Source organism: Aquimarina algiphila, from assembly GCF_947494415.1.
Lineage (GTDB): Bacteria > Bacteroidota > Bacteroidia > Flavobacteriales > Flavobacteriaceae > Aquimarina > Aquimarina algiphila.
Genome location: NZ_CANLVC010000010.1, coordinates 1 through 57,671, shown reverse-complemented (window position 1 = coordinate 57,671; position 57,671 = coordinate 1). Strand labels below are relative to the sequence as shown.

Here is a 57,671-nt window from a genome sequence, read left to right as displayed (position 1 = left end):
TATAAAAAGATCCAGATCCCCATCAGCATCTATATCATAGGGTTTAATGACAGATTCATGTTCAAAAATTTCAGGAAAATCAGCCTTAAATAAACCTACATCTGAATTCAGATATAATCGATCTACCAATTCTTTTGATGCTCCATAATATTCTCCTCCTGACGAAGCTACCAAAAGATCTTTTTTACCATCTCCATTAAGATCTTCAAGTATTGCAGTTACATCTTCTTTTCGTTTATCATCTTCTAAAACGTCAATTTGTTGATTTTCAAAACCTGTTGCGGTCTGAAATACTATTTGAGAAGTTTCATTTTTTGAACTTCCAAAGAAAATATCGTCTTTTCCATCTCCGTTGATATCCCCCACAACAGTTGCTGGTCCTCGATCAGAAATCTTATACGGAATCAGTTTTTGTCTATTAAAATCTATATATGTATTCTCTTTATGAACATAATGTAACCCTGGTAGGCTATCTATTTTATTAAACCACTCTTTTTTTCCAGGAAATATTTTATCATAATTAACCCTATTTCGTTTATTCAAAACTTTAATGGTTAATGTTTGATTTGCTTCTATATGCTCAGCAACTTGAATAGTATTATCAGGCCAAATAATCTTAAGAGAATCTATTATTTTTGTTTTTCCATATCCAAAATGAATCATTGCTTCTGAAGAAGATTGAAATCCTTTTGCAGTAAACAACTGTTTATATTGTGCTATACCATTATGGTATGATATTACTTTGGTTCCGATTCCAAATACATTTGGTTTTTTATATTTAAATTTTAACTTTAAATAATTCGATCTCCCGTTTGTTTTATTTCTATAAAAAGTAACAGGAGTATTCATATTATTAGTTACAATATCAATATCTCCATCATTATCAAAATCTGCATATGCACTTCCTGTAGATATAATTGAATCCTTTGGTAACCAGGATTTTGATCGATCTTTGAATCTAACCTCGCTAGACCCTTGAAACACATAATTTTGCACTGCTCCCGATGGCATGATACTTAACGCTTCATTATCTACCAACTTGGTTTTGGTTAGCTTATCTTTAATTTTTTCATTAGAGATATATTTTATGTAGTCCAGATTATTTGGACGTTTTGGTATCCCGTTGGCTATAAAAACATCTTGTTCTCCATCTTGATCATAATCTGCAAACAATGCCGACCAACTCCAATCACTTTGAGCAACACCACTAAGTAAAGCTGTTTCGGAAAAGAATTTTCCGGCCTTATTAATTTGTAGCATATTACGAGTATACTGGTAATGATATCCTAATTTATGAATCCTCATATTCAGCATATCCAGCGTCTCATCTCCTATAGATGCTTTTAGTACTTTTTCATCTTCGGGAGTCATATCTAGTGTCAAAATATCAACAAAACCATCATGATTAATATCAGTCGCATCACTCCCCATTGAAAAACGACTCGTATGTCCAAAATTTTCTTTTAATCGTTCACTAAATGTCCCATTTCTATTATTGATATAATAATAATCATCCTCATGAAAATCATTACTTATATAAATATCAATGAATCCATCGTTATTAAAATCTGCTGTCGCGACACCTAATCCGTAACCGTTAGCTCCTCCAAAAATTCCAGCTTCTTCACTTACATCGGTAAAGATTGCACCATCATTACGAAGTAATTTATCTCCGCTTTCGTAGCTTCTTTTATTACGTATAGAAGCTTTGCCAAAAGAATGCTGTGTATGAATAGCATGATTAAGAAGATACATGTCCAAATCTCCATCATTATCGTAGTCAAAGAATGCAACTGTAGAAGAGTAATTATCAAAATCCAAACCGTATTGCGATGCCTGCTCTGTAAACGTAGCATCACCATTATTAATAAATAACTCATTAACTCCATCTAAACCCTGAATTCCTGCTACAGCACAAACATAGATATCCAAATAACCATCCCCATTTACATCGGCCATTACAGTACCTGTATTCCAGTCGGCATGACCAGCAACACCAGCTCTCTCAGTAATATCTTCAAATTCAAAATTACCTTTATTAAGATATAATCTATTCTTATCCTGATTTGAAGTAAAAAAAACATCAACCAAGCCATCATTATTAATGTCTCCAACTGCAACACCAGCTCCATTATAAAAATACAAGTAATCCAAAATATTTAAATCTTCTGTTGACTTTATATTATTTTGAAAAGTCACTTTTGTAGTTTCTACATCTACTTTATCAAATAACTCTCCATATTGTGATTCTCGCTTATTACAGCAACAAAAAAACAGTATTCCAAAAATTGTTATGATTATTTTTTTGATCATTATTATTTCTAAAAGTTACTAGCGTTTAGACCTCACAGGTTTTTGAAACCTGTGAGACCCATTATCAAAATCTTATTCTTTCAATTCAAAAATCTTTGGAGGCTGGTTATTTATTCCTGAAATTAAATATTTTCTCTCTTCATTGTTTTTTATCCAATGTATTTCTTTTACTTCTCCTTCTACAAAAAATCCTGAAGATTCTTCATGAATATATTTCCCTTTACCATCACTAAACAAAACAACACCTCTACTAGCGTCTAACCTAGAAAATTGTGGTTTAAAATTATAATTGTTCCCTCCCAGAATTAAATCCAAATGGCCATCATTATTAAGATCCACAGTTTCTATAGCATTAACACATGATAATTGTGCTTCTCGAGGTAAGGCTTTGATTTCAAAATTGCCATTACCATCATTATATGCTACCAAACTTGCAAAATTATTTACGTTTTTAACTATTGCATTTTGTAATACTTCTGCAGAAAACAACTCATCAATAGATTTAGTCGCATATTCTGAGAATTTCAGATTTTGTTTTTTAAGCACATTGATTTGACCTGTTATTTCTTTCTTTAGATGTATCGGAACATCTTTTCCATTAATTGTTTGAGTAAACACCTGTTCTATGGTGCCGTTATTGTCAAAATCATTGATATACACTTTGGCTGGTTGTTGATTATTTGCTTTATACATTGCATTTAATCCACGGTTTCCTAATATCAGATCAATATCTCCATCTTTATCAAGGTCTGTAGCCTTAACTGTATTAAACCATCCCGAAACACTATCAAGATTACTATTCAGAGGAGTTAATCTTCGACCGTTATTCTTAAAAATCTTTGGAGACATCCATTCACCAACCAGAATCAAATCTTTTTTATTATCTCCATCAACATCCTCCCAGGTAGCATCGGTAATCATACCAATATCCTGTGCCTTAAAAGCCTTTGATTCAATACTATTCTTAAAGTTTCCTTTACCATCATTTTCTAAAAGTTGATTTTTAGGGTTTATTCCATAAATCCCGGGTACACTAATACTTCCAATAAAAATATCAACATCCCCATCTCCATCAAAATCATGAGGAGCAATAACTGAAGTGTTGGTATCGTTAAAAATCGTTTGTCCTTTAGAAAAATTTCCTTTACCATCATTAAGGTATATTCTTGTACTAAATTGAGTAGTTTTGGCTTGCGCAAAATTTCCTCCGGATCCAATAACCAAATCTAAATCCTGATCATTGTCAATGTCTATAAAATAAGCCGCTGTATCTTCATATGAGATTTCTTCTTTGTCTTTCCATGGAACTGTTTTCTGTGCAGACTTAAAAAATTGATTATCTTTTGTTTGAATATATAAATTCCCTGGTTGATTTGCCGCTCCACCAACATAAACATCATCTCTTTTATCTCCGTTCACATCTCCCACTGCAATTGCTGGCCCCTCTTTAGATAACATTTTTGGAATTAAACCTTCATAATCAAAATCTACATATGGGTCTTCTTTATGCCTAAGCATATTGGTTTTTATTTCAGAAAAATAACCATTTTCTGTATTCGTTGTTTTTTTGATGCCTTTAGAAGCATCAACAATATCCAATTGAATAGTTTGATTTGCATTGATTGTATTAAGTTTTTGAGTTTTCCCATCTGGCCAAACTACTCTTATAGAATCTACTTTTTCGGCTTTACCCAACCCAAAGGTCATTTTATAATCTATTGACGATTGAAATCCTCTTGACGGAACCAATTCTTGTCTTAATATTTCATCATCTCTATATACTTCTACAATACTCCCGATACCAAAGGTATTTTTATCCGCCCCTTTTAACTCAACTTTCAAATAATTATTTTCTGAATTATTTTGATACACAAATAATGGCATGTTTACATTATTTACTACCAAATCTAAATCACCATCGTTATCTAAGTCACCATATGCTGCTCCATTAGAAAAACTAGGCTCAGTAAATCCAAAGTCTGTGGTGGCATTAGAAAAAGTTAGATCCTTATTATTTCTGAATGCATAATTAAGAATAGGAACACTTGGCATATTATTGATAATAGAATCCTGAGAGGTTTGCTTTCCAGAAATTGCCATTTTTTGATAAATCTCTGCTGCAAAAAAGTCCATAAAATCTTGATTTGTCAGATCGTGATAGATTCCATTACATACATAAATATCTCGATAACCATCATTATCCATATCAAATAATAATGCTCCCCATGACCAATCTGTATTACCCACTCCACTGTAAAATGCAACTTCAGAAAACGTATCATCTCCGTTATTAAGTTGCAACGTATTTTGCATATATTGATGATAGAAATCTTTACGTTGTTTTAGTTTGTATACATCGTACCGTTCAAAATCACTGGTGTTTTTAAGTCTCTCATCGTCTTCTGGAAGCATATCTGTAATAAAAACCTCTGGTTTACCATCATTATTAAGGTCAGCCATATCAGCGCCCATGGATGCCAAACTTATATGAGGCATTTTATTTTTTATATCTTCTGTAAACGTACCGTCCCCATTATTAATATATAAATAATCGCGTTCGTAGAAATCATTTGAGACATAGATATCAGGAAATAGGTCTTCATTAATGTCTCCTACGGTAACTCCTAAACCAAAACCTATTAAACTTCCATAAATTCCTGCACTTGCACTTACATCGATAAATTTTCCATCATCATTACGTAACAGTTTATCTCCACCCCCTTTAAACATCTCTGGAAGATTCCAATCCTCACTCCGTACTTCTCTTTTATCAGAATACCCCAAACTATTTACAGGAATAAAACTGTTATTAAGTATATATGCATCCAAATCACCATCTAAATCATAATCAAAAAAAGCGGTATGTGTGGTAAATCCACTATCGGCAAGATTGTATTCTGAAGCCTTTTCTGTAAAAGTTATGGTTCCTGAGCTTGTCGAAGGACCATTATTAATAAAAAGTTCATTCTTTTGATCATCGCCTTTTACATTTCCTGCATTACATACATAAATATCCAATAAACCATCTGCATTTATATCTACCAAAACCACTCCTGTTGACCAGGATCTATTTCCACTAACTCCAGAAGATTCTGAAATATCTTCGAAGACAAAATTACCTTTATTGAGATACAATTTGTTTTTACCCATATTAGAAGTCAGGTATATATCAGAAAGGCCATCATTATTGATATCTCCTATAGCAACACCTCCACCGTTATAGAAGTTTCTATATTTAAAGATGTTAAAATCTTTTTGATTGGTAACTTGATTTATAAAATCAATCCCTGTTTTTTCTGACTCTAGTTTAGTAAATAATGTGGATGGTTGTATTTGATTTATATTGCTTACAGGTTGTTCACTTTTCTGATTACAAGAAATTAACAATCCTATTATAAACAAATGCAAAAAAGTTTTGCGTATCATGATTCTGGTTTGTAAATGATCAATGATTAAACTCATGGTTAAAAATCAAGTATCTTTTAAAAATTACTTAACCTCATTTTAAAACCACTAAAAATTGAGTTTCTAAATATGTTTTACTAAAGTAGCAAAGCCCTTCGAAAGGAAGAAGGACTTTGCATTTATTATCCAAATACTCACAATTTTTATTAATATCCTGGATTTTGAGTTAAATTAGGATTAGTAGAAATAGCTTCTGCCGGAATAGGCATTAACAAGGACTTCGCTGTAGAAGCACTGCCTTTTTCTTGCCAGGTTCCTAAAAAAGTACCAAAACGAATTTGGTCATTTCTTCTCCAGCCTTCCCAATACAATTCTCGAGATCTTTCGTCTAAGATATCTGATTCGGTAACCGCAGGCAATGCCGTAGCATTTCTCATCATTCTTAATTCATTAACAATATCTAATGCAGTTTCTCCTCCTGTATCCGTTCCTCCTCTTAGAATTGCTTCGGCTTTCATTAAGCGAGCGTCTGCATACCTAAAAAACACATAATCATTACCCGGAGCATTATCATTTGCAAATTGTAAAGAATTATTTTCTACTGTAAACGTTGGGTTAGGTGTATATTTCACTACTCTGATCCCTCTCGTTTCATTAGAATTAAACAAGTTTACATCTTCACTAAAAATCAAAGGCCCTTGTTGTCTATCTTTTAGATCCTCAAATACTAGGGTTCCATCGACCGGACCGCTTTGTTGTCCAATCAAAAACCCTGCATTATATCCAAACTGATCAGAAATACCTGGAACTGCACTACTTTTTCTTACATCACTATCTTCAAAAAGGTTATATAATTCTACCGTAGCTACAAAACCATTCCACCCACTTGGTTGTTGGTTATAATGCATACTCATATGCCATCTATTATTTATTCTACCTGTTGCTCCACCAAGCTCATTTTGTGATACAAATATGATTTCTGATGAGGTCTCACTATTTGCAGAAATAAAACTACTAAAATATTCATCCTCTAGGGTATACCCGGATAAGTCATTAACATTATTTATTACAGCGGTCATATCTGCTGCTTCAAAAGAATAAGGTCCTTCTAATGCACCTCCATCTGCTCCGGTAGCCTTATATACTGCTCTATTTAAATATAATTTAGCCAAAAGCATCCTTGCAGCATTTTGAGTAGCTATATCAGGTGTTCCAGAAGAAGGTAAATCATTAAAAACAGCCTCTAGTTCTGCAATAAATACATCCACTGCTTCTATTCTTTGTAATTGCTCTGTAGGTGGTAACAATAAATCTTCCTCGCAAGCTCTTCTTGGTACTACACCAAACAGATCCATTGTAAAAAAGTCCAGAAATGTTCGTAGGAAAGTAGCTTGTGCAATTTCACTTGCACTGCCATCTCCATTACAAAGTACTTGTTGCGCATTAAAAGCTCTACTATTGAGGTCCCTCCAGGTTTTATCAATATGGGCATGGGTATTTGTCCAACCGTGTAAATGATGATCTCTCCATAATCCCGCATCATCCCAATCTCCACCTCTAGTAGGTGGTATTAATTCATCTGAAGAATGCACGTAAGCAGGTAATAAATCCTGCTCGTGTTGAAGTTCACGTAAAGAAGAGTATGCTCCAACTAACAGATCTGATGCGCTAACGCTCGAATCAGATGAGTTAATACTATCATTTAACTCTTCATCCAGATCAGTACATCCAAAAACAAGGAATGCTCCGATCAAACCAATGATTATTTTTTTCATTTTTTTCATTTTAATTTTTTTAAAATCTAGCATTAAATCCTACAGAAAATGTTCTTGCTCTTGGATAAGCAGAATAATCTATCCCAAAAGAAGGTACTCCATCAACTTGTTTGTTTGTATTCACCTCTGGATCAAAGCCATCATATGGTGTAATTACAAATAAATTTTGTCCAGTTACATAGAATCGTAATGATTCAATCCAATTCCCTATTTTACCTTCGTCTATAGTATACCCAACAGTCAAATTATTAAGTCTTAAAAAATCTCCACTTTTTAAATATTGAGTAGATGGTTTTGGTGTTTGAATTGCTTCTCCAGAGGAAATCACTTCTTGAGTCACATTACCCCCAGAATTGAGAGCTGATGCTGTAAAAATAGCATTCGAAGTATTATCATAAATTTGATGTCCATACGCTCCATTAAGGAACACACTCACATCTAATTTTTTATATCTAAATGATGACGAAATCCCAACAGTAAAATCAGGATTTGGATCTCCAACAAATGTTCTATCTCCTTGTCCTGGAGCAGTTATACCACTCGAAGTATCTACGCCATCTCCATCTAAATCTGCATATTGAGAAACTCCATTTTCATCAAAACCTTCCCAAACTGGTAAGTAAAATGCATTTATAGGTTGTCCGTCAAATAATAACTGTCCTCGTTGTCCAGTTAATCCCTGACCATTTAAATCTCCCGTTAGAATACCTGCTGGGAAAATACTTGATACATTATTGATCTCATTATTTAAGAAACTAGCATTAACACCAACTTCCCAAGTCATGTCTTCATTTTGAATGATAACTCCATTTATAGCAATATCAACTCCTGAGTTTTCTACTTCAACCCCATCCAAATTTCTCCATACAAATATGTTTGGTGCTTGTTGTGCTACACGAGTTCTAAATAAAAGATCTTCTGTCTTTCTATTATAGTAATCTATAGATCCAGACAAACGATTGTCAAAAAATCCAAAATCTATACCTGCATTAATTTGCTTAGTACTTTCCCATTGTAGTTCAGGATTTCCAACTGTTGATTGTACAATACCTCCAGAACCATCAGGTGTAAATTGAGTTTGAGAAGAACCAGAAGGAAATTCCTGATTACCAGTGATACCATATCCAAGTCTTAATTTAAGATCGCTAAAGGTCTCAGGCACAAAATCTTCTTCAGATAATCTCCATGCCAACGCCGCTGAAGGGAAATATCCAAACTGATTATCTTCTCCAAAACGACTAGAACCATCTGCTCTTAAAGTTGCTGTGATTAGATATTTATCATACAACGTTACATTAGCTCTTCCAAAATAAGACTGTAACTCTGTAGTAGGGTTAAAAAATGATGTATTACCCCCGGTAAGTGTATTATCTGGATTAAGTGTAGGTGCAGGTCTATCTGATCCAAAATTAATATTATTAATGTATAAATTTTGGTCATCTATCGAAAAATTCTGTACCCTAATATTATCTCCTTTTCTTTCGAATTGTTGATATGAATATCCTCCTACTGCACTTAAATATACAGCATCACTCAATTGTTTATTGTAGCTAAGGGTATGTTCGAATAATAGATTAGATGTAAAAATACTTTGAATATCTGCTATCCCATTATTTACAAAATTAGCTTGCATTAGTCTCGAAACTCCTACTCTTCTTGTAGATTCTGTGCGCCCAACACCAAAATTGAATTTATATTTTAATTCATCTGTAAAACTATATGTTGCAGAAAGATTCCCTAAAACATTAGTGGTTTCTGCCAAATCAGTATAATACTCCAGGAAAGCCAATGGATTACGCGGATTGTCATTAAACTGAAGAAAAGTTCCGTCGTCATTAAATAAAGATCTTGTAGGGTTCCAACGTAAAGCTGAAATAATCAAATCTCCTTCGGCACCAACGTTATCTGATAATGCCGTTGCCTCATCTTTTATGAAAGATGTAATTAATTTGGTATCTATCTGTAACTTCTCGTTAAAAAACTTTTCTGTTAAGTTAAGAGTTCCTGTATATTTTTCCTGACCTGTATTTTTTATAATCCCTTCCTGGTCCTGCAATGATAAAGAAAACCTATAACGCCCCGTATCAGATCCACCACCATAACTCACATTATAGTTTTGAGTTATTGCTGTTCTTAGTATCTCATCTAAAGCGTCTACATTTTGTCCAAAATCCAGTCCTGGATTCCCTATCGCATTGGCTGCACTTGCAAATTCTGAAGCATCCAATAAATCATATTCATTAGCAATACTGGAAATACTAACTGATGATGAAAAATCTAATTGAGGTTTCCCTGATTTTCCTTTTTTGGTAGTGATAATAACTACCCCATTAGATCCTCTCGATCCATAAATCGCAGTGGCAGAAGCATCTTTTAGCACATCAATACTTGCAATATCGTTTGGATTGATAAAGTTTAAAGGATTTCTGGCAGACGATCTACCAGCCCCTACATCAGATCCTGCACTAGTATCACCACCATCTAAAGGAACTCCGTCAACAACAATCAAAGGGTTATTACCTCCTCTAATAGAAGATGTACCTCGAATACGAATATTATTACTAGCTCCTGGCTCACCACTCGCTGCAGTAACTTGTACACCCGCAACTCTACCCTGAATTAATTGATCAGGAGAAGTCTGTACCCCTTGATTAAAATCTTCAGGTTTTACTGTGGCTACTGCTCCTGTTAAATCTTTCTTTCTTACCGTACCATACCCTACAACAACTACCTGTTCTAATTCGGCAGCATCTTCCTCCATTGTAATATTTATTGTTGACTGTCCGTTGACATTAATTTCCTGGGATTTAAACCCAACAAAGCTAAAGACTAATATAGCGTCCTCTGCAACGTTATCCAACGTATAGTTTCCATCAAAATCAGAAACTGCCCCGTTAGTTGTTCCTCGTACAAGAACATTCACTCCGGGAATCGGTCCCCCAGTGTCTGAAATCACACCTGAAACTGTGATTTGTGCAAACATCATACTCCCTGATAAAAATACCAGAAGGAAAATGAGTTTTTTAAGTATCCTACTTTTCATAATATAGCGTTTGATTTAAATTTGAATTGTTTCTTTGTTTTAAATTTTACCCTTGTCTTATAAATAAAAAGTAATTATAACCTTAGTAACAATGGGACATCCAAGTCTTTTCTACTATATCTGACTAATTCTGCAACTATATAAAATAATATTCCTACTTTAAACACAATAAGTTACAAAAAAAATGGATGCCCCATCTGTTACATCTACGAGAAGTTTCATCACATAAACTTCTCTGCTAACAAACAAAAATTAATTTCGCTTTCTACTCTAATTACATTTGTTTCTTAAATTTTACGAACTACTTTATTAAACTTTAAAAATCAGTCCTTGATAGGGTTCGAGATGAATGATATCACCCTCTATTTTATACTTGTTATAATTATTTATTAAGACAATGGCTTCTGTTAAATTTTCTTTTATCTCGAAATAACCTTCGGTGCCTTCAAAATTTAAAATCACTATGATCTGTTCTTTTTTCAACACTTTTTTATATACATATATACTCGAGTTATTAAACCCTAACTCTTTAAAATCACCATATACAAACACATCATTTTCTTTTCTTATTTGTAATAAGTTCCTATAAAAGTTTAAGATCGAATCAGGATCATTGTTTTGTTTTCTAACATTAATATTTACATAATTCGGATTCGTTTTTAGCCATGGTTCTCCCAAAGAAAATCCACCATTAATTTCATCATTCCATTGTACAGGAGTTCTTGCATTATCCCGTCCTTCTCTATTAATCATTTCTAATGCTGACTCTTGTGATAATTTCTTAGTCTTTGAATTTTCATTATAAAAATTTAAAGATTGTACATCTCTAACTTCATCTACAGATTCTAGGACAATGTTTGTCATCCCTATCTCATCACCTTGATAAATATTCAAAGTTCCATTTTGTGTAGATTGCATTATAAACAACATTTTTGCTGATTCTGCCCAATATTGCTTGTCATCTCCAAATCTTGATGTCATTCGTGCAAAATCATGATTTCCCATTGCATTAGCGAGCCATCCTTTTTCATGAACCGCATCTCTCCATTTCTTAAAAATACTTTTCATGTTTACTAAATCGAAGGGTGATGTTTCTTCGAATTTACCATTAACAATAGTACATTCAAGAATATCAAAGTGATACAGCATATCAAGTTCTCTACGATCATAATCAATATACAAACCGGCATTTTCATGATTAATCCCGACTCCTTCTGCCAAAGAAAATGCATCATAATGACGAACTACTTTCTCATTCATTTCTTTAAGATACTCATGTAATCTAGGTCCATTTGCATATACATCTTCGATGATTTTTCTAAACCCTACATCTGGAGCATCAGGATACCCTTCTCGTTTAGAAATCAAGGGAATAACATCCATTCTAAATCCATCAACTCCTTTATCTAGCCAAAACCTCATTGCATTATAAATTTCTTCCCTCACTTTGGGGTTTTCCCAATTCAAATCAGGTTGTTTCTTGGTAAAAAGGTGTAAATAATATTCCTCTGATTTGGTATCATATTCCCAAGCACTTCCTCCAAAAAAAGATTTCCAATTATTTGGTGGGCCACCATCATCTTCAGGTTTTTTCCAATGAAAATAATCTCTATATGGATTATCCTTTGATTTCTTCGCCTCTTTAAACCAATTATGTTCATCAGAACAATGATTAGCAACCAAATCCAGAATTAACCTCATTCCTTTGTCATGAGTTTTCTGAAGCAATTCGTCAAAATCTTCCATACTTCCAAATTCTGGCATAATAGAGCAGTAATCGCTAATATCATATCCATTATCATCATTTGGTGAACTAAAAATGGGACTTAACCATAATATATCTACATGTAGACTCTGTAAATAATCCAGTTTGTCTATAATCCCTCTCAAATCACCAATACCATCATCATTACTATCGTTGAAGCTACGTGGGTATATTTGATAAATAGTTCCTTTTTTGAACCAAGAAAGCTCCATGCAATTCGGTTTTAAAATTTTAAAAAATTGATATCTTCTACTTATTTAATCTCCTTACCGCATTTTAAATAATGTTTGTATTTTTAGTACACATTATTTATCCTAACTTAGCGTAGTCATTGTGTCTCTTGAATAGAGATGTCTTTTGGGGAGGACATTTTTGTAAGATTTTTTTAACAAACTTTTTATTAGATGTTCAAAAATCCTTTATGACTATTACAAATTACTGAACTATTCACAGAATTGTAAAGCAATCTTTTAGTTTAAAAAAATGCAAACGTTTGTATTATTATATTTCTAGTGAAAATGATGTTTTAATAATAATTTTTTAACGATTTTTTGATGACTTTGAAAAAAAAGAGGGTTAAACTTGAAGATATTGCTAGAAAATTAAACATTTCTATAGCTACAGTTTCCAGAGCTTTGGATGAAAACCCTCGAGTAAAGCTTAGCACCCGGGAAAAAGTTTTTAAAACTGCAAAAATGATGGGCTATATGCCAAATCAAATTGCAAAAAGTCTTAGTTCTGGTAAGACCAATCTTATTGGAGTTATTATCCCCAGATATGATGAATCTTTTTTTATAGAAGTGTGTAGAGGTATTGATCGATATGTTAGAAAACATAATTATAAAATCCTGATTAGCTCTTCTAGAAATTCATTTGAGTTTGAGCGTGAAAATCTCATTTCATTTGAAAGAGGACTTGTTGATGGAATTATTTTGTCACCAACTCATGAGACAGAAACATTTGTACATATTAAAAGTATAATCAATAAAGGTATTCCTGTTGTATTATTTGACAATATCAGGGAAGAGGTTTCGGGTGCTGACCATGTATTAATAGAAGATGATAAAGCTTCATTTTCTGCGGTCGAATTTCTAATTAAAAAAGGAAGGAAACGAATTGCGTTTATTGGAGGGATTAAAGAAAAAAAGGTCTTTCAGGATCGTTATGATGGTTATAAAAAAGCTATGACCAAGCATAACATTCCTATCTATGAAGAATTAATACTTCATTGTGAATCCCTTGATAGGGAAAATGAAGACACTGAAATCCAGGATTTTTTTAATAACATAAGCGCAATTCCCGATGCTGTTTTTACATGCACAGATAACTATGGTTTACTCACCATGAAGACATTACTTAAAATGGGATATAAAATCCCAGAGCAAATCTCTGTCATTGGATTTGGAGATCTTGGACTAGGAGAAATTTTTGTGCCTTCTATGACATGTATTGCACAACCCAGTTTTGAAATGGGAGAAAAAGCTGCAGAATTATTGATTAACCAATTTAATGAACCCAATGATGTAAATCATCGTAAAAAAGTATTGAAACTCAAAACCGAGTTGATTTTAAGGGATAGCACTTAATACATAAAAGGTGTTTGAAAATGATCAATGATTATCCTTTGATAAAAAGGTAAAGATAGGAGAACACTATAGGTTTGCTTTAATCATTGTACATTATTCTACTCAAGATTTTAACAACCCTCAGATCGAGAACGAACAGTTTTTAATTTTTAATCTGCTTATTCCTTAGAATGATTTGCTATCCTATCACAAAAACTTTGGAAAAAAACTTACCATAATTAGAGTTGGCTTCCAACAAAAAACATATATAATTAAATAGCTTTAATTTGTAGAATTTCTAAGAATTAAAGACGTTTTTACAACTTCTGTCTTTACTTTATAATTTTCAGAAAAATTATCTAATTGATTTACTAATATCTGTGCTGCTTTTGCTCCTAAATCTTCGGCATGTTGAGAAACTGTAGTAAGTTTTGGGTAAGAATGTCTGGATAACAACCCATCAGTAAATCCTATTACCGAAATATCTTTTGGAATTTTATATCCTAATTTTAGCGACATATTTATAGTTACAGCCGCGGCAGTCTCATCTAAACCAAGAACAGCATCAAGATTATTATCTTTAAGAAATTTCTCTATTTCATCTTCAACATTATTATTATCCTTTACAGGTAACTCTATTAATGACACATTATCATTTTTATCTGTAATTTCTCTTGCCCCTTCTAATCTTAATTTTGCAACACTTAAATCACTACTTATTGTTGTTATTACAGCAATTTTTGTGCAACCTGTATTAATTAGATATTGAATAGCATTTTTAGAAGCAATCTTATCATCTACAATTACTTTATCACATTCTATTTCATCACTTACCCTATCAAACATTACGATTGGAACATTATCTCTCTTTAAAACCTTAAAATGATCAAGTTCATTAACCATTTGTGTTTCCTGACTCAAAGCCACGATAAACCCATCAACACTACTATAGTTTAGCATTTCTACATATTCTATCTCTTTTTTATGAGATTCATTAGTAATACAAGTCACAATCTTATACCCATTCTTTGAGGCTGCCTGTTCTATTCCAAACAATGCTTTAGCATAAAAATGATTAAGAATCTCTGGCAATATAACTCCTATAGTTTTGGTCTTATTACTTTTTAAACTAACTGCCAGAGCATTTGGTTTGTAATTATAAAAGTTCGCCAGTTCATGCACTCTGTTAATTGTTTTTTCACTAATCTCAGGATCATTTTTCAATGACTTTGAAACCGTAGAAATAGACAGATTTAATTCTTTAGCAAGTTGTTTGAGCGTAACTTTTTTCCTCATGACCTCCGATTTTGGAATTTTTTGTCCTTATAGCAAGGATTTCGAGCCTAAATTAAGCTTTTTTCTTAATGTAGTATTAATAAGACCGGTACTTTGTATTGTTATTTATATATTTTCAGTAAAAAAATTGTCAGTTTATTAATTTGTGTTTTTTATCTTACTAAACTTTTAAACACTTACCTACTTTTTAATTTTATCAAATTTTATTGTAAGTAATGATACTATATCCTCGACATATACTAAATTATGTCTGTAACTAAAAAAAATAATACAGCATGTCTAAAACATATTATGATCCTTCTGACTTAAGAAAATTTGGAAAAATCACAGAATGGAGTGAAGAATTAGGTACTAAATTTTTTGATTACTACGGCAAAGTTTTTGAAGAAGGCGCTTTGAGTGCACGAGAAAAATCTCTTATTGCACTTGCGGTTTCTCATGTAGTAAAATGCCCTTATTGTATTGATGCTTATACAAAAGATGGCTTGCAGAAAGGAATTACAAAAGAAGAAATGATGGAAGCAGTGCATGCCGGAGCAGCTATAGAAAGTGGTGCAACTTTAGTGCATGGAGTACAAATGATGAATAAATATGAGAAGTTATCTATGTAAAACAAGCATCAGTTTTACCCTTATATGCTCATAAACCATTTATACTATATATTGGCAAGGATTTCGTCGATTAAAAATATAATTTAAGAACAGAAGATGTCAGAAGTCAAAAAAAAACAATCTCTACACAAACGTAATGATCAGTTAGCCAATTCTAATAGACAACTAGAGATTTTAAATAACGGTATTTTTGCCAATGGTGAATTACCAAAATTTGCAGATAAAATTGCAGAAATTGATCGTTTCCCTTTACGTCCTAATAAACTTGAGATTCTCCAGATCAATGTAGGGTATATGTGCAATCAGGTTTGTGAACATTGCCATGTAGACGCGGGACCTGATCGTAAAGAGATCATGACCAAAGAAACGATGCAGCAGTGTCTCGAAGTCATTAAAAAGACAGGAGCCCACACTTTGGATTTGACAGGTGGAGCGCCTGAAATGAATCCAAATTTTAGATGGTTTGTAGAGGAAGCAAGTAAAGCTGGAATTAAAGATTTTATTGTTAGAAGTAATCTCACCATCATTAGAGCCAACAAAAAGTATTATGATCTTCCTGATTTTTTCAAAAAACATAATGTGCATGTAGTTTCTTCAATGCCACATTGGACCAGAGGAAAAACTGATAAGCAGCGTGGAGATGGTGTTTTTGACAAATCTATCAAAGCTTTGCAAGAACTCAATGAAAGAGGATATGGTATGCCTGATAGTAGTTTAAGATTGGATTTGGTATATAATCCTTCTGGAGCATTTTTACCTGGTGATCAAGAAGCCATGGAAAAGGATTTTAAAAAGGCATTATTAGAAGATTTTGGTATTCATTTTCATAATTTATTCGCTATTACTAATTTACCAATTAGTAGATTCTTGGATTATCTGATTGCTTCAGAAAACTATGAAGATTATATGTATGCATTAGTAGAAGCCTATAATCCATCGGCTGTGGCTAATGTGATGTGTACTAATACTATTTCTATAAGTTGGGATGGTTGGTTATATGATTGCGATTTTAATCAGATGCTCGATCTTAAAGTAGCGAGTAAAGTAAAGCATATTAGTGAATACAACGAGGAATTACTTCAGAATAGAAATATTATTATCTCACAACACTGTTATGGATGTACTGCTGGAGCAGGAAGTAGTTGTCAAGGAACTGTAGCATAACTCTAAAATCAAAATGAATCAAAAAACCGCCATATTAATTTTTGCAAATTCGATTCATGAAGAATTGCGAAATAAATATATCACTGGTGGTAAAATTTTATTTTCTGAGCTTACCCGAAAAACAATTACTACTGTAAAACAGACCGGACTCCCGTTTTTTATCTATACAGAAAAAGAACAGCGAGGAGTTACTTTTGGAGAGCGTTTTGTCAATGCCATACAAGATGTTTATAATAAGGGTTATGACAATGTTATTACTATTGGCAATGATACTCCACACCTTAGTAAATATCATTTAATTGAAAGTGCCAAACAACTTGAAAATAACACATTTGTTTTAGGACCATCATTGGATGGAGGGTTTTATCTTATGGGATTACACAAATCTCAATTTAATGTTGATTTATTTTTAAAACTACCCTGGCAATCCAAAAAACTATCCACATGTATCTCTAGACTTATAGAAACTACCAAAATCAAAATGGTAACTCTAGAAGTTTTGATAGATATTGATGATATTAACGACATTAAATCAATATCTCGTTTTTTCAAAAAGCTTTCTGGAAAACTTAAAAAGATTATACAAAGCTTACTTCTATATAAAATAGATATAGCAGATTTTATAGTACCAGGTATTACTACTATATACACCTATCGTTTTTTTAATAAAGGATCTCCTTCTACTTTATTCTCTTAAACTACTTTGTTTGTTTTTTTGTGTTTCATCCATTAAAAAACATATAATGTCAAATATTTAAAATTAAGTCCACTAAGTGATGGATCATTTTAATTAGTAAGACATGGTATACAAAATTATATTGATCATTGTAATCATTTTTCAAAACATCCTAAAATCTCATTTCCAACAAAAAATGAATAAAAAAAATATTCTGGCACATAACGTTGCTTATATCATAGGGGTATTAATGATCTTGTTTTTACCCAAAATGAGTGCTCAAAATTCATTAGAAGAATTGTTAGATCAATACAACAACGAGAGTGTCCCGTATATCTCTGTTGAAGCATTAAAAGATATCCAGGATCAAGTACTATTGTTAGACGCTCGCGAGAAAAAAGAATATGAAGTAAGCCACATCAAACATGCAAAATTTGTGGGTTATACGCATTTTAAAATGAATACAGTCACAGTACAAGATATTCCAAAAGACACAAAAATCGTAGTGTATTGTAGTTTGGGAGTGCGTTCTGAAGACATATCAGAAAAACTAAAAAAAGCAGGATACACAAATGTTTATAATCTTTATGGAGGAATTTTTGAATGGAAAAACAAAAACTTTCCTGTTATGAACTCCAATGAAGAAACTACTGAAGAAGTGCATGCCTTTTCTGAAGAATGGGGAAAATGGTTAACTAAAGGGGAAAAAATATATTCAAATTGAAAGAAAAAAACGCATTATTGATTTTTACCCGAAATCCAGAATTGGGTAAATGTAAAACACGACTTGCAGCAACTATTGGCGATCAAGCTGCCCTGGATATTTATACTTTTTTATTACAACATACGGTTAATATCACCAAAAATCTTGATGTTACCAAAGAAGTTCATTATTCTGTAAAAGTTAGAGAAAATGATCTCTGGGATGATTCGGTTTACAATAAAAAACAACAAACAGGTTACGATTTAGGTATTCGTATGGAACATGCTTTTGCAGAATGCTTTGGAGAAGGTTTTGAGCGTGTTGTTATCATAGGAAGTGATATGTATGATTTAAGTCAAAAAGATCTGGAACTTGCTTTTCTGGAACTAGAAACACATGATTATGTCCTAGGACCTGCAGAAGATGGAGGATATTATTTATTTGGAATGAAATCCTTAAATTCACAGGTTTTTAAAAATAAAAACTGGGGTACAGATACTGTTCTCCAGGATACACTAGAAGATTTAAAAGAAAATAATATAAAACTATTAGAAGTTCGTAACGACATTGACTATTATGATGATATCAAAGACATTTCGGCTTTTCAAAAATTTATAGACTAATGACAAAATACATTGAAGAAACAACAGAATTCCTTCAAGGAAGGGGTTTCGAAAATCCAGAAATAGGTATTATACTAGGTACTGGATTAGGGCAATTGATTAATGAAATAGAAATCATTCAGGAGATAAGTTATAATCATATCCCCAATTTCCCTACAGCTACTGTAGAATTTCATAAAGGAAAATTAATTTATGGAAAAATTGAAGGTAAGACTGTTGTAGTTATGCAAGGTCGTTTTCATCTCTATGAGGGCTATTCGCTCCAGGACGTAACCTACCCTGTTAGAGTCATGCATAAATTAGGAATAAAAACACTATTAGTATCTAACGCTTCTGGAGCAATTAATTTAAACTTCAAAAAGGGGGAATTAATGCTTATTGATGATCATATTAATTTACAAGGAGGTTCTCCCTTAGCATTTAAAGGAGTTGAGCAATTAGGAAGTCGCTTTACAGATATGAGTGCTCCTTACGACCTTAGTATAAATTCAAAATTAGAAACCATTGCCAAAGATAACAATATCAATCTCCATAAAGGAGTATATGTGTCTGTTATGGGACCTCAATTAGAAACCAGAGCAGAATATCGTTACTTAAAAATTATCGGTGCAGATGCTGTAGGAATGAGCACCGTTCCCGAGGTTATTGTGGCTAATCACTTGGATCTTCCGGTTGCAGCGGTATCTGTTTTAACAGATGAATGTGATCCAGACAATCTTAAACCCATTAATATAGATGAAATCATTGCAATGGCAGGTAAAGCAGAACCGGAAATGATACTGTTGTTCAAAGAATTAATCAAATCTTTATAAATTAAAAATTCTATAATTTCAGAAAGGTATATCTATCCTTTTCGATAAAATTATTTATAACCTGAGATAACCTCAAAGGAAAACAAAAATCAGTTTATGAGCTATTTAGAAACTACACACGATGTATATAAAGAAGCGGCATTAACACCAGATGTAGGTTTATGTTGTACTACAAACCCTATTTGGGAACTACCAGGCCTTAAAATTCCGAAAATCATGCAAGAAATGAATTACGGATGCGGTAGTACAGTAAATGCACGTGACTTAACGAATAATCCAAAAACCTTATATGTAGGTGTTGGTGGTGGAATGGAATTATTACAATTCTCTTATTTTTCTCGTCAAAAAAGTGGTGTTATTGGTGTCGATGTTGTTGAAGAAATGCTAGAGGCTTCTCGCAAAAATTTTAAAGAAGCTGAAGCCCAAAACGATTGGTTTAAAAGCGAATTTGTAGATCTTAGATATGGTGATGCATTAAATTTACCTGTTGAAGACAATAGTATAGATGTAGCTGCACAAAATTGTCTGTTTAACATTTTTAAAGCAGATGATTTAAAAAAAGCTATTGAAGAAATGTATCGTGTATTAAAACCTCATGGAAGATTAGTAATGAGTGATCCAACTTGTGAACAACCCATGAATGATAATCTTCGTAATGATGAGCGATTAAGAGCTTTATGTTTGAGCGGAAGTTTACCCATTGCAGAATATGTAAAAGCATTAACAGATGTTGGCTTTGGAACTATAGAAATTAGAGCTCGTAAACCTTATAGGATTCTGGATCCAAAAAACTATGATACCGATGAGTTAATTTACATCGAATCAATTGAAGTGGCTGCAATTAAAGATCCAATGCCAGAAGATGGACCTTGTATTTTTACTGGAAAGGCTGCAATTTATTATGGAGATGAAGATTATTTTGATGACAAGAAAGGTCACGTACTCCTAAAAAATCAACCTATTGCTATATGCGACAAAACTGCTGGAGCTTTAGCTGATCTCGGCAGAGATGATATATTTATTAGCGAATCGACTTATCATTATGATGGTGGTGGATGCTGTTAAAAGCGATGGCTAACTAACTATAATGTGGAAGTCGAAAATAATGTATGTATTTTCGGCTTCTTTTTTTATCTTTTCACATATCTTCTAACCATTATTTACTTAACTCTTATCTTTTCAAAATCAATAAATTACTATCTTTAGAAGGCAAATCATTTTAAAGATAGAATATCATGAACAGAAGACAATGGCTGAAATCTACTTCGTTAGGAGGTAGCCTAGCATTATTTGGAGGAATGCATATCGCTAACGCATTAATATTAGAAGAAACAATAAAATTTAACCCAAGACCATTTTCAAAGCTGATTCGATTAAGTTCTAATGAAAATCCATATGGTCCATCAAAAAAAGTAAGAGAAGCTATTATATCATCTTTTGATCATAGCTGTCGATATCCATACGCTTATGCCGATGAACTAGCAGAAATTCTTGCTAAAAAAGAAGGAGTAACCAAAGATCATATCATCATATGCGGAGGTTCTACAGAAGGGTTAAAAATTACTGGCCTTACTTTTGCATCTAACGGAGGAGAAATTATTGCAGGGAAGCCTACATTTTTGGCAATGATGACGTATGCAAAACAATGGGGTGCTACTATTAATTGGGTGCCAGTTGGAGAAGATAAAGGGTACGACATGAGTGAAATCGAAAAGAGGATTTCTTCAAAAACAAAACTAGTTTTTTTATGTAATCCCAATAATCCAACTTCTACGATTCTTCCATCCCAAAAACTGATGGATTTTTGTGATACAATAAGTAATAAAACTATTCTTTTTAGCGATGAAGCCTATTATGATTATATAGACGAACCTAATTATCCATCGATGGTTGAGTTAGTGAAAAAAGACAAGAATGTAATCGTCTCCAGAACATTCTCAAAAGTGTATGGCATGGCAGGTATGCGCATTGGTTATCTTATCGCCAAACCAGCTCTGACTCAAAAACTTAGAAAAAACATGGTTGCTTATAGTAATGTTCCTGCGATCGCTGCAGCCAAAACCGCTTTAAATGACAAGGAGTTTTATGAATTTAGTTTGCAAAAAACTCGTGAAGCAAAAGAAATGATATACAAAACACTAGATACTTTTGAGTTACCATATGTAAAATCAAATACAAACTTCATTTTCTTTAAAACAGGCAAAGATATAAGAACACTACATAAAGAGATGATGGATAAAGGAGTATTAATCGGTCGACCTTTTCCTCCCTTTTTTAATTGGTGTAGAATTAGTACAGGAACTACAGAAGAGGTTACTTTATTTACAAAAGCCTTATCTAATATTTATCAATAGAGTTTCTTAACAATAGTTTTTATGAATTCATACAATTATCAATCATAAATACAAATAAAATACAGTAAATCCTTAAGCAAAACATTCTACTTTATTATTCCCATCAAATAGTGGTTAATATAACCTAATCACATCTTTTTTACGAAGTATTTTCCTACTTAAACCACTGGAAACATGTATTATATCCATTTTTTTTGTACCTTACAGGTTATCTACCCCTGAAATAAATACTAACCTCAATAAAAACTAACAAAATGAAGCCTCTTAAAACCGCCTACTTTATTTTATTACTCTTACTATTTAATAATATTTATGCTCAAGAAAAAGTTGATCATTCTGCCTGGGATCGAATTTTAATTCTCAATGTACAAACAGACGGAATGGTAGACTATAATGGAGTGACCAAAGATGTTGCTGTATTTTATGACTATTTTAGATACCTCTGCAAGATTTCTCCAAAAGAAAGTTGGAGCAACCAAGAGAAATTGGCCTACTGGCTCAATGTTTACAATGCTACAGCAATGAAAATGATAATCGACGATTATCCTGTAGAATCAATAAATGACCTTGAAAACCCTTGGAAACGAAAAACTTTTAAATCAGAAGGTGTCCGATATAGCCTAGACGATATAGAGCATGATATTTTAAGAAAATTTGGTGATCCCAGGATACATTTTTTACTTAACTGTGGATCTATGTCATCTCCCAGATTATGGAACAGAGCTTATACAAGTGCTAATATAAGTGAAGCTCTTGATGAACGAACTAGAGAATTTATTAATGATCCTCAGAGAAATCAAATCACCTCAAGTACTGTTAAAATTTCACAAGTATTTGAATGGTATAAAGAAGATTTTGATAATAATAATATCGATGTAATTGATTTTATAAATCAATATTCAACAGTAAAAATTAATAAAATATCAAAAGATAGCTATATTACATATGACTGGAGTTTAAATAAAAAAGATAAAGTTACTCCTATAACAAGTACAAATAACAACTAAACTTTATAGCTTTTTAAAATTTAAAAGCCTCGAATTTGAAGACCTCGAATTCGAGGTTTTACGTACTATATATTATCAACAAATACTAGATTTTATAAGTCTCCATAGAAAATTCCTCTACAATGATCATGTTGTAGTTTTTAATTCTGCAAAAGAGAAATCTAAAGTTGCTTTTTGGTAATCAAAAAGTAATATCGCAATTGTATTCTCTTTATCAAAACTGTAATTAAATGTCATATGGATGTCTAAAAATAAACAAGTAAATATTTTAAGACAAAATTAACTCAAAGAATACAATAAAACTCCTAAAATTGCATTTTATCGATTATTTCAGTACTTTTATGGAGAATAAGACTCTTAAACTAATTGTTAGAACCTTATAATTTTAAACTTCAAATGAAAACAAGTAAAAAACATAGTATAACACTGCTAGCCCTTGTCGTTGTTCTATTTTGTTTTAAAGCTAAAGCTCAAGACAAGGCAGACCATTCGGTCTGGGATCAAATTCTTATTCTTAATGTCTCAGAAGATGGAAAAGTAAATTATGAAGGAGTTATGAAAGACAGCCCTCTATTCTATCAATATTTTAGGTCATTATCAAACAATCCTCCAACAGAAGAATGGACCAGAGAAGAAAAACTAGCTTATTGGGTTAATGCATATAATTCTATTGCCGTAAAAATGATTATAGATAATTATCCTGTAAAAAATATCAATGAGCTTCATGATCCATGGAATCAAAAGTTCTTTAGAATAAAAGATAAACGTTATAGTCTAGATGATATAGAACATAAGATCTTGAGAAAGTTTAATGAACCCAGAATTCATTTTATAATCAATTGCGCTTCTAGTTCTTCTCCCAAACTAATGAACATGGCATACACTGCCAAAAATATCAATGAAGCCTTAGAAAAATGTACCAAAGATTTTATTAATGATCCTACAAAAAATATAATTACAGAAGATCAAGTTAGTTTATCCCAAATATTTGAGTGGTACAAGGATGACTTTAATAATGGAAATGTTACCGAATTTATCAACCTTTATTCTGACGTAAAAATTCAAAAAATACCTAAAAACGGATATAAAGAATATGATTGGGCACTAAATGAGCAATAGTAACATGAACACAGGTTATATTCTGATAAAGAGTATGGCGTGAATTTTGTTTTCACATTAAACATCATAGATGATTTACTTTTTATTAGAGATTTCATCTAATAAAATAGAAACTGTTTAAACAAAAAAGCTATGTCTAGAATGAAGAATATACTTTTTACTTTATCAATATGTTTATTTTTTTCCTGTAGTGGAAGTAAAACTATAGCACAAAATACAACTCCAACCAAAATACAGGAACCAGAGGAAAAAGTAGTACAAGACGATTCTATATTAGAAGATGAGAAAAAAGTAAATCTTCCAAAAATCATTACCCCAATAGAAGAAAAAGCTCCAGAAACTGAAAAACCTCTACAAAAAACACCCGTAGTTACTATAGAACCAAAAAAAAGTAACGAAGCTTTTGATCATAAAATATGGAATTATTTACTACAAAAGCATGTTTCTGCCAAGGGAATAGTAAACTACAAGGGATTTAAACAAGATAAGTCAAAACTTAGGACATATCTCAATATATTAAGTAAAAACATGCCTAAGGAGAGCTGGAATAAATCAGATAAATTAGCATACTGGATAAATGCTTATAATGCATTTACAGTGAAATTAATTATCGATAATTATCCTTTAAAAAGTATTAAAGACATTGAAAACCCCTGGGAACTTCGATTCATCAAACTAGGAGCAAAATGGTATACACTTAATGACATAGAACATAGAATTCTAAGAAAAATGAAAGATCCCAGAATTCATTTTGGTATTAATTGTGCATCATTATCATGTCCTCGTTTATCAAATAAATCATTTACAGCACAAAATGTTGATCAAGAACTAGAAAAACTCACAACTTCTTTTATTAATGACACCAAACACAATACTATAAGTGCAAACGCTATTAAACTTTCGAAAATATTTCTGTGGTTTGGTAAAGATTTTAAAACAATGGGAACTTTGATTCAGTTTTTGAATGTCTATTCTAAAACTAAAATCAATGAGAAGGCCAAAAAAAGTTATAGAGTTTATGACTGGAATTTGAACGAATCCTAAAATAACAGTATACTTATTTTAACTATTTAAAATCAATATTTTTTTCTTTTCTAAAGTAATACTATAGGAAATCACTCATCTATTCCGGCTAAACAAAAACAACACAAATGATTAATAATCAAATGTTTGTATTTATTTTGAGATCTGCAAAACACTCCATAATTCTTCACTTCCTGTATTGTCTCAATAATTTCAAAATTATAAGAAATTAAATTCTTCCTGTAAGTTCATTTCTTAATTTTCTACTAATGTTTCATATTATGGATAAAAATGTTATCGCGAACGTAAATGAAAAATCCATATGAATATCGATTAACCCTTCAAAAAAAGTAAAAAAATGAAAGCTCCAAAATTTATATTAGCTCTGCTAGCTGTAATATTTATAAATCAAACACAAGCCCAAAATACTTTTGATCATAGTATCTGGGACCAAGCATTATTATTAAATGTAAACGAAGAAGGAAAAGTAAATTATAATGGTTTTATGAGAGATAGCTCTCAACTTTATCAATATTTTTCGCAGCTATCAGCGAATCCACCAAAAGAAGATTGGACTAGAGAAGAAAAGTTAGCCTATTGGATTAATGCTTATAATGCGTATACCATAAAACTTATCATTGATAGCTATCCGCTTAAAAGCATTAAAGATTTGGACAATCCATGGGGTAAAAAATTCTTTAAAATTAATGGGGAATGGTATAGCTTAGGGGAATTAGAACATAAAATCCTTAGAAAGTTTGGAGACCCCAGAATTCATTTTGCAATTAATTGCGCTTCTTTTTCTTGTCCAATTGTTTGGAATAGAGCATATACCGCAGAGAATGTTAATGAAGCTTTGGATCAACAAACCAAGAAATTTATAAATGACCCTACCCGAAATACTATCACCGATGAAGAAGTTAATGTATCAAAAATATTTACCTGGTACAAAAAGGATTTTAAAGTTAACGGAGGTGATGTAAAAGATTTTATCAATAGATATGCTTTAGTAAAAATAGGGAAACAACCTAAAAAGGGATATAAAGATTATGATTGGAGTCTTAATGAGTAATTAAACATTTTTGACATTTATACGTACCTTTGGTTTAAAATTAGTATCGTTTAAATATCATGATATAGTTTTTGTTGATTAATACAATAGCATTCTTAAATTGATGTCTTTTATTACTAATAAATCATTTTACAATGAGATTAATTGTATAAAAATAACTAGGCACACCCTTCGAAAACAAAGAAAAAGTCTATTTTAAAAACAGAATTGTCAGAAATTTATTAATTTTTAGTTGTGTAATGTTATTATTAGTAAAACGTACTAAATATTAAATAAGCGCTAAAGTTGAAAATATCTATTGTTATTCCCATTCTTAATGAAGCCGAAACTATTCAGGTTTTGGTTTCTCATCTCATTAGATCCATTAGAAATAAAGGAAACATAGAGGAAATTATCGTTGTTGATGGAGGAAGTACAGATGGGTCACAGGAAATTGTTAATACGATTTCAAAGAGTGAAAAAGTCAAGGTTAAGCTTGTTCCATCAAAAAAAGGTAGAGCAAGACAACTAAATATGGGAGCTGCAAATGCCAAAGGTGAAATCTTATATTTTCTTCATGCAGATTCTTTTCCTCCTAAACATTATGATCATAGCATTATAGAAGAAGTCAAAAAAGGAAACAAAGCCGGATGTTTTCGTATGAAATTTGATTCTAATCACTGGTGGTTACGTTTTTTGGGCTGGTTAACCCAATTTGAGAGTAAACGTTGTCGAGGAGGGGATCAAAGTCAATTCATTACTGCATTACTTTTTCAACAAATTAAAGGGTATGATGAGTCATTTATTGTTTATGAAGATAACGATCTCGTTGATCGTCTTTTTGCTATTGATCAATTTGTAATTATTCCTAAATATGTAGTAACATCAGCCAGGCGATATCGTGAAGTTGGAGTCTGGCGATTACAATATCATTTCTTGAATATTCATATGAGACGATGGATGGGTGCTTCTTCTGAAGACTTATATCGTTATTATAAAGAAAAAGTAGTTAGTTAACATCTAAAAGGTTTTTAAATCGGCTATGTATACCTCTTTTAATCCAATATATTTTGACCGAAAAACACTAATTTTAACAAAAAACGATATTTAGTCCTAGCTATTTTATTGATTTTTGTATATCATGAAAGTTGTACCACAAGCATTTTATCAACATCCCAAAATAGAAAACATCCTTGTCGATGGACTTTCTTGTGTTATACTTAAAAAAGTAGAGCATAGCGATCTACAGAACCAACGTTATGTTGCTGCTCACGCATTAACCATTGTTCTTAATGGAGCTCTACAAATAGAAACTCCTGAAGGAGAAATTAGTATTATTAATAAAAATCAAATCATTTTATTACCTAAAGGGTTATATATGATTTCTGACATTATCCCAAAAAACGAATCTTTTGAAGCTGTGGTCTTCTTTTTTGATAAAGAAATATGTGATGAATTTTTAGCCGGTTTTGATTTATATGCGTTAGAAAACCTTCCTAAAACACTAATTTTTAATTATGATCAGAACTTAAGGTTATTTACTGACACTTTGATTACCCTATATAGAGGTAAAAGCCTATATCAGTTTACAAAACCAAAACTACTAGAATTACTACATCTTATTAGTCTTTCTGAGAAAGGGGATCAATTTATAGGCAAACTACAGTGTTTAAAAAAAAGAGGTAAAAAAAATATCAAACTCTTTATGGAAGAGAATTTTGATAAGCCCCTTGACATAGAAGATTATGCTTATCTTACAGGTAGAAGTATTTCAACATTTAGGAGAGATTTTAAATCTAAATTCGATATCTCACCTAAGAAATGGTTGATCAAAAAAAGATTAAAAAAAGCTTCTTTTCTTCTTAAAGAAAAAAGTGATTCTGTAACCAGCATTGCTTTACAAGTGGGCTACGAAAATACTTCTCATTTTATCAAAGCTTTCCATAAAGAATTTCATATCTCTCCCAAACAATTTCAGATCAATCATAGAAAAGATATGTTGATCTAATATTTTGACCGAAAAACACTAGTTTTTGCTTTTCTGAAAACTTATTTTATTCATTACTAAGGACATTTGTATATAATTTAAAAATATACAAAAATGAAAAAAATAGGTTTTATCGGCTTAGGTATTATGGGAAGTCGTATGGCGACTAACTTACAAAAAGAAGGTTATGAACTTATCGTTTATAATAGAACAAAAGAAAAAGCTGATACTTTAATTAAAAATGGAGCAGTTTGGGCCAATTCTGCAAAAGAAGTAGGAGAAAAATCTCACTTTGTTATCACTATGCTTTCTACTCCTGAAGTTGTAAAAGAAATTGCTACAGAAAAAAACGGTTTATTTAGTGGTATGGCAAAAAACAGCATTTGGATTAATTGTAGCACTGTACATCCATCTTTCACCGAAGACATGGCCCAACAATCAAAAAAATATAAGATTCGTTATATAGATGCTCCCGTAGCAGGCACAACTGGTCCAGCAGAAAAAGGAGAATTATTATTTCTTGTAGGTGGCGATAAAAAAGACATAGAAGAAAGTTCTCCTCTTTTTGATATCATGGGCAAAAAGACAATACATCTGGGTGAAGTGGGTAAAGCAGCTGCCATAAAAATACTTATCAATCAGCTTTTGGGTCAATCTATAGTTGCATTTGCAGAAGCTTTGGTCATGGGAGAAGCAATGGGGTTAGAAAAAGAAACTCTTTTTAATATCCTGTTAAACACTCCAGTAGTTTCTCCAGTAATATCTTCTATTCGTCCCAAACTAGAAAATGAAGATTATGAAACTAATTTCCCTTTAAAATTAATACTAAAGGATTTGCACCTTTCCAGTATTTCTGCTTATGAAAACGACATAGCATCTCCGAGTCTTAATACCACCAAAGAAATTTTTGCTCAGGCAAAACAGTATGGATTAGGAGATCTCGATTTTACTGCTGTATATCAATATTTAAATCTTAAAAACTAAAAACTATGAAAAAAAATGTAATAACAATTTTTGCATTGATCTTTACTGTTTTAAACTATGGTCAGGATGCAAAGCAACTTATCACAGAAATGATGAACACTTTAGGAGGAAAACAAAATTTCTATGCAAAAGGAAATGTTTCTTATGATTATGAATACATAAATCAGACTGCCAAAATTCATCTTAAAAGTAAGGAGACATATGTTTTTGATAAAGAGTTATCCTATGCCAAATATTCAGAACATAGTCTTTTAGGAGATGCCGGTAAAGTAATCGAAGGATTTGATGGACAAAACGCATGGGTCAGTATTAATGGTATACTATCCACTGATGAGAAAGCCAATGGTATAGCAAGATTTCTGCGTAAAACCAACTACTATTGGTTTGCTATGTTTTTTAAACTTTTAGATGAAGGAGTACATCATGAATTGATGGGAAGTAAAAAAGTAAATGGACAGGATTATCATCTCATTAAAATGACCTTTGGAAATAATATAGGAGATGTAAAGGATACATACGTACTTTATATAAACAAAGCCACCAAATTAGTAGATCAATTTTTATTTACGGTAGAAGGCTTTGGTATAAAAGAACCTAGTCTTATGACTTTTGAATATGAAACTATAGACGGAATCAAGATTGCTACAAAAAGAAAATATATCGAAGCAAATTGGAATGGTGAAATTATTGGAAAACAATACACAACTACAAATTGGACGAATATTAAGTTTAAAACCGATATTGATACATCAATTTTCATGAAACAATAACGTAAATATTCAATACAAAAACTCTGAGCAATATACTACTCAGAGTTTTTTGTTGAATTAAATCCTGTATTATTTTATATTATTCTTTTTCAAAAAGTTAAGAATATAGTTAGCAATTTCATCTCCTTTGTCCTCTAAAGCAAAGTGACCTGTATCTAACAAATGAAACTCTATGTTTTTTAAATCTCTTTTATAAGGATGCGCCCCTTCTGCAGGAAAAATATTATCATTTTTACCCCAAACAATTAGTGTAGGAGGTTGATGATCTCTTAGATATTTTTGCCATTTTGGATATAACTGTATGTTAGTCCTATAATCATAAAACATCGCTAATTGAATCTCGTTATTCTCTTTACGAGTTAGGTGTTGTAGATCTATTTGCCAATTATCAGGACTAATCTTGCTAACGTCTTTAACTCCATTAGTATATTGCCATTTTAAGCCATCAATATTATGAAACCCTTCCAAAGCTTTTCCGTTCTCTACAGAGTAATCATTCCAATATTTTTTAAGTGGGTTCCAAAAATCAGTAATTCCTTCTTCATACGCATTACCATTTTGAATAAGTAATGACTCTATTCTATCAGGATATTTTGATGCAATTCTAAACCCAACCGGAGCTCCATAATCCATAAGGTATACACTAAATTTTTCGACTTTTAGTGCTTCCAAAAAGCCTTCAACAATAATCGCCATATTATCAAAAGTATAGTCAAACTCTGACATCAATGGCTGTTCTGATCTTCCATAACCAGGATAATCTGGAGCTAAAACATGATAATCATTAGATAATTGTACTATTAGATTTCTAAACATATGTGACGATGTTGGATATCCATGTAATAGTAAAATAGTCGGTTTATTTTTTGATCCTGCTTCTCTATAAAATATATCTAATCCATTTACTTCTATGGTTTTATAGGTTGTTGATCCATACACTGATTTTGTAGGATGACCGTCTATCTTCTCTGTTATTCTTGTAAAGGAATAGTTTATTCCTATCATCATTGTAAGCAATATAAGGCTTAATGTGGTTTTTAGTGTTCTCATAATTTTTAAATTTATTTGTGTATTTATTTTAATTACCAAACGTTCGGTAAATTTTGATTTTAAAAAATATCAATCAGATCTTGTATTAATGATTACTCTATTACTTTTGAGATCTTATTATGGTACAAATATAACTGATTATAGTTTTTTACCAAACGTTCGGTAATTAATTAACTAATCTTTAACAAATTAATTCTTCACAACCTTGTACGACTGGGTACAGAAAGACAATTAGAAATAATTACTTATTTTTAAAATCATCAAACAAATAAACTCACAAGATATTTAAAAACATAATCCTGAGTGTCTATAAATGTTTGGGCAAACTATACTTTTAAAACTTTAGTTATGTTAAAAAACATTTTGAATTTAAGAAATGCTCAGACTTTGAGTAAAAGCCAACAAAAATCAATTCATGGGGGTAGAACATCTAATTGCCCAACCTATCCCCCAGAAGATTGCTTATTTTGTGGTGGTGGTCCTCGACCCAACGGATGCTGTATGGGGTCAGTAAACACGCATTTGTGTTTAAATAGTCTTAGATGAGAAGAGAAATAGGTTCTACTTAGCTAAGCAAAACCTATTTCTATATCTCTTCGTATAACTTAAATCCGTGTCTAAAAATACTGTCCGATTCCGAAAACAAATCCATTGGTCGCATCATCTGTGACACCATATCCATAGTCAATACGAAAAATAGCATTAAAAATCTTTTTGTGCATAAAACGTAAACCTATACCTGGGTATATCCTAAAATTTTGAGAATCTCCAAAGTCATCAAAATCTCCTCCTGGGTTACGCCAACTTCCTCCATCGACAAAAACGTTACTTTGCAACACAAACCAATCTTTTTCATACAAGGTTTGTCTGTATTCTGTATTAAGTACTATAACTCCGGTACCTCTGTCGATTGTATTTCCAACTCCGCGAATATTTAGATTATTGTCAACTGCGAATGGAGCAAAAGGAGAGTCATCATTGGTTGCTAGTCCCATGCGTAATCTCGAAGCCCAATTCCCTTTTTTTCCAATTCTATGATAATATAGAAAATCATTCCACCCTATAACAAAATCGGGTAAAACATTTTCTGTACTAATTACATATTGCAAGTTAAATGTACTTTTAAAACCAGAAACATATTGATAATCATAATTTAGATTATCATATTCATAAATAAGCTTAAACAACAGTTTATTCACATCAAAATCTTGCGGAATTCCTTCAGCGGTAACACCTCGTTTATATTCATAATCCTCATTAAAATAATTAACTCCCAATTCGATTCTATTTTGAAAATTAAACTGGTATAACCCTAAAATCTCATATGATGTATTATTATATTTATAATCTGCAATACCGTTTTCTAAAAACACAGGTTCTTCTGTAGTCAGGTTACTATAATTAAGTGCTAACCCTAATCGCTTACCAAATAAATATGGAGCTCTTAGATTTGCTCCGAAAGAGCTATAAATATCATTCTGATATATACCACCAAATGTTATGTTTTGACCCAATAAATTAAATTCATACAATCCAACCCTAAAAGCAAATTCATCATCATTAGTAGTATAAATGTTAGCTGAAGGTATTATCGTAAAATTCTCTTCGACTCCATAAACGATTTCATAGCCTCCTTCTTTATTATGAACTTGGTAATAAGCATGTGCAATGGCTGGTAATCTTTTAAGTCTTTTAACATCTCGTTCTAATGCTAATGAATCTAATACATTTCCTTGTTCTGTATAAATATGTTTTAATATTGCTGAAGTCTTAGTTTTATTATTTCCTTGTATTATGATATCTAAAACTTTTCCTTCTTGAGCACGCCCATAAAAGAAAAATAGTAATAGAAGAACAGAGAGTATCTCTTTTTGAAGTAGTTGTTTCATCTATGTTAAAATATCAAAATTACGGTTAATTTTATGACAGAATTTATCATTGTTAAATATTTTTCGATTTCTTTTTATATATAACAACCAAATCCAAATCAACCCTATTTTTATTGAGTACCAGATTAACGTTTTTATTTTTTATAAAACTAAAATACCCTGATTACGACAAAATCTATATGTATCAGCCTTCTCATAATCATTTTAGAAAAACTGACCAATCCCAAAGGTTATCCCATTAGTAGCATCATTTCCTACTCCATATCCGTAATCTAATCTAAACACCGCATTAAAAATTCGTTTATGGATAAATCTAATTCCAGCACCAGGATAAAATCTTAAAGTACTTCCATCCACCAATTCTTCTAAATCACCTCCTGGGTTTCTCCACGTTCCAGTATCTACAAAAACATTACTCTGGATCACAAACCATCCTTTTTCATACCAGGTATGTCTATATTCTGTATTAAGCACTAACGAAGCCGTACCTCTGTCTATTGTATTTCCAGTACCACGAATATTTAATTGATTATCCACCGCAAAAGGAGCAAAAGGAGTACTATCATTAGATGCATATCCAAATCTCAATCGGTTTGCCCAATTTCCATTTTTACCGATTCTTCTAAAGTATTCAAAATCATTTCTACCAATAAAAAAATCATTTAATAGTCCTTCACCTCCCGTAACAAATCTAACATCTAATAAACTCCTAAACCCAGATACGTACTGATACTCGAGATCTATCGTATTATACTCATATTCTCCTCTATATATTAATTTATCTGCATCAAGCCTAGAGGGAATTCCTATAGGTAAATCTCCATCAATAAAATTATAAGATTCCTTAGCAATATTTAAACCAATCTCTGCTCTATTATGAAAATTAAATTCGTACAATAAATTGATTTCAAACGCTTTACTATCAAATTTATAATTTACAGTATTATCTTCAAAAAAGATTGGCTCTTGTGAAACTAGATTTTTATAATTAATCCCAAAACCCAACTTGTTAGTAAAAAGATAAGGAGCTTCCCAATATCCTCCATAAGAATCAAAAACATCTCTTTGATAAAATCCACCTAGTATTTGATTCCTACCTAGCAAGTTAAATTCAAAAAGTGAAACTCTATATGCAAATTCATCATTATTATCTGTAGCTATGCTAAATCCAGGAATAATTGTAAAATTCTCTTCAATTTTATAGGTTATATTATAATCTTGATTAGTATTATTTGTAATAATTGCTTCAGCATTTGCTATACCAGGTAGTCGTTTAAGGCGCTCAATATCTGTTACTATACGTAAAGAATCATAAATAGATTGAGGCTTTACTTTTATCAATCTTCGTATAAAAGATTCCTTAGTTCTTTTTAACCCTTCAATCTGTAATTCTGATATTCTGGATTCTTGCGAAAACACACTACAACACCCCAGAAAAATTAAAGATAGCAGGATGTTCTTCATCTGTTTATAATTTTGTTTTTAATGGTGATACTTCAACTCTGTAAAGCATAAGTATAGAATCGACAATACTGATTTTTGGTTGGAATATAAACCTTATTATAGTAGCCTATTTCATAACAATTTCGTTGTACGAGACAATACGTTGGTGTAGACGAGAAAACAAAACTCTTCTTACACATAATTTAATATTTTATTAAGACTAAGGTGTAAAGCTTTTTTCAATGAAGAGATTTACCCAGTTATCTTCGCTAACTCCCATAAGAGTAAAATCATATTGATTCATTGCGTCTAATTCTGGAGGAGGTTCTTGTGTAATATTAAGAACAACATTATCTAGTTTATAATATTGAAATTGTTTTTCGAATGTATATGTTCCCGAAAGCAATTCGTTACTGATATCTGAAATGATTTGAAAATAAATTTTATTATCTTCAAAAACACCATTTCCCCAGGTGAAAACAGGCATTCCTTCTTCCATAGAATTTACCATAACATTATTAGAAAATTCAGTTGGTTTAGTGAGGTGTTTTAGTCGAATCGGATTAGATAAATGCAATTCATTATTTTCAAAAAAGGTAATAATTACCCATTTTTCTTCGGCAGTAGTTCTTGTGAATTTCTTAAGATACCCATTAAAAAAATCAGCAGATTCTATGGATATCTGACTATATTTTTGGTAGTCATTTTTATCATCGTCAACACTTACTGTTTCATAATATCTAATATCTGTAGCACCAGGTCTTGGATAAACATATGCAATAATTTCAGTAGCGTTAGCAGATCCTGATGCGCATGCAATTACATTATCCACATTAAAGGTATTATCTTTTATCAAAGAAGCCAGAGAATCATCAGCTATTGCCGAATTATCATCATTTTTACAAGACAAAATCCCCAAAAACAATACAGTTATAATATTGATATGTTGTATTCTTTTAATCACTTTTTATAAAACGATCTTACCACATCTTCTGCAGGTTTATTTTGTATAGTGAATCTATTATTATCTTTCCCCCCTGATTCCTCATGGTTATGGTACCATTTCCAAAGAAATCCACCTGCAAACCAAGGTTCTTGCCAAAACTCTTCATATAAAGCAGTTAATGCATTATTCTGGGCTATAAAATCAACATTTCCATTTGATCTGCTAGAATCCCAAGGTTCTTTACCGGTATAATGAACACTACGATATCCATATTCGGTGAATAGAACTGGTTTATTAAACCTGGATTGCAACGCTGTAATATTGTTCTTATGTTTTTGCCATCCTTGCTTCAATTCTTCTACATTTGGAGTTTGGCTTTTAGAAATTGGAAAATAAGCATCAATCCCTATGTAGTCAACTTGATCCCAAAACGGAGCCTTATCAAATTGATCCCAATTTTCTGCATACGTTAATTCTCCTTGATATACAGTTCTGGTTTTAGTAATTAATCTATTCCAAAACCCTGGTCTTTTTTGGACAAATGTATGTAGTTCTGTTCCAATGCATAGTATAGGCACTTTCATTTCTTCAGCTAATTCTGCATAAAGCATTATAAAACTTTCATATGATTTTTCGAAGGCCTTCCAATCTTCTTCAGATTGCATATTGATATTACCGGTAAATTCTCCTCTCCAAACCCAAATCTGAGGTTTTAGCATTACTTTGATTCCTTGATCATTAAGCAATTCTATTGTTCTTTTGGCTCCATCTCTTCGTTCTCCCCACCATTGTTTTTCTATATTAAAAACTACAGATGGAGTTGTTAGGCTTTTTACAAAACCAAAAGGCATTACGGCTGCCCAATCTGCATTAACTTTTATAATGGGATCAACAGCTTTTGAAGTTATCTCATCAGGAGATCCAACAAAGCTTACTCCGTTAATCTTTGGTTTTTGCCCAGAACAGGTACAGAAACCAAAACATAACAGCAGTAAAAAAATAGTTCTCATTCTTTTTTTACTGCTGAAAATACAATTTATTTATAATCTCGCCTAGAATACAGCTCTTAATCCTAAATTAAAAGTTTCTCCTAACCCAGTATTACTACCATCTACAAAGTTAGTATATAATGCTTCTATATTTAATTGTTTTGTCAACTGATATTTTGCACCTCCACCTAAGGCTGTAAAACTTTGATCAAAATCATTACCAAGATCAATAAGTTCTGAATGTTGTGCCAATGCTAAAACCGTAAATTTAGAACTTGGGAAATAACTAAAAAATACACCAGGGGTTAGTCTAAGACTGTTGTTTGCAAAACTATCTTCTTCTTCTCCAAAATTTAATTCAGAATTCAATTCTCCAAAAATTTGAAATTTATTTCCAGGAAATGTATAATCATAAAAGAATCTGTTCTGCCAAATAAATCCATTTTGATCTAGAAAAACTCCATTTTCGGTTTCGTTATCTACCAATGGAATAAAGAATGAACTTTGTATGGAGAAATTATTTACATTCTCAAAAGGAACAAATTTTACAGAAGGTGCGATAGATGTAAACCCTGATCTTGCCGTACTACTATTTCCATCAAATTTAAAAACGTCAAGAGCATCTCGATCACCAACAACATTTGATCTAAATTCTAGTATTAATCCAACATTCCATCGTTTATTATTTCCAACTCCAGTATATGCTTCTATCGTAGAAGTAAAAAAGGTTTGTCTGGGTTCATCTCCATCACTAAAAGTACTTTCTGTTTGTGTATACAAATTATTAAACCATTTGATATCAAACTGACCTTTTCCTATTAATTTAGAAGGTGTTAATGTTTGGATTACAGATCCTTGTTGTTCTTCTTCATCTTGAGCTAAACCAATGGCCAGAACAAAAAAACTAATTGCTGTTAATACTATTTTTTTCGTTTTCATTTTTGTGATTTTTACGTGTAGAAGCCCTCTATCAAAGTTTGTTTTGTGTTATAAAACTTTGATAAAAATTCTTACTTTGATTGTTAATTATTATTATAAAATTTGAGATTATTTAATATGATTTAAACTCCAGTTATATGGGTAATAAGATATTTTAGCATCCGAAGGAATTTTTTCTTTTCTGAATTTATTTACATAATCGATTTCTGATCCATTACGGGTAAAGTCTCCTTTATACCATTCAAAAATTTGAGATAATTGTACTTTTTTTCCTTTAACTTTAATAAAACTTGGGTTATTCAATGCTTTTACTGTTTGTCGTTGTAATTGAGATTCTAAACTTGATGGCTTATAAGCCGAAGAAATAATAGGAGGACAACCCAAACCTGCACAAACTAACACAAAGTGAAAACGTGCTTCATTAGGGAAGTTTTTACGCAAAATCTTATTCTCTAAATCATTAAGTGTTGTTTTCTTCCCTCCTAAAGTATAAGTAGTCTTATCAAAAAATCCTCTGATACTCGTTGGTGATTTTACTGGATACTTCGCAACTATTCCTTTTATTACCGCCAAATTATAAGCATTAATATAAAAGGCCTGATAGGTCTTAGGTTTGCTTTTAGAAACACTAATTCCTGATGCCATATCTAACAACTCATTGAGTAATGCCGGGTCTTTTTTAATATTTTTATAATTCACTCTCCCATTGGTTACATGAGTCTTAAAAAAAGAATCTGCTTTAGCAAAAAAATCTGCTGTACTTTGAGAAAACCCAAATTGAATAGAGAGAAGGAATATTAGAATTGTTATCTTTTTCATCTTTTACCTTTTTATCAGTCTTATATTTAAAAAATTGAATTTATTATATTATAAAATGTTAAAATTTACCTCGGTAATGGGCATTCAGTCGAACGGTCAAACAGCAACTTACAAACAAAATAGAATTTTCTTCATTATTTCTTTTTGAATTTTTTAAAAATTAATCCGTACGCCGAATTCAAAAATTCCTTACAATCAAAGTGGTTTTTAGACTGATTCTAAATTAATTCAACAACATAAGTTCTTATATTTATATTCGACTGATTGATCGAAGTCTTCACTTCTTAGTTAAATATTGACAACCAATAACTATTCTTTATGGAACACATTGTGATTATCGGAAATGGAATTTCAGGGGTTACTGCTGCAAGACATATACGTAAAATGTCTGACAAAAGGATCACTATAGTTTCTGCCGAAACAGATTATTTCTTTTCTCGTACTGCACTTATGTATATTTATATGGGGCATATGAAATTTGAACATACACAACCTTATGAAAATTGGTTTTGGAAAAAAAACAGGATTGAACTTAAAAATAGCTTTGTTTCTAAGATAGATCATCAGGCAAACGAACTTATATTTTCAAATGGAGAAACCCTTGGGTATGATAAGCTTATTCTTGCAGTAGGTTCCAAGCCTAACAAATTTGGATGGCCTGGTCAGGATCTTGATGGTGTAATGGGTATGTATCACAAACAAGACCTTGAAAATCTCGAAAAACATGCTCCAAATAATCAGGTCTGTAAACGAGCTGTGATTGTTGGAGGTGGATTAATAGGTATAGAATTAGCAGAAATGTTGAATTCTCGTAATATTCCCGTTACTTTCTTAGTTCGGGAAAAAAGCTTTTGGGATGCAGTACTACCTGCTGGTGAAAGTGGGATGATTAATCGACATATCCAAAATCATCATATAGACCTTAGATTAGGAACAAACCTTAAAGAAATTATAGCAGATGAGAACGGAAAAGTAAAAGGTGTTGTTGTTCAGGAAACCGGAGAAGTAATTGATTGTAATGTTGTAGGGCTTACTCCTGGAGTATCTCCAAATATAGATTTCTTAAAAGATTCTGGAATTGAATTAGGGCGTGGTATAAAAGTAAATCGATTTCTAGAGACCAACATCCCTAATATATATGCTATCGGGGATTGTGCAGAACAACACGAAGCCATAGGAAATCGTAGACCAATTGAAGCGGTTTGGTATACTGGACGAATGATGGGAGAAACTCTGGCGCAAACCATATGTGGTAACAAAACAGAATATAAACCTGGACATTGGTTTAATAGTGCCAAATTTCTAGATATTGAATATCAAACCTATGGTTGGGTATTTGGTAATCCAAAAGAATATGAACAACAATTTCATTGGATACATGAAGATGACACAAAGTGTATTACTGTATCATACCATAAAGAAACCTCAGAATTCTTAGGCATTAATACATTTGGTATTAGAATGCGTCATGAAGTTTTTGATCAATGGCTAACAGAAAAAAGAGATGTTGACTATGTTATGCAACATCTTCCTGAGGCTAATTTTGATCCAGAATTCTATTCTACATACGAGTCAGAGATACTTTCAGCATATAAAAAATCACAACTTCAAACTGCATAAAACAAAATATAGACCTTACTCGCATTAAAACTTGAGAGGTTTGATTAAAAAAACATACGATGAGTAATAAATTAGATCATAGCATGTCGCTTGCAAATCCTGATACAAAAGGGATTTCTACAAAACAAAAAATAGCTTTAGCTATTGGCTTAATAGGGCTTTTAATTTTGGCTCTTGCCCTTTTAAATACAAACTTCCCTAACCAGGGAGTATTTCTAACACTGTCACTTGGACTAATTACAGCAGGAACAATTTTATTTGCTAATCAAGCCTATTTAACCAAATTAGAAGGAATTAAAAATGATGGTGTCTGGTTTAAATCTATTTCTTCTAGAGGGGTGCTTGGTTGGCTCACCGGTGTTGGATTAACTGCATTCTATATTGTCCTCTATTTTTACCCCGACCTTCTAGGAATGGGTACTGATGGTGTCGCCAATACTGGATTAATAGGCTTATTTGATCCTTTAAGTAGAATATTAAGCGGTAATCCTGCTAGTCAATGGTTTGTTTACGGAACTCTATATACTATTGCAATTATTGCCTTCGGATATAAATTCATTTTAAAATATAGACATAATCGCTACCAGCAAATTCGTACAGTTTCTGTAATGTTTTTCCAATTAGGATTTGCATTCTTGATTCCAGAATTTATGGCCAGATTAAATTCAGAGTCATTTAGTTTACCCTATTATGATCTTAAAAACATGTGGCCGTTAAACTATTATAATTTTGATCAGTATCGAATCGATTCATTTATTAAAGCCGAAACTATTGGATTAGGTTTATTAATTTTTGGGATTGTATCTATATTCGTAATCTCTCCTTTTCTTACCTATAAATTTGGAAAAAGGTGGTACTGCTCCTGGGTTTGTGGTTGTGGTGGATTAGCAGAGACAGCGGGAGATTCTTTTAGACAATTATCTAGTAAAAAGATGAGTGCATGGAAACTTGAGCGTTGGTTAATTCATGCGGTTTTGGTATTTTCTGTAGTAATGACTACTGCCGTTATACATACATATTTAGGATATGATCCAAACAAATATTGGTTAACAAAAGATGTATTCCTGTTAAGCGTAGCTGGATTTCTAACTCTTGTTTTTGCCGGAGTTCTATTTTTCAAGGGTAAAGAACTTGGAAAAGATGCTAAATATGGAGCGATTGGTTTCTTTGTTGTCATTGTAGCCTTAATTGGTATGCATTATACAGGAACAACTTCTGAAGTCTTCTTTTTAAAAGCAGGAGGTTTAAGATCTGCATATGGGTTATATATTGGTTCGATATTCTCTGGAGTTATTGGTACAGGATTTTATCCAATTTTAGGTAACCGAGCATGGTGTAGATTTGGTTGTCCGATGGCTGCGATTCTAGGGTTTCAACAACGATTATTCTCTAAGTTTAGAATTACAACCAATGGTGGACAGTGCATTTCATGTGGAAACTGCTCTACCTATTGTGAAATGGGAATTGATGTACGCTCTTATGCACAAAAAGGTGAAAACATAGTACGATCCAGTTGTGTAGGTTGTGGAGTTTGTTCTGCAGTATGCCCTCGAGGAGTGCTTAAGTTAGAAAATGACAAACTTGATGGTCGTATTAACTCTAATGAAATCTTATTAGGTAATGATGTTGACTTAATGGATTATGTAAATAAAAAATAAACCTTTGATTAGGTAAAAATTGGAATATCATACCCCATGATAAATGCCATATCTAAACTAAAATTTTGGATATGGCATTTTTACTAAAAATAGTTTTTAAAAAATGTTAGTATTACTATTGGTTCTCGTCTAAAGCATCTAATAAGCCAATAATTATGTTTCAAAAGCTTTTCATTCTTTTATTTTTGGTTTCCTTTTTAGGAAATGCAACAACGAATAAGAAAGAATATCATTACGAATATTACAGTAATGGTAGTATAAAAGCTGAAGGGTGGAAATCTGGGGATATTAAAGTCGATTTTTGGTATTTCTATTACCCTAACGGAAAAGTTTCTCATGAAGGACATTTTAAGAAAAACAAAAGAGAAGGATTCTGGTATTTTTACTCAAAAAATGGAAAAAGGCTAAGAGAAGGACATTATAAAAATGATAAAAAAACCGGATACTGGTATTTTTATTCTGAAACTAACAAATTACTTAAAGAAGGGCATTTTGTAGATGATAAAGCTGAGAAATGGTGGATTATTTACGATATTGCAGCCGGAATAACCAGAAAGTACCAATATAAGAATAATAAAAAAGAAGGATACTGTCTATTGTATAAAAACAACAAACTTTTTAAAGCTGAGCGTTATATCGATAACAACAAGACTGGTGAATGGACCGATATTTTTAGTTTTAAAAGGGACAATCCAAACGCTTCTCTATAAATGACTCCCATCATAAACGTTATCATACCCGCTTTTAATGAAGAAGATTCTATCGGACATGTAATCAAAGAGATTCCCGATGTAGTATCCGAGGTCATTGTTGTGAGTAATAATTCTACAGACCGTACAGAAAGTGTTGCAAAAAATGCTGGCGCTACTGTAGTAAAAGAAGAACAAAAAGGATATGGATATGCCTGTTTAAAAGGTATGGAATATATCGCATCAAAAGAAAGCAAACCTGATATCATTGTTTTTTTAGACGGTGATTATAGTGATTACCCAGCAGAACTCACTAAAATTATTGCTCCAATTTTGGAGCAAGATATTGATATGGTTATTGGATCTCGAGTAAAACAACTTAGGGAATCTGGTTCTATGACATTTCCTCAAATATTTGGAAATTGGCTGGCTACAGGGTTAATGAAACTTTTTTTTGGAGCAAAATTTACAGATCTTGGTCCATTTAGAGCTATAAAATATGACACGCTTCTAGCATTAGAAATGATAGATAAAACCTATGGATGGACTGTAGAGATGCAACTAAAAGTATTAAAAAAACGTTATACCTATACCGAAGTGCCTGTGCATTACAAAAAGAGAATTGGTGTCTCAAAAGTTTCTGGAACCATAAAAGGTGCTATATTTGCAGGCGTTAAGATTTTAAGTTGGATTTTTAAATATAGCTTTGCGTAATGGATATTGCTATCATCATAACCTACACAATTGCTTTGCTAATCATATTTATGTATAGTCTGGCACAGCTAAATTTGCTTTTTAATTATCTTAAATCCCGAAAGCAATCTGATAACTCTCCTACTTTTGACTTCTCTAAGGATAAGGAGATTCCAAATGTTACTGTTCAATTACCTGTATTCAATGAATTATATGTTATGGACCGTCTATTGGACAATATTGCTGAACTTGACTATCCTAAAGATAAATTAGAGATACAAGTCTTAGATGACTCAACAGATGAGTCTGTAGTTACTACCGCAAATCGAATTAAGAAATTACAAGAGACTGGCTTAGACATTAAGCATATATGCCGTGAAGACAGAACCGGATTTAAAGCCGGGGCTTTGAAAGAAGGACTTAAGATCGCCAAAGGAGAATTTATTGCCATTTTTGATGCTGATTTTCTTCCTGGAAAAAAATGGTTATTACAAACCATCCCATATTTTAAAGATCAAAACATTGGTGTTGTGCAAACTCGATGGGGACATATTAATAGAGATTACTCTATGCTTACCAAAATTCAGGCTTTTGCATTGGATTTTCATTTCACAATGGAACAGGTTGGCCGTAACTATAAGAATCATTTCATTAATTTTAATGGTACTGCAGGAGTTTGGCGAAAAACTTGTATCGAAGATGCCGGAAACTGGCAAGGAGATACACTAACAGAAGATCTGGATTTAAGTTATAGAGCACAGTTAAAAAAATGGAAGTTTAAATATCTTGAAGAGGTAGAGACACCAGCAGAATTACCCGTTGTAATAAGTGCTGCTCGTTCACAACAATTTAGATGGAATAAAGGTGCCGCAGAAAATTTTCAGAAATTATACTGGAAAATGCTTAAAGATAAAACCGTACCTCTTAAAACAAAATTTCATAGTTTCTTTCACTTGTTAAATAGTAGTATGTTTTTACTAGTATTGCTAGTTGCTATTCTAAGTGTACCTGTTATGTATATCAAAAACAATAATCCATTATTTAGCTGGTATTTTAATGTAATTGCATTTTTTGCCTTAAGTACAGTTATATTTTTCTTTTGTTATTGGCATACATTTAAAAAAATACATGGTAAAGGGTTCTGGAATTTTATGGAATACATAAAAATGTTCTTCACTTTTTTCTCCATCGCTATGGGATTCTCAGTACATAACTCTATGGCTGTTTTAGAAGGACATTTTGGGAAGAAAAGTGAATTTGTTCGTACTCCAAAATTCAATATCAATACTTTGAAGGATTCATGGAAAGGAAATAAATATGTAAGTAAAAACATTTCAGGAAATACTATCATAGAAGCCTTATTAATGGGATATTTTGGATTTGCCTTATATAGTGCTTTCGAACTTCAGGATTTTGGATTGTTTCTATTTCATATTATGTTATTCCTTGGCTTTGGATTTGTATTTTTTAAATCTGTAACCTCTAAGTTGTAATGCTGCAACAATGGAAATATCATAGATTTTCCTTACTTCTTATTCTTATTGGCATTCTCTTTTATTGGAGTTTTGCTTATCAACTTATTCGAACCGATTTTACCAAAATGATTAGCCTTTGGGTAGGAGTATTTATCATTTCATATAAACTTATTCAGCTCAACCCAAACAATTGGAAATTACTAGCTACCGCAGGACTGTTATTTAGAGTTGTATTTATCCTAGCTATCCCCAATTTATCACAGGATTTTTATCGGTTCATTTGGGATGGAAGAATGCTTTTAGAAGGATTCAATCCATACTTATCTTTACCCGAAGTCTTGGTAGCGCAAGGTAATGCTCCTATTGCTCAAGCACAGGAATTATATAATGGGATGGGAGAACTTAATGGCAGTCATTATACAAACTATCCTCCCGTAAGTCAGTTTTGTTATTTTATTGCAGCTTTATTTGCAAGCAAAAGTATTTGGGGCTCTGCAATTATATTGAGACTACTTATTATTCTAGCAGATATAGGTACATTCTTTTTCGGAAAAAAACTACTACAATCTTTACATCTCCCTGAAAAAAGGATTTTTTGGTATATTCTTAATCCTTTTATCATTATCGAACTTACAGGAAATCTTCATTTTGAAGCGGTAATGGTCTTTTTTATTATCTGGTCTTTATACCTTTTGCACAAAGGGTATTGGTATTGGGCTGCAATAATCCTGGCATTATCTGTTTCGGTAAAACTAATTCCACTACTTTTCTTGCCTGTATTTTTTCAGAAATTTGTTTTAGGAGAACAGAAAAGCTTCAACAAGCTCAGCCTGATATCAGGATTACCAAAATTGATAGGGTTTTACAGTATTGTTATTACCGTAGTCTTTCTAACTTTTGCACCGTTCTTATCTGGAGAATTCCTGGCCAATTTTAGTAAAACAATTAGTTTATGGTTTCAGAATTTCGAATTTAATGCCAGTATTTATTTTATCATTCGCTGGATAGGATATCAAATCGTAGGGTGGAATGTCATAGAGACTGCTGGCAAGATCTTACCACTGATAGCTATCATTATTCTTTTAGCAATTACATTCATTAGAACCAATAGAAATACCCCACAGCTTATCACAGGAATGCTACTAGGTATTTGTTCCTATTATTTTTTATCCACCACAGTACACCCCTGGTATATTGCTGTTCCACTATCACTTTGCGTATTTACCAACTATCGATTTGCTATAGTTTGGTCTTTTGCAATTATTTTTAGTTATACTGCTTATATCCACCCTGATTTTAAAGAAAATCTATGGATGGTCGGGCTAGAATACTTTTTAGTATTTTCTGTTTTAATTTGGGAAATCTATCAAAGATTTAAATCTCCTAAGTTAGACGTTACGACATCTTCAAATTAATTACTTCTTGTTCGGTAAGTATTCTCCAATGACCTCGAGGTAAATCTTTTTTGGTTAATCCCGCAAAAATCACTCTATCCAATTTTACTACACTATAATTAAGGTGTTCAAAAAGTTTATGAATGATTCCGTTCTTTGAAGATTGTAATTGAATTCCTATTTCATTTTTAGGAGCCCCTTCTATGTATGAGATTTCATCTACATTAATGAAACCTTCTTCTAATTTAATTCCCTTCTCTATTTTTTGAAGATCTTCAAATTTAAGATTACGTTCTAATTCTACATGAAATATTTTACGTGTACCGCTTTTATGATGCGTTAATTTCTTTTCTAAATCCACATCATTGGTAAACAAAAGTAACCCTGTTGTATTTCTTTCTAATCTGCCCACTGGTTTTAATACAGACTTAGACGCATTAGATACCAAATCCATAACCGTTCTGGTTTTTTCTGGATTAGTACTGGTTACAAAACCTTTGGGTTTATTAAGTAGTACATATTCTTTCTTGTGTGGAGTAATTAAACGTCCATCAAACTTAACCTCATCGGTAAGCTTTACTTTATATCCCATTTCGGTAATAGGTTTTCCATTAACCCATACACTTCCTGTCTGAATGTATAAATCAGCTTCTCTTCTAGAACAAACACCAGAATTCGCTACAAATCTATTCAGTCTTATTTCATCAGAATCATTAATCTTTTTAGGCCCTGTATTATCTTTCTTTACAAATGCCTTACCTTTTGAGAATGATTTATTCTTAAAATTAGATGTAGATCGTTCACTTGCATCTTTTCTTGCTTTCCCATCTCTTTTTCCACTACTCTTCCTTCCTCGAGAATTACCTTCGCCACTCATATCTTAAAATTTTGTGCAAAGATAATTCTTTAAAGCATAGGTTTAACAATTATTCCTTGTTGAAACGAACTGTACTTTGTCGTTCTCTATTCACGTGTAATTGAGTAACATCGGGTCTAGAATAATGACCTACCGGATCAAAATTCTGACGCTCCTGTAATACTCTGTTAAAATCCAAGGTTTCAATCAAAAGACCTTCCTTATTGATAACGGGTTCTAACACCCACTCTCCATCTGGCCCAGCTATACATGAACCTCCATTACCCAAAATTTCGGGAGCTTTCTTTAATATTTCATCCAAATGTGGTGTTGTTGATGGGAAATCTTCTTTTCGCATCAGACTAGAAACAGAAATCACATATGAACGTGATTCTCTTGCTATAAAACGGGTAATATCTTTTGTATTATAATCACTACCTGGCCATACGGCAATATGTAGATTTTCTCCTTGACCATATAATGCTACTCTAGGTAAGGGCATCCAATTTTCCCAACAATTTAATCCTCCCACAGTAAATTCCTTTAATGGATGTACCAAAAGTCCGTTACCATCGCCCGGAGACCAGGTCAAACGCTCTTCATAAGTCGGTTGTAATTTGCGATGTACCGATTTAATTTCCCCCTTTTGGTCAATATATACCAAAGAAGCATACAAACTATGGCCTCCTCTATCCAAAGGTCGTTCTATAATTCCTAAATAAATAGCAATATTATGCTCCTCTGCAAGATCACAAATAGAGTCTAAATCTCCATTTTCTATCACAATAGAATTCTGAGCATAATGTGCATGAATTTCTTTTTGAACTGTACTATTAAATTGCGCTCCATCGGTTAGTGATACCCAAAATGGATATCCCGGTAGCAAAGATTCACCAAAAATGACTAGTTCTGCTTTTTTAGAAGCAGCTTCTACTATTGAGTTTTCAATCTTTTTAATTGTAGCTCCCTTATCTAACCAGACAGGGGAGATTTGAGCAAGTGCAACCGTTAATAATTGGTCTTTCATCAGTTTATTTTATTGTTTTAGAGGTCAGATGGAATCTTTGACGATTAAAAATAATCATTTTTGTAATTCTTAAAGATTATTTTAATCGTGTCGGTTTCATTAGTTAAAATTTATTATTTCCAAGAATTATATAGCATTCCTATATATTTCTACGTTATTTACTTCAAATTTCTCAGGAAATCTCGTCTAAGGTTAACAAATGCTTAACATGCAAAAAACTGATTTACAACGCGTTAATTCAATTCATTAGCATTACTGCAAAACCTCAACTTAACATTAACCTAACATTAGAACACCTCCAAAAAACAAGATATTGATAGTATTCTACTGTAAATATTAAGGATGTCATATCCAATCTTAAGTTTCATATCCATTCCTAAAAAGTAAACATATAAAAACTATTTATTCCTCAAAGTTTAATTTACGTTAAAACATACTCTTTTTTACCTAATCGTAATGATTGGAATACGTTATGGTAAAGTAAAATGCTCAAACACATGAATATTCGATACTACATTTGTCATATAAAATTAGAAAAAAACATATTTAAATACTCAAATCTAAAAAACAACAAAAATGAAAAAGTTAACAATTTTATTCGCAGTATTCGTATTAGGGTCGACGCAAATTTTTGCTTCTAATGATAATCCTATCAACTCTGAGCAACAGTTAAGAAATCAAATCGCTGTCCTTTTAGAAAGTCCAGAGATTCTTGTAGAAAATGATACACTTAACGCTAAAATCGAATTCACTTTAAATGGTGAAGGTGAGATCGTAGTATTATCTGTAGATACAAAAGAAAGTACGGTAAAAAACTACGTAAAATCAAGATTGAATTACAAAAAAATAGATTCAGAAATTGCAAATATCGGTAGTAAAATATTTAGAATTTCTTTAAAAATCTTAAAGCCCCGAGCATAAATTTAACCTCTTATGATCATGCAAAGCAGTTGTATTTATTGCAGCTGCTTTTTTTTTACCATAAAATCTTATCTAAAATTATATTCACATCAATTAATATAATGCTGAATGTTCCCGAGACAATAATTAGCTTTAAGATATTATGTAGCCAAACATAATGTGTTCTCCCTTTTGATCTCCACAGTCCTAAAAGAAAAGCAAAAAGGAGTATTATACATGCATAAAAATAAAGATACATGTATCCAACTTCATATCGAGTGAGTAGTAAATAAATAGGAAGCCAGGAAGCCAAAATTAAAACACTTAATATCCTTTTAGAGATTAATTCTCCATATACAATGGGTATTGTTTTATAATTATTCGCAAAATCTCCTCTTAAATTCCCCAGATCTTTGATCATTTCTCTCATGATTAACATTAGAAATAAAAACGTGGCATGAACAAAAATAACTTCATCAAAGTTTTTATAATAGATAAATACTGCAAAAAATGGAGTTATCGCCAATAAAGATGCTATAATATTACCTATGATAGGAAATTTCTTGAGCTTATGAGAGTAAAACCAGATTCCAAAAATATACAACGAAAAAAAGATTACAGCTCGAAACGAAACATAGCTAGCACAAACCACAGAGAGAAAATTAAGTACAAAATACCCTGTGAGTCTTGTACGCTGACTCACCAACCTGTCTAACATCGTTTTTTGTGGTCTATTGATGAGATCTTTTTCTTTATCATAAAAATTATTAATAATATATCCAGCTGCAATTACTCCTGCAGAAGCTAAAACAATAACAAATAGATTTGGATCCAGAATAACATCCCGAATTCTAATATGTGGAGCCAGAATAAAAATTGAAGTAAGATATTGTGCAAGAACAATGATAAGGATATTGTACCCTCTAACAATAGAAAATAAACTCAATAATTTAAGAAGAATGAGTTTGTTTTTTCTGGTAAGCATAGGTAATGCTTATTAAAAATTGTAAACTACCTCTAGTTTATAATCCTTAAGTGAAGCTTGTGCTTTATCAAAATCCTGGGTAAAGCCTAAAATATAACCTCCTCCTCCTGAACCGCATAATTTGAGGTAATAATCATTAGTTTCTATCCCATGCTGCCATAACTTATGGAATTGCTTAGGAATCATTGGTTTAAAATTATGCAAAACCACATGTGAAAGTTCTTTTATATTCGAGAATAAAGACTTAACATCTCCTTTAAGGAAATCGTCTACACAAGCATCTGTATATTTAACAAACTGAGTTTTTAGCATATTGCGAAAACCTTCTTGTTTCATACTCTCCATAAAGATGCTTACCATAGGAGCTGTTTCTCCAACAATACCACTATCTAACAAGAAAACCGCTCCCTTTTTATCTACAGTACTTTGCGAAGGAATTCCTGCTGGTTCTATATCATCCTTAGAATGAATAAGGATTGGTAAACTCAAATAACTATTAAGCGGATCTAAACCAGAGCTTTTACCATGAAAGAAAGACTCCATAAGTCCAAAAACAGCCTTAAGCTTTAATAATTTATCACGAGTAAGATTCTCTAAAACTGTTATTTTATCTTCTGCATACTTATCATAAATCGCAGCCACTAATGCTCCACTACTTCCCACACCGTATCCTTGCGGAATACTGCTATCAAAATACATCCCAGAATTAATATCTGTATATAGTTTTTCAAAATCAAACTTTACTACCCCTTGATCTTGAACTCCCTCAAGATAGGTAGCAAAATTTTTAAGATGAGCATTGGATTCGATAGCTTCCTGATCTGGTGTATCGGATACTTTTAGTGCTCCTTTAAAGAAATTATATGGTATAGAAAGACCTTTGGAATCCTTAATAATACCATACTCTCCAAACAAAAGTATTTTAGAATAAAATAATGGTCCTTTCATCTGTTCTTTTTATTGTTTATCATTTCTCATAAATTCTATCATTACTACGTTTTGTTGAGATTTACTCAACAATACTGACTCAATAGATGATTTGTATATGAGTTCTATCTAAATTTGTCTCCCCTATTAGGATAAAGTTACACTATTTTTGCTCCCCATCCTATTTTGTCACAAATATACTGACCATTCTGACAATAAGCAACTAACTCGCTGGTTATGAAATCTAAAACTTCATTTTTCTCAGAATTTGGATATAAAACATGCACATTTGCACCGGCATCCAATGTAAAACAAACCTTAGACCCTGTTGTTTTTCGATATTCCCAAATTTTCTGAATTACAGATAACGTATTAGGTTTCATTAATATAAAATAAGGCAAAGAAGTCATCATCATTGCATGTAATGTAAGGGCTTCGCTTTCTACCACTTCAATAAAAGTATCGATATCACCAGAAATTAATATCTCCTTCAACTTTGAAATATTACCCGAAGCTTGTTCGAATCTTTTTGTAGCAAAAGGGTGGCCGTGCATCAAATCGTGACCAACAGTACTACTTACTTGTTTCTCTCCTTTATCTATTAATAAAATTGTATCCTGATATGTATCGAAGTTTTGATGAACAGTATAAGGAAAAGGGACTGCAAACGCATCGCTACTTCCCTCAATATCATTGTGTTTTCCCCAAACCGTTACTGGCCCTTCTATGCTTCGACAAGCACTACCAGAACCTAAACGAGACAAGAATGAAGCTTTTTGAAGAAGTTCTGCTTCAGAAATATCTGGGTTTATTTTTTTTTCTAATTGCATCAGGCAATATGCTAAAGCACTCATCCCGCTAGCAGAAGAAGCAATGCCACTACTATGCGGAAATGTATTACTGGTTTCTATCGTAAACTTATATTCTTTCAAAAAAAGAAGGTATTTCTGAATTCTATCAAAAAAGTTTTGAATTTTAGGTTTAAAGTCTGGTTTTGGTTTTCCTTCAAAAAATAAATCAAAATCAAAATCTTCTGAAGCACTATCTAGTTTCTTATATCTTAAGGTTGTCGTTGTTTTACAATGATCCAATGTAAAGCTAATGGATGCATTTTCTGGCAGTTGAACTGGACGCTTACCCCAATATTTTACCAAAGCAATATTACTGGGTGAGGTGCAACTTATGGTTCCTTCTTCTGGTAATTCTGAAATTTTGGATGACGCAAACTCGGGATAATCTGTCATGATATGTAATAAATTTTAGCAAAGATAAGTGCTATAGTATATTTAAACCGTATTGCTAGTGAAAATAAATTGCTATTTTAGTACTGCACTAACTTATTTCAATGAAAAAAAAGTTATTTCGTATTGGTATTTCTGTATTATTGTGTGTTTTTATTGGATTTTTGAGTAGTATTGCTACGCAAACTTCAATTGACACTTGGTATACAGCATTAAACAAACCTTCTTTCACTCCTCCAAATTGGATTTTTGGACCCGTGTGGATTGTACTCTATATAATGATGGGTATTTCAGCAGGAATTGTTTGGAGCAAAGGTTTTTATCATAAATGGGTAAAAATTGCGTTATACCATTTTGGGTTTCAATTGTTACTTAATGCTGCATGGTCCATTTTTTTCTTTGGACTACAAAACCCATTAATTGCACTATTGGATATTATAGCCCTATTTATCCTATTGCTGTTCACCATTAAATGGTTTACAGTAGTAAACTCTACCGCCGCTTACCTACTTATCCCTTACGTTGTTTGGGTTGCTTTTGCGACCGCATTAAATTTCGGCATATGGCAACTAAATTAAACTAAGGAATAAGGAATATCATTTTATGAGTAAAAAAGCAATAGTCCTACAGACTACTCTAGAATTAATAACTAAACAAGGCATAAATGCCACTTCTCTTTCTCAAATTATTAAAGAATCAGGCGTGGCTAATGGAACCGTATATCATCATTTTAAGAATAAAGAAGAAATCATTACAGAACTTTATTTGATGCTTACCCAAGATTTTGGGACAGTGGTTATGAGAAATATCCCAGAGGATGACATTAAAAAACAATTTACAGTAATGTGGCTTAATCTGTTTTATTATTTTGTCAATAATCCACTTGCTTTTATATTTTCTGAACAAATCGCACGTTCGCCAGAAATCCCACAATCCTTGAAGGATAAAGCTAGGCAATATTATAATGAAATAGAAAGTTATTTTAAAATGGGTATAAAACGTAAGGTTTTTAAATCGTATAATACTCTGGTCATGGAAGAATTATTCTTTGGTAATGTTGTATCTCTTGTAAAAATCCATGAAAATGAGCAGGTCAATCTTCAGGAAAAACACATTAATCAGGCTATCGAAATTTCCTGGAGAGGTTTTCTAAAAGATCAGACCATTATTTAGAAGGCTAAAAATATATGAATATCTACTTTTTGGCACTATTGATGGGTATGTTTCGTACTAAAACAAGTTGAAGGGCACAAATGAATTATGATGTCTATTACAATAATAATCCCGCCAAAGAGCGGGATTACCTTGTCTCAATCATTTTGAAAGCCCACCAAGGTGGATTTTCAAAACAGGTTTTACTTAGTTAAATACAATATTTACACAGGATTCTTTGTATAAGTTTTTTAACACAAATTCTACTGCTTTTCTGGGATTGTTTGCTTTTCCAATTTGTCCTCCTTTGAGTGTTAATTTTCCCGTGTCTTTGTTCCAATAAAATTCTTTGTTATCCGATTTGATAATCCGTTTATTGTTTTTGGTCGTGACCTGAAAAGCTCCGAGAGCCTGGCTGTATTCTAATCCCGATGGAAAATAGACTTCTGTAACAAATTTTGTAGTTCCCTTTTCATATACATAGCAAATACATTCACCAATATCTTTTGCTTCAGAAACTCTAACCATATTGTTTTGAACAATTTTCCAACCGCCATTAACTCGTATACCAACTACATCCATTAACATGGTTCCTTTTTCTGCAATTTTTTTTTCGATATAGGATTCAAAATTAATCACCGCAGAGATAGTGCCAGCTCTTTCTTTTTGGCTTTGAAACACAATTTTCTCTACCGTTAATTTAAACCTATAATTATCATCATTAATAATATCATCTAACTGAGAAGCGATATCTTCTTTTTCATAATTTTTTCTCACTAAGGCTCCGGATAAATTTACATACACTGTATTTCCACTGTATTTATCATCGAATAAATTTAGAACATCTTCTTTTTGAGTTCCCTGCGTTAAAGCATTCATCTTATTGATATAATCCACCAATAGCTTTTTAATAGGATCTTTTTCACCGAATGCATATCCGTGGTCAATACCACAGAATAAAAATATGAAGGTAAGGGTAAGTGTAATTTTTTTCATAGTTAACAAGGTGTTAGTTAAACCCTATTAATTTACAAAAAATTACGGAAAATCGCAAGTCAAAATAACTTAATTTTTTAATCTAATTTACTTAATTCCAGTAGTTTGATTACTGTTTTCAGGTTTCTGGTAGTCGCTGTAGATTGCAGTTTTTTCTCAAAGAAATTATTGTTCAATTTGGTTTTTCCATATCCATTAGCCGCATAAAAATACACCACATCTTTTGCTATGACAAACTCTTCATTTCCTGAACGTGCAGTGGTAGATTCTACATCTTCTATATCTTTATGATCCGGCATTCTGGAAAGCAAAGTAAAATACATTTTTTTATCCTCAATTTCCTTAGCTTCAAGTCGCTTCAAAAATGGGTTATTATCATAAATAGTGGTTAACATTTCCCGAGTTAATACTAATACTGGGACATCAAAACCAAATTGAGTTAAAATTTCTTTTTTGATGATATCGGTAAATGTCAACATATCTTTTTTATGTTGAAAAACAATATTTCCACTTTGAATATAGGTGCTAACCGAAGTGCATCCTAATTCTTCAAACATTATTTTAAGATCTGCCATTATAATTTTTTTCTGGCCGCTAACATTTATTCCTCTAAGTAATGCTATATATGTTTTCATTGTTCTTATTTATATTTAATTCTATCCTTCGACAGCCTCAGGATGACGGGCGTTTATATCATTGCCAATTTACATGATAACTAAAATACTAGCACAACTTTGTTAAAAAGCAATTAAGAGACTCTAGGTCAGTCTGAGCTTGTCGAAGACTCGTCATGTTTATTAATTTTATTTCCAAACTGTTCGTAGTTTTTAGAATACTCTACTAATTTACCCCAGTTTTCTTCAATTAACGCTATTTTCTTTCTTCGACTCCATCCTTTTACCTGCTTTTCCATTCGTATAGCTTCATTTGGGCTTGTGAACATTTCAAACCACTTTAAAATTTATTATAAGTATAACAACCAAGTTTCTTACCTTCATTATGTTCGTTCATTCTTCTTTCTAAGTCATTTGTCATTCCGGTATAAAAAGAGCCATCACTACATTCTACAATATATGCATAATAGTATTTCATAATTTATATTTACGGTAAGCTCATTATCCTTCGATAGGCTCAGGATGACATGCGTTTATATCTCATTATCAACAATGAACCATTAGCATGTGTGATTCTGTCGAGAGCCTCAGAGTGAAAAGAATATTGAAATTATTCTTTAGAAGCTATTGCTTTTGCAGCAATAAAAGCTCCAGTCCATGCATTCTGAAAATTAAACCCTCCTGTTATCGCATCTATATTGAGTACTTCTCCTGCAAAATACAAATTCTGATATTTCTTACTTTCATAGGTTTTAAAATTCACTTCTTTAAGATCAATTCCACCAGCGGTTACAAATTCTTCTTTAAATGTACTTTTTCCGTTTACTTTAAAAATTCCTCTGGTCAATTGTTCAGAAAGTGTTCTAAACTGTACTTTATTTGCATCTGCCCAACGAGTGTCACTTTGTATTCCTGAAGCTAACATCAGGCTCTGCCATAACCTCTTTGGCAGATCAAATTGGGCATAAGTATATAGTTGTTGTTTTGGATATTGATTCTTTAATTCCTTAAGCATTTCTAAAACTTCTTCCTGAGTATAATGCTGAAGCCAATTGACAATAATCTCAAAATTATACTCATTTTTATTGAGTTCGATTGCTCCCCATGCCGAAAGTTTTAAAATTGCAGGGCCACTCATCCCCCAATGAGTAATCAGTAAAGGCCCCTCACTGGATAATTTTGAATTCTTAACCTGCACTGATGCATTTGTCACTACTCCTGGTAAGGCTTTAATTCTAGAATCTTTGATATTAAAGGTAAATAATGAAGGAACTGCTGCTATTGTTTTATGTCCTAAATCCTGTAGTATCTTCCATATTTTGGGATTACTACCTGTTGCAATCATAAGTTTAGTAGCAGTAAATGTTCCCTGACTCGTTTCAATGGTCCACCCTTCTCCTATTTGATCAAAATGCTTAACGGCATGACCGGTTAAAATTTTTATCCCTAATCGTTTTGTTTCTGATAAAAAGCAATTAATTATAGTCTCCGAAGAATCTGAAACTGGAAATATCCTACCATCTTCTTCTATTTTAAGGGCTACTCCGCGACGATCAAACCAATCCATAGTATCACCAGTCATAAATGTATGAAAAGGCCCTTTGAGCTCCTTTTCACCTCTGGGATAGTTTTTGGTAAGTTCGTTGGGAATAAATTCTGCATGGGTCACATTACATCGCCCACCACCAGATACGCGTACTTTAGAAAGGACATCTTTACCCCGTTCTAAAATAGCAATTCTTAATTCTGGAGTATGTTCTGCCAGATTAATCGCGGTAAAAAAACCAGCCGCACCTCCACCAACAATTATTACATCATAGTTCATGACGCAAAATTCGGAAAATCTGTGATGATACCATCAACTTTCCATGATTTTGATTGCTGTATGAGTTCAGCAGTATTTACAGTCCACACATACACCATATATCCTTCTGCCTTAGCGACATTTACCTCATCTTGGGTTAGTGAATAAATAGGAGGATGTACAGAAAAAGCTTTCAGTTTTTTTGCAACGGGCAAAGCTTTGGTTATAGTATCTTCGGTAAGTACCCCTAGTTTAAATTTTGAGGTTATCGTTTTCACATCAAATAACTGTGTATGATCAAAACTTGAAATGATAAAATCGTCATATTCCCATTTTGAAGTTCTGATATGTGCTTCTAACAAAGTAACCGCTATGACTCCGGTATTTTTTCCTTTTAACTCTACATTGAGCATGCATTGTCCATCAATCAGATCTAACACCTGACTTAGTGTAGGGATCATAAATCCTTCTTCGGTAGTAAATTGTTCTAATTCTAGCAAAGTATAGTCAGATACGTTTCCTTTTCCGGTAGTGGTTCTATCCAATGTTTCATCATGTATTACAACTAGCTCCCCACTTTTACAACGATGTACATCAATCTCAATACCATCTACTTTATGCTTTAAGGCTTCTTTGATAGATTCTAATGTATTTTCGGCAACTAAGCCAGCCGCACCACGATGCCCAAATATTTTCATGAGTTCTTGTTTTTTATGCCAGAAGTCTGATGACCGAAGCAAGGTATAAAAGTACAGAAATATACATCTCAAACCTATCGTATTCTATTTGTCATTCCAGACTTGATTCAGAATCCATTTTTAAATACGTTATTATGGATTCCAGTCTTTAGTTTATACTGAGGGTTTTTAAAAACCTGACAAGGCTATTATTAATTCTTTCTCCTCCTATACCAAAACCCTATCCATAACAACATTCCTACACATCCTAATCCTAGTATCCAATACCATAATGATGTACTCTCAAAATGCATGGGTGCTGCATCTCCTACCAAATAAAATGCTCCCCAATAAAAAGGCTGTGTACGATTAATATCTGCCGTAGCTAGGTATTGTAATTTGGCTTGTTGCAAGGCCTTGGCTTTATTCATGCCTTGTTTAAGATTGGTATAGAAATATTTCATCACCTGCGGAGTGGTTTGATCTGATACTTCCCAACGGGTCAATAGCAGGCTTTTGATCCCTGCATACTGAAAAGCACTGCCCAAACTCATAATCCCCTCGCCTTTGGCAATTTTACCAGTTCCTGTATTACAAGCACTTAAAACTGTAAGCTCTGCCGGAATATCCAAAGCAAAAAGTTCGTGGCTATAGAGTAGATTATCCTCTATAGTATCCTTGCTTTTGGTAAAATAGAGTTTAGAGTTCTCTGGACGTTCATTATCTACCTCACCATGCAAAGCCAGGTGAAGGATATTATAGTAGCCTGCATTCTTCTTAAAATTAGTTTCTATGGCTTGTGATCCAAAATAATACTGCCCATCGATAATATCAGAGATCGC

General features: G+C 32.2%; 51 protein-coding genes (1 of these 51 running past the window's edge). 26 read left to right on the top strand and 25 right to left on the bottom strand.

Annotation, left to right across the window (positions count from 1 at the left end; genetic code table 11):
- From PQF96_RS23800 to PQF96_RS23780, 5 genes are all read right to left on the bottom strand, one after another.
- Positions 1-2,313 carry the 5' portion of a VCBS repeat-containing protein gene (locus PQF96_RS23800; protein ID WP_271768963.1) on the bottom strand. Its footprint begins 957 nt before the window's first position, so 2,313 of the gene's 3,270 nt are visible here — the first part of the coding sequence; the start codon lies at positions 2,311-2,313; its stop codon lies beyond the left edge, outside the window.
- A gap of 72 nt (positions 2,314-2,385) precedes the next feature.
- Entirely contained in the window at positions 2,386-5,739 is a 3,354-nt protein-coding gene (locus PQF96_RS23795; RefSeq protein WP_271768960.1) for a VCBS repeat-containing protein, read from the bottom strand.
- A 185-nt stretch (positions 5,740-5,924) separates the two neighbouring features.
- Positions 5,925-7,493: a RagB/SusD family nutrient uptake outer membrane protein gene (locus PQF96_RS23790; protein ID WP_160114018.1), complete on the bottom strand. Its 1,569-nt coding sequence runs from the start codon at positions 7,491-7,493 to the stop codon at positions 5,925-5,927.
- A 19-nt stretch (positions 7,494-7,512) separates the two neighbouring features.
- Positions 7,513-10,536, bottom strand: a complete 3,024-nt coding sequence (locus PQF96_RS23785) for a SusC/RagA family TonB-linked outer membrane protein (RefSeq protein ID WP_271768953.1) — start codon at positions 10,534-10,536, stop codon at positions 7,513-7,515.
- Positions 10,537-10,845: 309 nt separating this feature from the next.
- On the bottom strand, positions 10,846-12,513 hold the full coding sequence (locus PQF96_RS23780; protein WP_143916993.1) for a glycoside hydrolase family 13 protein: 1,668 nt from the start codon (positions 12,511-12,513) through the stop codon (positions 10,846-10,848).
- Between the two features lie 342 nt (positions 12,514-12,855).
- On the opposite strand from PQF96_RS23780, the gene PQF96_RS23775 reads away from it, so the two are divergent.
- Positions 12,856-13,887 carry a LacI family DNA-binding transcriptional regulator gene (locus tag PQF96_RS23775; RefSeq protein ID WP_109434161.1) on the top strand — a complete coding sequence of 344 codons (1,032 nt, stop codon included), beginning with the start codon at positions 12,856-12,858 and terminating at the stop codon, positions 13,885-13,887.
- Between the two features lie 261 nt (positions 13,888-14,148).
- Here PQF96_RS23775 and PQF96_RS23770 read toward each other — a convergent pair whose 3' ends face one another.
- Positions 14,149-15,162 (bottom strand): LacI family DNA-binding transcriptional regulator, encoded by a 1,014-nt coding sequence (locus PQF96_RS23770; RefSeq protein ID WP_109434162.1) that lies wholly within the window; start codon positions 15,160-15,162, stop codon positions 14,149-14,151.
- A 275-nt stretch (positions 15,163-15,437) separates the two neighbouring features.
- Here PQF96_RS23770 and PQF96_RS23765 point away from each other — a divergent pair, with 275 nt between their 5' ends.
- The 16 genes from PQF96_RS23765 to PQF96_RS23690 all read left to right on the top strand — a co-directional run bounded on the left by PQF96_RS23765 (position 15,438) and on the right by PQF96_RS23690 (position 30,046).
- Entirely contained in the window at positions 15,438-15,773 is a 336-nt protein-coding gene (locus PQF96_RS23765; RefSeq protein WP_109434163.1) for an arsenosugar biosynthesis-associated peroxidase-like protein, read from the top strand.
- Positions 15,774-15,869: 96 nt separating this feature from the next.
- Complete coding sequence (gene arsS / locus PQF96_RS23760; protein WP_109434164.1) at positions 15,870-16,937, top strand: arsenosugar biosynthesis radical SAM (seleno)protein ArsS; 1,068 nt, start codon at positions 15,870-15,872, stop codon at positions 16,935-16,937.
- Positions 16,938-16,950: 13 nt separating this feature from the next.
- Complete coding sequence (locus PQF96_RS23755) at positions 16,951-17,634, top strand: TIGR04282 family arsenosugar biosynthesis glycosyltransferase (RefSeq protein ID WP_271768949.1); 684 nt, start codon at positions 16,951-16,953, stop codon at positions 17,632-17,634.
- 175 nt (positions 17,635-17,809) lie between these two features.
- Complete coding sequence (locus tag PQF96_RS23750) at positions 17,810-18,337, top strand: rhodanese-like domain-containing protein (RefSeq protein ID WP_235010886.1); 528 nt, start codon at positions 17,810-17,812, stop codon at positions 18,335-18,337.
- A complete protein-coding gene (locus PQF96_RS23745) occupies positions 18,334-18,939 on the top strand; it encodes a TIGR04282 family arsenosugar biosynthesis glycosyltransferase (RefSeq protein ID WP_333968230.1) in 606 nt (201 codons plus the stop codon). Before PQF96_RS23750 ends, PQF96_RS23745 begins: the two co-directional genes overlap by 4 nt.
- Positions 18,939-19,751 (top strand): purine-nucleoside phosphorylase, encoded by an 813-nt coding sequence (locus PQF96_RS23740; protein ID WP_109434167.1) that lies wholly within the window; start codon positions 18,939-18,941, stop codon positions 19,749-19,751. The genes PQF96_RS23745 and PQF96_RS23740 overlap by 1 nt, the downstream gene beginning before the upstream one ends.
- Positions 19,752-19,847: 96 nt before the next feature.
- The gene (arsM, locus tag PQF96_RS23735; protein ID WP_109434168.1) at positions 19,848-20,816 is read left to right on the top strand and encodes an arsenosugar biosynthesis arsenite methyltransferase ArsM; all 969 of its coding nucleotides are present in this window, start codon (positions 19,848-19,850) and stop codon (positions 20,814-20,816) included.
- A gap of 170 nt (positions 20,817-20,986) precedes the next feature.
- The gene (locus PQF96_RS23730) at positions 20,987-22,105 is read left to right on the top strand and encodes a pyridoxal phosphate-dependent aminotransferase (RefSeq protein ID WP_271768946.1); all 1,119 of its coding nucleotides are present in this window, start codon (positions 20,987-20,989) and stop codon (positions 22,103-22,105) included.
- 254 nt (positions 22,106-22,359) lie between these two features.
- Positions 22,360-23,112 carry a DUF547 domain-containing protein gene (locus PQF96_RS23725; protein ID WP_109434170.1) on the top strand — a complete coding sequence of 251 codons (753 nt, stop codon included), beginning with the start codon at positions 22,360-22,362 and terminating at the stop codon, positions 23,110-23,112.
- Between the two features lie 396 nt (positions 23,113-23,508).
- Entirely contained in the window at positions 23,509-24,231 is a 723-nt protein-coding gene (locus tag PQF96_RS23720) for a DUF547 domain-containing protein (RefSeq protein WP_109434462.1), read from the top strand.
- A gap of 141 nt (positions 24,232-24,372) precedes the next feature.
- Positions 24,373-25,275, top strand: coding sequence for a DUF547 domain-containing protein (locus PQF96_RS23715; RefSeq protein ID WP_271768944.1), 903 nt, complete (start codon positions 24,373-24,375; stop codon positions 25,273-25,275).
- A gap of 337 nt (positions 25,276-25,612) precedes the next feature.
- Positions 25,613-26,326, top strand: coding sequence for a DUF547 domain-containing protein (locus PQF96_RS23710; RefSeq protein ID WP_271768941.1), 714 nt, complete (start codon positions 25,613-25,615; stop codon positions 26,324-26,326).
- Between the two features lie 285 nt (positions 26,327-26,611).
- Positions 26,612-27,322 (top strand): TIGR04283 family arsenosugar biosynthesis glycosyltransferase, encoded by a 711-nt coding sequence (locus PQF96_RS23705; RefSeq protein ID WP_109434173.1) that lies wholly within the window; start codon positions 26,612-26,614, stop codon positions 27,320-27,322.
- Between the two features lie 124 nt (positions 27,323-27,446).
- The gene (locus PQF96_RS23700; protein ID WP_109434174.1) at positions 27,447-28,313 is read left to right on the top strand and encodes a helix-turn-helix domain-containing protein; all 867 of its coding nucleotides are present in this window, start codon (positions 27,447-27,449) and stop codon (positions 28,311-28,313) included.
- 93 nt (positions 28,314-28,406) lie between these two features.
- A complete protein-coding gene (locus PQF96_RS23695) occupies positions 28,407-29,276 on the top strand; it encodes an NAD(P)-dependent oxidoreductase (protein ID WP_271768937.1) in 870 nt (289 codons plus the stop codon).
- 5 nt (positions 29,277-29,281) lie between these two features.
- Positions 29,282-30,046, top strand: a complete 765-nt coding sequence (locus PQF96_RS23690; RefSeq protein ID WP_143916985.1) for an outer membrane lipoprotein-sorting protein — start codon at positions 29,282-29,284, stop codon at positions 30,044-30,046.
- 69 nt (positions 30,047-30,115) lie between these two features.
- Here the strand turns inward: PQF96_RS23690 and PQF96_RS23685 are convergent, their stop codons facing one another.
- The 7 genes from PQF96_RS23685 to PQF96_RS23655 all read right to left on the bottom strand — a co-directional run bounded on the left by PQF96_RS23685 (position 30,116) and on the right by PQF96_RS23655 (position 38,121).
- Positions 30,116-31,096, bottom strand: coding sequence for an alpha/beta fold hydrolase (locus PQF96_RS23685; RefSeq protein WP_271768934.1), 981 nt, complete (start codon positions 31,094-31,096; stop codon positions 30,116-30,118).
- Between the two features lie 617 nt (positions 31,097-31,713).
- Positions 31,714-32,985 carry a POTRA domain-containing protein gene (locus tag PQF96_RS23680; RefSeq protein ID WP_109434177.1) on the bottom strand — a complete coding sequence of 424 codons (1,272 nt, stop codon included), beginning with the start codon at positions 32,983-32,985 and terminating at the stop codon, positions 31,714-31,716.
- Between the two features lie 204 nt (positions 32,986-33,189).
- Positions 33,190-34,449, bottom strand: coding sequence for a POTRA domain-containing protein (locus PQF96_RS23675; RefSeq protein ID WP_143916984.1), 1,260 nt, complete (start codon positions 34,447-34,449; stop codon positions 33,190-33,192).
- Positions 34,450-34,648: 199 nt separating this feature from the next.
- A complete protein-coding gene (locus tag PQF96_RS23670; protein WP_109434179.1) occupies positions 34,649-35,392 on the bottom strand; it encodes a hypothetical protein in 744 nt (247 codons plus the stop codon).
- Positions 35,389-36,384 (bottom strand): glycoside hydrolase family 113, encoded by a 996-nt coding sequence (locus PQF96_RS23665; RefSeq protein ID WP_271768932.1) that lies wholly within the window; start codon positions 36,382-36,384, stop codon positions 35,389-35,391. The genes PQF96_RS23670 and PQF96_RS23665 overlap by 4 nt, the downstream gene beginning before the upstream one ends.
- A 42-nt stretch (positions 36,385-36,426) precedes the next feature.
- A complete protein-coding gene (locus tag PQF96_RS23660; RefSeq protein WP_109434181.1) occupies positions 36,427-37,302 on the bottom strand; it encodes a transporter family protein in 876 nt (291 codons plus the stop codon).
- 108 nt (positions 37,303-37,410) lie between these two features.
- Positions 37,411-38,121: a DUF547 domain-containing protein gene (locus PQF96_RS23655; protein ID WP_271768929.1), complete on the bottom strand. Its 711-nt coding sequence runs from the start codon at positions 38,119-38,121 to the stop codon at positions 37,411-37,413.
- Positions 38,122-38,439: 318 nt separating this feature from the next.
- On the opposite strand from PQF96_RS23655, the gene PQF96_RS23650 reads away from it, so the two are divergent.
- The 6 genes from PQF96_RS23650 to PQF96_RS23625 all read left to right on the top strand — a co-directional run bounded on the left by PQF96_RS23650 (position 38,440) and on the right by PQF96_RS23625 (position 45,671).
- Complete coding sequence (locus tag PQF96_RS23650) at positions 38,440-39,741, top strand: NAD(P)/FAD-dependent oxidoreductase (protein ID WP_271768926.1); 1,302 nt, start codon at positions 38,440-38,442, stop codon at positions 39,739-39,741.
- A gap of 59 nt (positions 39,742-39,800) precedes the next feature.
- Complete coding sequence (locus PQF96_RS23645; protein WP_271768923.1) at positions 39,801-41,399, top strand: 4Fe-4S binding protein; 1,599 nt, start codon at positions 39,801-39,803, stop codon at positions 41,397-41,399.
- A 155-nt stretch (positions 41,400-41,554) separates the two neighbouring features.
- A complete protein-coding gene (locus PQF96_RS23640) occupies positions 41,555-42,109 on the top strand; it encodes a toxin-antitoxin system YwqK family antitoxin (protein WP_109434185.1) in 555 nt (184 codons plus the stop codon).
- On the top strand, positions 42,110-42,802 hold the full coding sequence (locus tag PQF96_RS23635; RefSeq protein WP_109434186.1) for a glycosyltransferase family 2 protein: 693 nt from the start codon (positions 42,110-42,112) through the stop codon (positions 42,800-42,802).
- On the top strand, positions 42,802-44,274 hold the full coding sequence (locus tag PQF96_RS23630) for a cellulose synthase family protein (RefSeq protein ID WP_109434187.1): 1,473 nt from the start codon (positions 42,802-42,804) through the stop codon (positions 44,272-44,274). The genes PQF96_RS23635 and PQF96_RS23630 overlap by 1 nt, the downstream gene beginning before the upstream one ends.
- Entirely contained in the window at positions 44,274-45,671 is a 1,398-nt protein-coding gene (locus tag PQF96_RS23625) for a mannosyltransferase (protein ID WP_109434188.1), read from the top strand. The genes PQF96_RS23630 and PQF96_RS23625 overlap by 1 nt, the downstream gene beginning before the upstream one ends.
- On the opposite strand, the gene PQF96_RS23620 is transcribed toward PQF96_RS23625, so the two are convergent.
- Entirely contained in the window at positions 45,652-46,527 is an 876-nt protein-coding gene (locus PQF96_RS23620) for a pseudouridine synthase (RefSeq protein ID WP_109434189.1), read from the bottom strand. The genes PQF96_RS23625 and PQF96_RS23620 overlap by 20 nt on opposite strands.
- A 49-nt stretch (positions 46,528-46,576) precedes the next feature.
- Positions 46,577-47,533, bottom strand: a complete 957-nt coding sequence (locus PQF96_RS23615) for a carbon-nitrogen hydrolase family protein (RefSeq protein ID WP_109434190.1) — start codon at positions 47,531-47,533, stop codon at positions 46,577-46,579.
- A 576-nt stretch (positions 47,534-48,109) separates the two neighbouring features.
- Here PQF96_RS23615 and PQF96_RS23610 point away from each other — a divergent pair.
- Positions 48,110-48,454, top strand: a complete 345-nt coding sequence (locus tag PQF96_RS23610) for a hypothetical protein (protein WP_109434191.1) — start codon at positions 48,110-48,112, stop codon at positions 48,452-48,454.
- A 55-nt stretch (positions 48,455-48,509) separates the two neighbouring features.
- Here the strand turns inward: PQF96_RS23610 and PQF96_RS23605 are convergent, their stop codons facing one another.
- The 3 genes from PQF96_RS23605 to mvaD form a co-directional block, all read right to left on the bottom strand.
- A complete protein-coding gene (locus PQF96_RS23605; protein ID WP_109434192.1) occupies positions 48,510-49,418 on the bottom strand; it encodes a geranylgeranylglycerol-phosphate geranylgeranyltransferase in 909 nt (302 codons plus the stop codon).
- 12 nt (positions 49,419-49,430) lie between these two features.
- A complete protein-coding gene (locus PQF96_RS23600) occupies positions 49,431-50,366 on the bottom strand; it encodes a mevalonate kinase family protein (protein WP_109434193.1) in 936 nt (311 codons plus the stop codon).
- Between the two features lie 137 nt (positions 50,367-50,503).
- Positions 50,504-51,589, bottom strand: coding sequence for a diphosphomevalonate decarboxylase (gene mvaD, locus PQF96_RS23595; protein ID WP_271768920.1), 1,086 nt, complete (start codon positions 51,587-51,589; stop codon positions 50,504-50,506).
- A gap of 101 nt (positions 51,590-51,690) precedes the next feature.
- Between mvaD and PQF96_RS23590 the strand changes: the two genes are divergently transcribed.
- Together PQF96_RS23590 and PQF96_RS23585 are read left to right on the top strand one after the other, a co-directional pair.
- On the top strand, positions 51,691-52,164 hold the full coding sequence (locus tag PQF96_RS23590; protein WP_109434195.1) for a TspO/MBR family protein: 474 nt from the start codon (positions 51,691-51,693) through the stop codon (positions 52,162-52,164).
- A 25-nt stretch (positions 52,165-52,189) separates the two neighbouring features.
- A complete protein-coding gene (locus PQF96_RS23585) occupies positions 52,190-52,759 on the top strand; it encodes a TetR/AcrR family transcriptional regulator (RefSeq protein ID WP_109434196.1) in 570 nt (189 codons plus the stop codon).
- Positions 52,760-52,945: 186 nt separating this feature from the next.
- Here PQF96_RS23585 and PQF96_RS23580 read toward each other — a convergent pair whose 3' ends face one another.
- The 7 genes from PQF96_RS23580 to PQF96_RS23555 all read right to left on the bottom strand — a co-directional run.
- Positions 52,946-53,734: a hypothetical protein gene (locus tag PQF96_RS23580; protein ID WP_109434197.1), complete on the bottom strand. Its 789-nt coding sequence runs from the start codon at positions 53,732-53,734 to the stop codon at positions 52,946-52,948.
- Positions 53,735-53,811: 77 nt separating this feature from the next.
- Positions 53,812-54,369, bottom strand: a complete 558-nt coding sequence (locus PQF96_RS23575) for a DUF1697 domain-containing protein (protein ID WP_271768917.1) — start codon at positions 54,367-54,369, stop codon at positions 53,812-53,814.
- Between the two features lie 128 nt (positions 54,370-54,497).
- Positions 54,498-54,677: a hypothetical protein gene (locus PQF96_RS28610; protein ID WP_333968229.1), complete on the bottom strand. Its 180-nt coding sequence runs from the start codon at positions 54,675-54,677 to the stop codon at positions 54,498-54,500.
- A gap of 11 nt (positions 54,678-54,688) precedes the next feature.
- A complete protein-coding gene (locus PQF96_RS28605) occupies positions 54,689-54,826 on the bottom strand; it encodes a GIY-YIG nuclease family protein (protein ID WP_333968228.1) in 138 nt (45 codons plus the stop codon).
- A 132-nt stretch (positions 54,827-54,958) separates the two neighbouring features.
- A complete protein-coding gene (locus PQF96_RS23565) occupies positions 54,959-56,173 on the bottom strand; it encodes a BaiN/RdsA family NAD(P)/FAD-dependent oxidoreductase (protein WP_271768915.1) in 1,215 nt (404 codons plus the stop codon).
- On the bottom strand, positions 56,170-56,850 hold the full coding sequence (locus PQF96_RS23560) for a glycerophosphodiester phosphodiesterase (protein ID WP_271768912.1): 681 nt from the start codon (positions 56,848-56,850) through the stop codon (positions 56,170-56,172). Before PQF96_RS23560 ends, PQF96_RS23565 begins: the two co-directional genes overlap by 4 nt.
- A 191-nt stretch (positions 56,851-57,041) precedes the next feature.
- Positions 57,042-57,671: CHAT domain-containing protein (locus tag PQF96_RS23555; protein ID WP_271768909.1), on the bottom strand; the 630-nt coding region annotated here is incomplete at its 5' end.

Excerpts from the sequence above, each read along its gene's own strand:
- PQF96_RS23580 (WP_109434197.1), bottom strand. The coding sequence starts at position 53,734 with ATGAAAAAAATTACACTTACCCTTACCTTCATATTTTTATTCTGTGGT.
- PQF96_RS23740 (WP_109434167.1), top strand. The coding sequence starts at position 18,939 with ATGACAAAATACATTGAAGAAACAACAGAATTCCTTCAAGGAAGGGGT.
- PQF96_RS23590 (WP_109434195.1), top strand. The coding sequence starts at position 51,691 with ATGAAAAAAAAGTTATTTCGTATTGGTATTTCTGTATTATTGTGTGTT.
- PQF96_RS28605 (WP_333968228.1), bottom strand. The coding sequence starts at position 54,826 with ATGAAATACTATTATGCATATATTGTAGAATGTAGTGATGGCTCTTTT.
- PQF96_RS23640 (WP_109434185.1), top strand. The coding sequence starts at position 41,555 with ATGTTTCAAAAGCTTTTCATTCTTTTATTTTTGGTTTCCTTTTTAGGA.
- arsM (WP_109434168.1), top strand. The coding sequence starts at position 19,848 with ATGAGCTATTTAGAAACTACACACGATGTATATAAAGAAGCGGCATTA.
- PQF96_RS23560 (WP_271768912.1), bottom strand. The coding sequence starts at position 56,850 with ATGAAAATATTTGGGCATCGTGGTGCGGCTGGCTTAGTTGCCGAAAAT.
- PQF96_RS23775 (WP_109434161.1), top strand. The coding sequence starts at position 12,856 with ATGACTTTGAAAAAAAAGAGGGTTAAACTTGAAGATATTGCTAGAAAA.
- PQF96_RS23730 (WP_271768946.1), top strand. The coding sequence starts at position 20,987 with ATGAACAGAAGACAATGGCTGAAATCTACTTCGTTAGGAGGTAGCCTA.
- PQF96_RS23660 (WP_109434181.1), bottom strand. The coding sequence starts at position 37,302 with ATGAAAACGAAAAAAATAGTATTAACAGCAATTAGTTTTTTTGTTCTG.
- PQF96_RS23600 (WP_109434193.1), bottom strand. The coding sequence starts at position 50,366 with ATGAAAGGACCATTATTTTATTCTAAAATACTTTTGTTTGGAGAGTAT.
- PQF96_RS23630 (WP_109434187.1), top strand. The coding sequence starts at position 42,802 with ATGGATATTGCTATCATCATAACCTACACAATTGCTTTGCTAATCATA.
- PQF96_RS23700 (WP_109434174.1), top strand. The coding sequence starts at position 27,447 with ATGAAAGTTGTACCACAAGCATTTTATCAACATCCCAAAATAGAAAAC.
- PQF96_RS23615 (WP_109434190.1), bottom strand. The coding sequence starts at position 47,533 with ATGAAAGACCAATTATTAACGGTTGCACTTGCTCAAATCTCCCCTGTC.
- PQF96_RS23575 (WP_271768917.1), bottom strand. The coding sequence starts at position 54,369 with ATGAAAACATATATAGCATTACTTAGAGGAATAAATGTTAGCGGCCAG.
- PQF96_RS23795 (WP_271768960.1), bottom strand. The coding sequence starts at position 5,739 with ATGATACGCAAAACTTTTTTGCATTTGTTTATAATAGGATTGTTAATT.
- PQF96_RS23655 (WP_271768929.1), bottom strand. The coding sequence starts at position 38,121 with ATGAAAAAGATAACAATTCTAATATTCCTTCTCTCTATTCAATTTGGG.
- PQF96_RS23710 (WP_271768941.1), top strand. The coding sequence starts at position 25,613 with ATGAAAGCTCCAAAATTTATATTAGCTCTGCTAGCTGTAATATTTATA.
- PQF96_RS23765 (WP_109434163.1), top strand. The coding sequence starts at position 15,438 with ATGTCTAAAACATATTATGATCCTTCTGACTTAAGAAAATTTGGAAAA.
- mvaD (WP_271768920.1), bottom strand. The coding sequence starts at position 51,589 with ATGACAGATTATCCCGAGTTTGCGTCATCCAAAATTTCAGAATTACCA.
- PQF96_RS23695 (WP_271768937.1), top strand. The coding sequence starts at position 28,407 with ATGAAAAAAATAGGTTTTATCGGCTTAGGTATTATGGGAAGTCGTATG.
- PQF96_RS23665 (WP_271768932.1), bottom strand. The coding sequence starts at position 36,384 with ATGAGAACTATTTTTTTACTGCTGTTATGTTTTGGTTTCTGTACCTGT.
- PQF96_RS23755 (WP_271768949.1), top strand. The coding sequence starts at position 16,951 with ATGAATCAAAAAACCGCCATATTAATTTTTGCAAATTCGATTCATGAA.
- PQF96_RS23650 (WP_271768926.1), top strand. The coding sequence starts at position 38,440 with ATGGAACACATTGTGATTATCGGAAATGGAATTTCAGGGGTTACTGCT.
- PQF96_RS23790 (WP_160114018.1), bottom strand. The coding sequence starts at position 7,493 with ATGAAAAAAATAATCATTGGTTTGATCGGAGCATTCCTTGTTTTTGGA.
- PQF96_RS23780 (WP_143916993.1), bottom strand. The coding sequence starts at position 12,513 with ATGGAGCTTTCTTGGTTCAAAAAAGGAACTATTTATCAAATATACCCA.
- PQF96_RS23620 (WP_109434189.1), bottom strand. The coding sequence starts at position 46,527 with ATGAGTGGCGAAGGTAATTCTCGAGGAAGGAAGAGTAGTGGAAAAAGA.
- arsS (WP_109434164.1), top strand. The coding sequence starts at position 15,870 with ATGTCAGAAGTCAAAAAAAAACAATCTCTACACAAACGTAATGATCAG.
- PQF96_RS23750 (WP_235010886.1), top strand. The coding sequence starts at position 17,810 with ATGAATAAAAAAAATATTCTGGCACATAACGTTGCTTATATCATAGGG.
- PQF96_RS23720 (WP_109434462.1), top strand. The coding sequence starts at position 23,509 with ATGAAAACAAGTAAAAAACATAGTATAACACTGCTAGCCCTTGTCGTT.
- PQF96_RS23585 (WP_109434196.1), top strand. The coding sequence starts at position 52,190 with ATGAGTAAAAAAGCAATAGTCCTACAGACTACTCTAGAATTAATAACT.
- PQF96_RS23635 (WP_109434186.1), top strand. The coding sequence starts at position 42,110 with ATGACTCCCATCATAAACGTTATCATACCCGCTTTTAATGAAGAAGAT.
- PQF96_RS23715 (WP_271768944.1), top strand. The coding sequence starts at position 24,373 with ATGAAGAATATACTTTTTACTTTATCAATATGTTTATTTTTTTCCTGT.
- PQF96_RS23565 (WP_271768915.1), bottom strand. The coding sequence starts at position 56,173 with ATGAACTATGATGTAATAATTGTTGGTGGAGGTGCGGCTGGTTTTTTT.
- PQF96_RS23625 (WP_109434188.1), top strand. The coding sequence starts at position 44,274 with ATGCTGCAACAATGGAAATATCATAGATTTTCCTTACTTCTTATTCTT.
- PQF96_RS23680 (WP_109434177.1), bottom strand. The coding sequence starts at position 32,985 with ATGAAACAACTACTTCAAAAAGAGATACTCTCTGTTCTTCTATTACTA.
- PQF96_RS23785 (WP_271768953.1), bottom strand. The coding sequence starts at position 10,536 with ATGAAAAGTAGGATACTTAAAAAACTCATTTTCCTTCTGGTATTTTTA.
- PQF96_RS23725 (WP_109434170.1), top strand. The coding sequence starts at position 22,360 with ATGAAGCCTCTTAAAACCGCCTACTTTATTTTATTACTCTTACTATTT.
- PQF96_RS23645 (WP_271768923.1), top strand. The coding sequence starts at position 39,801 with ATGAGTAATAAATTAGATCATAGCATGTCGCTTGCAAATCCTGATACA.
- PQF96_RS23685 (WP_271768934.1), bottom strand. The coding sequence starts at position 31,096 with ATGAGAACACTAAAAACCACATTAAGCCTTATATTGCTTACAATGATG.
- PQF96_RS23610 (WP_109434191.1), top strand. The coding sequence starts at position 48,110 with ATGAAAAAGTTAACAATTTTATTCGCAGTATTCGTATTAGGGTCGACG.
- PQF96_RS23675 (WP_143916984.1), bottom strand. The coding sequence starts at position 34,449 with ATGAAGAACATCCTGCTATCTTTAATTTTTCTGGGGTGTTGTAGTGTG.
- PQF96_RS23690 (WP_143916985.1), top strand. The coding sequence starts at position 29,282 with ATGAAAAAAAATGTAATAACAATTTTTGCATTGATCTTTACTGTTTTA.
- PQF96_RS23770 (WP_109434162.1), bottom strand. The coding sequence starts at position 15,162 with ATGAGGAAAAAAGTTACGCTCAAACAACTTGCTAAAGAATTAAATCTG.
- PQF96_RS28610 (WP_333968229.1), bottom strand. The coding sequence starts at position 54,677 with ATGTTCACAAGCCCAAATGAAGCTATACGAATGGAAAAGCAGGTAAAA.
- PQF96_RS23605 (WP_109434192.1), bottom strand. The coding sequence starts at position 49,418 with ATGCTTACCAGAAAAAACAAACTCATTCTTCTTAAATTATTGAGTTTA.